The sequence below is a fragment of the Pedobacter sp. KACC 23697 genome (assembly GCF_045348445.1).
Taxonomy (GTDB): Bacteria; Bacteroidota; Bacteroidia; order Sphingobacteriales; family Sphingobacteriaceae; genus Pedobacter.
Genome location: NZ_CP157485.1, coordinates 4,959,601 through 5,017,271 on the forward strand (window position 1 = coordinate 4,959,601; position 57,671 = coordinate 5,017,271).

General features: G+C 38.7%; 50 protein-coding genes, 4 tRNA genes and 1 riboswitch (2 of these 55 only partly in view). Of the genes, 30 read left to right on the forward strand and 24 right to left on the reverse strand.

Annotated elements, in window-relative coordinates; genetic code table 11:
- The 9 genes from ABEG20_RS20240 to ABEG20_RS20280 all read right to left on the reverse strand — a co-directional run.
- Window positions 1-209, reverse strand: the 5' portion of a protein-coding gene (locus ABEG20_RS20240; RefSeq protein ID WP_406825034.1) for a GNAT family N-acetyltransferase. 475 nt of this gene lie to the left of the window's left edge; the window shows 209 of its 684 coding nt (coding positions 1-209); the start codon lies at window positions 207-209; the stop codon falls past the left edge of the window.
- 141 nt (window positions 210-350) lie between these two features.
- Complete coding sequence (locus ABEG20_RS20245; protein ID WP_406825035.1) at window positions 351-1,253, reverse strand: serine protease; 903 nt, start codon at window positions 1,251-1,253, stop codon at window positions 351-353.
- Window positions 1,254-1,270: 17 nt separating this feature from the next.
- On the reverse strand, window positions 1,271-2,377 hold the full coding sequence (locus ABEG20_RS20250) for a thioredoxin family protein (RefSeq protein WP_406825036.1): 1,107 nt from the start codon (window positions 2,375-2,377) through the stop codon (window positions 1,271-1,273).
- Window positions 2,374-3,744 carry a TlpA family protein disulfide reductase gene (locus tag ABEG20_RS20255; RefSeq protein ID WP_406825037.1) on the reverse strand — a complete coding sequence of 457 codons (1,371 nt, stop codon included), beginning with the start codon at window positions 3,742-3,744 and terminating at the stop codon, window positions 2,374-2,376. The genes ABEG20_RS20250 and ABEG20_RS20255 overlap by 4 nt, the downstream gene beginning before the upstream one ends.
- 71 nt (window positions 3,745-3,815) lie before the next feature.
- Window positions 3,816-4,736 (reverse strand): hypothetical protein, encoded by a 921-nt coding sequence (locus ABEG20_RS20260; RefSeq protein ID WP_406825038.1) that lies wholly within the window; start codon window positions 4,734-4,736, stop codon window positions 3,816-3,818.
- An 11-nt stretch (window positions 4,737-4,747) separates the two neighbouring features.
- Window positions 4,748-6,331 carry a RagB/SusD family nutrient uptake outer membrane protein gene (locus ABEG20_RS20265; RefSeq protein WP_406825039.1) on the reverse strand — a complete coding sequence of 528 codons (1,584 nt, stop codon included), beginning with the start codon at window positions 6,329-6,331 and terminating at the stop codon, window positions 4,748-4,750.
- 12 nt (window positions 6,332-6,343) lie between these two features.
- The gene (locus ABEG20_RS20270; RefSeq protein WP_406825040.1) at window positions 6,344-10,015 is read right to left on the reverse strand and encodes a SusC/RagA family TonB-linked outer membrane protein; all 3,672 of its coding nucleotides are present in this window, start codon (window positions 10,013-10,015) and stop codon (window positions 6,344-6,346) included.
- Between the two features lie 110 nt (window positions 10,016-10,125).
- On the reverse strand, window positions 10,126-11,280 hold the full coding sequence (locus ABEG20_RS20275; RefSeq protein WP_406825041.1) for a FecR family protein: 1,155 nt from the start codon (window positions 11,278-11,280) through the stop codon (window positions 10,126-10,128).
- A gap of 74 nt (window positions 11,281-11,354) precedes the next feature.
- Window positions 11,355-11,945 carry an RNA polymerase sigma factor gene (locus ABEG20_RS20280; protein ID WP_406825042.1) on the reverse strand — a complete coding sequence of 197 codons (591 nt, stop codon included), beginning with the start codon at window positions 11,943-11,945 and terminating at the stop codon, window positions 11,355-11,357.
- Window positions 11,946-12,479: 534 nt separating this feature from the next.
- Between ABEG20_RS20280 and ABEG20_RS20285 the strand changes: the two genes are divergently transcribed.
- The 8 genes from ABEG20_RS20285 (at window position 12,480) to ABEG20_RS20320 (ending at window position 20,607) form a co-directional block, all read left to right on the forward strand.
- On the forward strand, window positions 12,480-14,408 hold the full coding sequence (locus ABEG20_RS20285; protein ID WP_406825043.1) for a histidine kinase: 1,929 nt from the start codon (window positions 12,480-12,482) through the stop codon (window positions 14,406-14,408).
- Between the two features lie 12 nt (window positions 14,409-14,420).
- Entirely contained in the window at window positions 14,421-15,167 is a 747-nt protein-coding gene (locus ABEG20_RS20290; RefSeq protein WP_406825044.1) for a LytR/AlgR family response regulator transcription factor, read from the forward strand.
- A 573-nt stretch (window positions 15,168-15,740) separates the two neighbouring features.
- A complete protein-coding gene (locus ABEG20_RS20295; protein WP_406825045.1) occupies window positions 15,741-16,571 on the forward strand; it encodes a hypothetical protein in 831 nt (276 codons plus the stop codon).
- A gap of 3 nt (window positions 16,572-16,574) precedes the next feature.
- Window positions 16,575-17,807 (forward strand): hypothetical protein, encoded by a 1,233-nt coding sequence (locus tag ABEG20_RS20300; RefSeq protein WP_406825046.1) that lies wholly within the window; start codon window positions 16,575-16,577, stop codon window positions 17,805-17,807.
- Window positions 17,808-17,809: 2 nt separating this feature from the next.
- Complete coding sequence (locus ABEG20_RS20305) at window positions 17,810-18,727, forward strand: glycosyltransferase family 2 protein (protein WP_406825047.1); 918 nt, start codon at window positions 17,810-17,812, stop codon at window positions 18,725-18,727.
- 8 nt (window positions 18,728-18,735) lie between these two features.
- Window positions 18,736-19,899, forward strand: coding sequence for an AMP-binding protein (locus ABEG20_RS20310; protein WP_406825048.1), 1,164 nt, complete (start codon window positions 18,736-18,738; stop codon window positions 19,897-19,899).
- Window positions 19,900-20,178: 279 nt separating this feature from the next.
- Window positions 20,179-20,388: a hypothetical protein gene (locus ABEG20_RS20315; RefSeq protein ID WP_406825049.1), complete on the forward strand. Its 210-nt coding sequence runs from the start codon at window positions 20,179-20,181 to the stop codon at window positions 20,386-20,388.
- A gap of 69 nt (window positions 20,389-20,457) precedes the next feature.
- Window positions 20,458-20,607 (forward strand): hypothetical protein, encoded by a 150-nt coding sequence (locus tag ABEG20_RS20320; protein WP_406825050.1) that lies wholly within the window; start codon window positions 20,458-20,460, stop codon window positions 20,605-20,607.
- Window positions 20,608-20,840: 233 nt separating this feature from the next.
- Here ABEG20_RS20320 and ABEG20_RS20325 read toward each other — a convergent pair.
- The 3 genes from ABEG20_RS20325 to ABEG20_RS20335 all read right to left on the reverse strand — a co-directional run bounded on the left by ABEG20_RS20325 (window position 20,841) and on the right by ABEG20_RS20335 (window position 21,362).
- Window positions 20,841-20,912, reverse strand: a tRNA-Glu gene (locus ABEG20_RS20325).
- Between the two features lie 75 nt (window positions 20,913-20,987).
- Window positions 20,988-21,063: transfer RNA gene (locus ABEG20_RS20330), tRNA-Met, on the reverse strand.
- Window positions 21,064-21,185: 122 nt separating this feature from the next.
- Entirely contained in the window at window positions 21,186-21,362 is a 177-nt protein-coding gene (locus tag ABEG20_RS20335; protein WP_406825051.1) for a hypothetical protein, read from the reverse strand.
- A 706-nt stretch (window positions 21,363-22,068) separates the two neighbouring features.
- Here ABEG20_RS20335 and ABEG20_RS20340 point away from each other — a divergent pair.
- Genes ABEG20_RS20340 through ABEG20_RS20355 form a run of 4 tightly spaced genes read left to right on the forward strand, consistent with a single transcriptional unit; the run spans window position 22,069 to window position 25,970 of the window.
- Window positions 22,069-22,614, forward strand: a complete 546-nt coding sequence (locus ABEG20_RS20340; RefSeq protein WP_406825052.1) for a M23 family metallopeptidase — start codon at window positions 22,069-22,071, stop codon at window positions 22,612-22,614.
- Window positions 22,607-23,887 carry an O-antigen ligase family protein gene (locus ABEG20_RS20345; RefSeq protein WP_406825053.1) on the forward strand — a complete coding sequence of 427 codons (1,281 nt, stop codon included), beginning with the start codon at window positions 22,607-22,609 and terminating at the stop codon, window positions 23,885-23,887. The genes ABEG20_RS20340 and ABEG20_RS20345 overlap by 8 nt, the downstream gene beginning before the upstream one ends.
- 33 nt (window positions 23,888-23,920) lie before the next feature.
- Window positions 23,921-25,471 carry a hypothetical protein gene (locus ABEG20_RS20350; RefSeq protein WP_406825054.1) on the forward strand — a complete coding sequence of 517 codons (1,551 nt, stop codon included), beginning with the start codon at window positions 23,921-23,923 and terminating at the stop codon, window positions 25,469-25,471.
- 13 nt (window positions 25,472-25,484) lie between these two features.
- Window positions 25,485-25,970: a DUF6705 family protein gene (locus ABEG20_RS20355; protein ID WP_406825055.1), complete on the forward strand. Its 486-nt coding sequence runs from the start codon at window positions 25,485-25,487 to the stop codon at window positions 25,968-25,970.
- Between the two features lie 207 nt (window positions 25,971-26,177).
- Here ABEG20_RS20355 and ABEG20_RS20360 read toward each other — a convergent pair whose 3' ends face one another.
- From ABEG20_RS20360 to ABEG20_RS20370, 3 genes are all read right to left on the reverse strand, one after another.
- Window positions 26,178-26,741, reverse strand: a complete 564-nt coding sequence (locus ABEG20_RS20360) for a phage integrase SAM-like domain-containing protein (protein ID WP_406825056.1) — start codon at window positions 26,739-26,741, stop codon at window positions 26,178-26,180.
- A gap of 248 nt (window positions 26,742-26,989) precedes the next feature.
- A tRNA-Glu gene (locus tag ABEG20_RS20365) sits at window positions 26,990-27,061 on the reverse strand.
- Window positions 27,062-27,132: 71 nt separating this feature from the next.
- Window positions 27,133-27,208: transfer RNA gene (locus tag ABEG20_RS20370), tRNA-Met, on the reverse strand.
- Between the two features lie 114 nt (window positions 27,209-27,322).
- Here ABEG20_RS20370 and era point away from each other — a divergent pair.
- The 3 genes from era to ABEG20_RS20385 all read left to right on the forward strand — a co-directional run bounded on the left by era (window position 27,323) and on the right by ABEG20_RS20385 (window position 30,345).
- On the forward strand, window positions 27,323-28,219 hold the full coding sequence (era, locus tag ABEG20_RS20375) for a GTPase Era (protein WP_406825057.1): 897 nt from the start codon (window positions 27,323-27,325) through the stop codon (window positions 28,217-28,219).
- A 130-nt stretch (window positions 28,220-28,349) separates the two neighbouring features.
- Window positions 28,350-29,651 carry a ribosome biogenesis GTPase Der gene (der, locus tag ABEG20_RS20380; protein WP_406825058.1) on the forward strand — a complete coding sequence of 434 codons (1,302 nt, stop codon included), beginning with the start codon at window positions 28,350-28,352 and terminating at the stop codon, window positions 29,649-29,651.
- A gap of 184 nt (window positions 29,652-29,835) precedes the next feature.
- On the forward strand, window positions 29,836-30,345 hold the full coding sequence (locus ABEG20_RS20385) for a GNAT family N-acetyltransferase (protein ID WP_406825059.1): 510 nt from the start codon (window positions 29,836-29,838) through the stop codon (window positions 30,343-30,345).
- Between the two features lie 213 nt (window positions 30,346-30,558).
- Here the strand turns inward: ABEG20_RS20385 and blaB1PEDO are convergent, their stop codons facing one another.
- From blaB1PEDO to ABEG20_RS20410, 5 genes are all read right to left on the reverse strand, one after another.
- Entirely contained in the window at window positions 30,559-31,272 is a 714-nt protein-coding gene (blaB1PEDO, locus tag ABEG20_RS20390; protein ID WP_406825060.1) for a PEDO-3 family subclass B1 metallo-beta-lactamase, read from the reverse strand.
- A gap of 65 nt (window positions 31,273-31,337) precedes the next feature.
- A complete protein-coding gene (locus tag ABEG20_RS20395) occupies window positions 31,338-31,844 on the reverse strand; it encodes a GNAT family N-acetyltransferase (protein ID WP_406825061.1) in 507 nt (168 codons plus the stop codon).
- 113 nt (window positions 31,845-31,957) lie between these two features.
- Window positions 31,958-32,554 (reverse strand): short chain dehydrogenase, encoded by a 597-nt coding sequence (locus ABEG20_RS20400; protein ID WP_406825062.1) that lies wholly within the window; start codon window positions 32,552-32,554, stop codon window positions 31,958-31,960.
- A 61-nt stretch (window positions 32,555-32,615) separates the two neighbouring features.
- A complete protein-coding gene (locus tag ABEG20_RS20405; protein WP_406825063.1) occupies window positions 32,616-33,749 on the reverse strand; it encodes a histidine decarboxylase in 1,134 nt (377 codons plus the stop codon).
- Window positions 33,750-33,902: 153 nt separating this feature from the next.
- Window positions 33,903-35,510, reverse strand: coding sequence for a S41 family peptidase (locus ABEG20_RS20410; protein WP_406825064.1), 1,608 nt, complete (start codon window positions 35,508-35,510; stop codon window positions 33,903-33,905).
- A gap of 190 nt (window positions 35,511-35,700) precedes the next feature.
- On the opposite strand from ABEG20_RS20410, the gene murQ reads away from it, so the two are divergent.
- The 8 genes from murQ (at window position 35,701) to ABEG20_RS20450 (ending at window position 44,853) form a co-directional block, all read left to right on the forward strand.
- Window positions 35,701-36,504 carry an N-acetylmuramic acid 6-phosphate etherase gene (murQ, locus tag ABEG20_RS20415; protein ID WP_406825065.1) on the forward strand — a complete coding sequence of 268 codons (804 nt, stop codon included), beginning with the start codon at window positions 35,701-35,703 and terminating at the stop codon, window positions 36,502-36,504.
- 113 nt (window positions 36,505-36,617) lie between these two features.
- On the forward strand, window positions 36,618-37,184 hold the full coding sequence (locus tag ABEG20_RS20420; RefSeq protein WP_406825066.1) for a hypothetical protein: 567 nt from the start codon (window positions 36,618-36,620) through the stop codon (window positions 37,182-37,184).
- Window positions 37,185-37,223: 39 nt separating this feature from the next.
- The gene (locus ABEG20_RS20425; protein ID WP_406825067.1) at window positions 37,224-37,967 is read left to right on the forward strand and encodes a Bax inhibitor-1/YccA family protein; all 744 of its coding nucleotides are present in this window, start codon (window positions 37,224-37,226) and stop codon (window positions 37,965-37,967) included.
- A gap of 288 nt (window positions 37,968-38,255) precedes the next feature.
- Window positions 38,256-38,359: riboswitch (SAM riboswitch) on the forward strand.
- Between the two features lie 121 nt (window positions 38,360-38,480).
- The gene (metH, locus tag ABEG20_RS20430; protein WP_406825068.1) at window positions 38,481-42,179 is read left to right on the forward strand and encodes a methionine synthase; all 3,699 of its coding nucleotides are present in this window, start codon (window positions 38,481-38,483) and stop codon (window positions 42,177-42,179) included.
- Window positions 42,180-42,314: 135 nt separating this feature from the next.
- Entirely contained in the window at window positions 42,315-43,268 is a 954-nt protein-coding gene (gene metF / locus ABEG20_RS20435; RefSeq protein WP_145857489.1) for a methylenetetrahydrofolate reductase [NAD(P)H], read from the forward strand.
- 172 nt (window positions 43,269-43,440) lie between these two features.
- Entirely contained in the window at window positions 43,441-43,743 is a 303-nt protein-coding gene (locus ABEG20_RS20440; RefSeq protein ID WP_406825069.1) for a hypothetical protein, read from the forward strand.
- An 81-nt stretch (window positions 43,744-43,824) separates the two neighbouring features.
- A complete protein-coding gene (locus ABEG20_RS20445) occupies window positions 43,825-44,238 on the forward strand; it encodes a tail fiber domain-containing protein (protein ID WP_406825070.1) in 414 nt (137 codons plus the stop codon).
- A 255-nt stretch (window positions 44,239-44,493) separates the two neighbouring features.
- On the forward strand, window positions 44,494-44,853 hold the full coding sequence (locus tag ABEG20_RS20450) for a hypothetical protein (RefSeq protein ID WP_406825071.1): 360 nt from the start codon (window positions 44,494-44,496) through the stop codon (window positions 44,851-44,853).
- 148 nt (window positions 44,854-45,001) lie between these two features.
- On the opposite strand, the gene thrC is transcribed toward ABEG20_RS20450, so the two are convergent.
- The 4 genes from thrC to ABEG20_RS20470 all read right to left on the reverse strand — a co-directional run bounded on the left by thrC (window position 45,002) and on the right by ABEG20_RS20470 (window position 51,218).
- Window positions 45,002-46,309 (reverse strand): threonine synthase, encoded by a 1,308-nt coding sequence (gene thrC, locus ABEG20_RS20455; RefSeq protein WP_406825072.1) that lies wholly within the window; start codon window positions 46,307-46,309, stop codon window positions 45,002-45,004.
- A gap of 64 nt (window positions 46,310-46,373) precedes the next feature.
- Complete coding sequence (locus ABEG20_RS20460; protein WP_406825073.1) at window positions 46,374-47,306, reverse strand: homoserine kinase; 933 nt, start codon at window positions 47,304-47,306, stop codon at window positions 46,374-46,376.
- Window positions 47,307-47,321: 15 nt separating this feature from the next.
- Window positions 47,322-49,775 (reverse strand): bifunctional aspartate kinase/homoserine dehydrogenase I, encoded by a 2,454-nt coding sequence (gene thrA / locus ABEG20_RS20465; RefSeq protein ID WP_406825074.1) that lies wholly within the window; start codon window positions 49,773-49,775, stop codon window positions 47,322-47,324.
- Between the two features lie 651 nt (window positions 49,776-50,426).
- A complete protein-coding gene (locus ABEG20_RS20470) occupies window positions 50,427-51,218 on the reverse strand; it encodes a hypothetical protein (protein ID WP_406825075.1) in 792 nt (263 codons plus the stop codon).
- A 319-nt stretch (window positions 51,219-51,537) separates the two neighbouring features.
- Here ABEG20_RS20470 and pckA point away from each other — a divergent pair, with 319 nt between their 5' ends.
- The 7 genes from pckA to ABEG20_RS20505 form a co-directional block, all read left to right on the forward strand.
- Complete coding sequence (gene pckA / locus ABEG20_RS20475) at window positions 51,538-53,133, forward strand: phosphoenolpyruvate carboxykinase (ATP) (protein ID WP_406825076.1); 1,596 nt, start codon at window positions 51,538-51,540, stop codon at window positions 53,131-53,133.
- 296 nt (window positions 53,134-53,429) lie between these two features.
- Window positions 53,430-54,260: a MotA/TolQ/ExbB proton channel family protein gene (locus tag ABEG20_RS20480; protein ID WP_406825077.1), complete on the forward strand. Its 831-nt coding sequence runs from the start codon at window positions 53,430-53,432 to the stop codon at window positions 54,258-54,260.
- A 78-nt stretch (window positions 54,261-54,338) separates the two neighbouring features.
- Window positions 54,339-54,956, forward strand: coding sequence for a biopolymer transporter ExbD (locus tag ABEG20_RS20485; protein ID WP_293742858.1), 618 nt, complete (start codon window positions 54,339-54,341; stop codon window positions 54,954-54,956).
- Window positions 54,957-54,959: 3 nt separating this feature from the next.
- A complete protein-coding gene (locus ABEG20_RS20490) occupies window positions 54,960-55,466 on the forward strand; it encodes an ExbD/TolR family protein (protein WP_406825078.1) in 507 nt (168 codons plus the stop codon).
- Between the two features lie 18 nt (window positions 55,467-55,484).
- A complete protein-coding gene (locus ABEG20_RS20495; RefSeq protein WP_406825079.1) occupies window positions 55,485-56,303 on the forward strand; it encodes an energy transducer TonB in 819 nt (272 codons plus the stop codon).
- A gap of 242 nt (window positions 56,304-56,545) precedes the next feature.
- A complete protein-coding gene (locus ABEG20_RS20500) occupies window positions 56,546-57,451 on the forward strand; it encodes a PstS family phosphate ABC transporter substrate-binding protein (protein ID WP_406825080.1) in 906 nt (301 codons plus the stop codon).
- 135 nt (window positions 57,452-57,586) lie between these two features.
- Window positions 57,587-57,671 carry the beginning of a tetratricopeptide repeat protein gene (locus ABEG20_RS20505; protein WP_406825081.1) on the forward strand. 1,637 nt of this gene lie beyond the right edge of the window, so only the first 85 of its 1,722 coding nucleotides appear in the window; its start codon is at window positions 57,587-57,589; its stop codon lies off the right edge, out of view.

A 57,671-nucleotide genomic window follows, 5' to 3' on the forward strand; every position in this document is an offset into this window, starting at 1 on the left:
TCTACCGGTGTTTTGGAGAAAAATACGAAAAGACTTTCTGCCGGGCTGATTTGATAAAGGGTATTTAAATTCTCCTGCGCATTATCTTTTAAGCCGGCAAATACAGTAATATCTTCTACATAATATTTTACCTCATCAGTACCTTTTGAGATATGGCTATGCCCGGATTTTAGGGCATAATAAATCGGATTGTCCAATAGATGTTCCATCCCGGCAAAGATATTAAATGCTTAATCAGGCGCAGGTAAATTTATGCAGATTAACAGGCGGGCATTTTAAGTAATACAAAAAATACCCGCGGTTTTTAATCGCGGGTATCTGAGCGTGCTGTTAATTACTAAATTATATTTTTAATTTGATCCCGATCGAACCAGTTTTAACAGTGATTCTACAGGTACCGTATTCTTTACCACCATCTGTACACTAGGGTTCATTTCGCTATGGGTAAACATTTTGGTATTGGAAACCGTACCAACTACATTTCCATAACTATTCATTACCGGGCCACCACTGGATCCGGTTGCATAATCTGCAGAAATAGTCATCATTTCACGGAAAAATTTTTTGTCATGTTCACCAGCTTCTTCCATATACTTGTTGGTTACTATACCCTGGCTGAAAAAGTAGTGCATGCCTTTCGGGTGGCCTAATACATATACTTCATCACCCACCTTGCCAGCTTCCGCTAATGGTAAAGCAGGAAATTTTTCCCCTTCAGTTACTAATTCAAGTATCGCCAGGTCATTCGTTTTTGAACAGGAAAGTATGCTTTTTACTGCGTAGATCTTTCCATTAGCCATCCTTACGGTAAGTCCTAGCGGCTTATTTCCATCTTTGGTGTTGGCATACAGTGCGGCTACATGATAATTCGTGACCACAACGCCCTTCGGATCTATTATGTACCCTGAAGATTCACTGATATGGGAATTGCTACATCTGGGACAGAGGTATGAAATACCAACAGTTACTGTTGCAAGTTTTGCATGCTCATAGATTTCGTTTCCGGTTTTTACCTTTTTATTAAGTTTCACCAGATTAAGGGAAATAGCATGTGTAGTTTCTGCCAATTGAATTTGCGCATCGGTAGCGGTAATCGTCTTTACTTTAAGAAACAAAGAATCTAACGATTTTTGATAAGCTGTTAAAATCTTTGCATCGTCGGTAAAGGTTTGGGCATAGCTGTAACCAACGGGAAGAAAGAATACTGCGGCTGCGATAAACGCGCCCTTTTTAAGTGTGTTTTTTGCTGACATCTTCTTATAGATTTACCCTATTTAACAGCTGTTCTATTCAGATTTTCAGCTAGGGACCGATATCTTTGAGCTTCCCTATCATGAATCTTTACTAATCCGGTAAAATACTCTTTGATTGCGATTTTTTGCTTCTCATTAGCCTTAGCCATCTTTTGCATTAACATCCCATCTAACATATCTTTAAATACATCTGTATTTGGTATCAAAGCAATATGGCGTTTGTAATAGGCAATTAGTCCATCTAAATCTTGATTGATAACGTAAAGCGCAAGTCGACACATATGTGATTCGGCTTTATCCTGAGGTAGCTTGAGCAGGGATACAGTATAGGCAATCTCCTCTACTTCTTTCGGCGTATACACGATATTATACTTTGCCGCAGTTTCATTGGCAATTTGGTACATATCTTTACGGATTTTGTCAAATATGATCCGATTCGTAACTTCAGTACCCCAAGCCGCATCAATCTTCGCTTTTTCTAACATTAATTTTCTGAAAAAAGGACTACCAAACTTCGTGATGCCAAAAGCCAGTTCAAGATAATTTTTGCTGAACCGTTCAAAATCCTGTGCGTTGTCGAAGAGTTCTTCCAGTACGGGTGATGGATCTTTCGAACTTTGATAAAGCGCGAGGGCATAAGGGAATCCCGTTTGCATAGTTTTGCTTTCTTCATAAGCGGCTTTTAAACCAGCCAAAGAGTTTTTAGGATCCAATGCACTTTTTACCTTTTCTATAAATTCTTCAGCGGTTGCCTTACCTACTACCCTGTTGATTTCCTGACCCTGAGCATTTAAAATCAGAAAGGTGGGATATGCCGTTACCTTATATTTCTTACCAATCTCTAGCCCTTCGCCCTTTTCCATGTCAAATTTGATGGACACAAATCTGGAGTTAAAGTAGTCACCGGCTACTTTTTTAGGAAATTCCTGTTGAGACATTTCCAGACATGGAATACACCAGGTGGTATAGCAGTCTACTAAAATCAATTTTGGTTCAGCCGGATTTCCTGCTTTGCCCATCGCTACAGCGAGGCTGGTCGTTTCGAAATTTATTCCCTGCGCAAATGTTAAATCCCAGCTAAATGTGCTTAGGCAGATGATGGTCAAAATAATTAATTTTCTCATTTTGTTGTTGGTTTTTCTCCTTTAAGGGTGGCTTCGATAAGGGCTTTTAATTTCGCTTCAGTTGGGCGAGGCGCATTAATGTTTACCGTTTTTCCGTTTTTATCAAATAAAATAAATCTAGGAATTTCTGTTACTTCGTAGTCGCTAACAACTGATCCTTTGTTATTCGTGAACAAGTGTAAACCCGATAATTTTTTTTCGTCAACCATTTTCTGCCATTTGGCTTTATCTGTATCAATTGATAGGCTAATGAAAACAATATCTTGACCTGCGAAAGATTTTTCTAGCTCTTCGAGTGCTGGTTGTTCTTTCAAACAGGGTGCGCACCAGGTAGCCCATACATCAATAAATACTACTTTGCCTAAATTATCTGAGAGTTTGTGCATTTTACCATCCGCATCAGGATATGAGAAATCAATCCAGTCTCCACCAGGTTGCTGCATACGGGCTCTTTTCAACATTGCTTTCATTTTGTCGCGCTGTTGATTGGTTTGCATATACTGCTCGTTACGTTCCAGGTATTGAACAAAGTTCATGTTTGCACCTCTTTCTGCCTGTGCTACAATAAATTTAGCTTTTAGCTCTTTATTAGAAATTTCCGGGATCAGAAAATCTGCAGCCATTCCTTGTTTCGCATTGTAAATAATATGCTTTACGAAGGCGAAGTAAAGCATGTAATGATAGCCCATAGGTAGGTTCCAGATATTGGCATCGGTCCATTTTTCATCATTATAAAATTTGACCAGGCTTTCAGGATATTCCTCTTTCTTTCCGATGTTCAAACCAGAGGCAGTAGGGATAATCACATCATATTTATAACTATAAGTTAAAAAATATTTGGCTTGTTTATCAAAAGCTGAGTTTCCGGTATTGATGTTTTTAATAAACTGCTCAACCGGTACTTTCAAAGAATCGATAATTTTAAGGTAACCTTCAGAAGGTAGCCTATAACCATCTTTGGTATAACCATAAGTTCTTAAAGGTTTAATCATTTTATACCAATCGGCAAATACCTGGTTTTCTTTGTTTACACTGCCCGAATAAGTAATTTGTCCGTCACCAGCATCTACATTGAGTTCCTCTCCAGGTTTCAGATAAACTGCATATTGCTCATCAAATACGCCTACATAACGAATGGAATTCAAATCTTCCTTTTTTACTTCGCCACGGAAGATTTGATCTGGTCTGCTTTTTACCATCGGTAAAATTACCTCGATTTCACCCTCCTGGGGTTTGGAAAAGAAAACCTCCTGGGTTTCTTTACCATTTGGTAAAAGCTTGTGAAATTTTCCTTTGATGACAGCGGTTTGTGCCCACGACGACGCAGAGATTGCCAACATCGCAGAAAAAATTAGTGTTTTTTTCATTTTTAGTTTGTAATTGTTTAAAGGTTGGCAAGCTTAAATTGCTTGCCAATGGTTACTGGTGTTTTTATTAATTATTTTATACCCATATCATTTAAAATCTGGCGGATAAAGCCATACTTAAGCAGGATATTAGGGCTTGCAGCATATCTTTGTTTAAATTGAGCATCTGTATTCACCATGGCAGCTTCGATATACATACTTACATCTAGCCAGGTAGATATGGGTGACGATGAGGTGATTCTGGTGTCTGGTCCAAGAAAACCCAATGCCTGAAAGGTGAAAGGAGTGCCCGGTGGTAACCCCACAATGTAAGTACTCGTTAAGTAGAAAGAATTTAACCCATAAGCATCCCGACCGTTAACATACTTTCTGGAAACGGCATAGAACTTATCCAGGATATCTGCGTATTTATTGTCCAATACAGAGTTGGTAAGCATGGCCCTCAAAATGGCAGCTTTATAGGCCGCTTTTGTGGTTTCGTTCATGGTTGGAATTTTTGAAACCTGTGCAACTACTACCGTATTAAATCCTTTATAAGCATAGGTTCCGAAAGCATTGGTATTCATGTTTTCAACCAAAAAGATACTTGGAACATGAATATTGCCACCTATTACAGGCATAATCTCATTTTTTAAAAACGTTAGCGCATTTGGCACATCTGCTTTGCTACAGTAAGTAAATGATTGCACAGCTGGTGGCGGCCCACTTGGTATGCCACCCAACGAATAACTTAAAGATAGTACCTCATAATAGGTATAAGCTTTGCCGAAAACATCTACACGCTTTTGCGAGCCTATGGTATCGTTTACAAATACCGGAATGCCCGTTTCTTTGTAAAACTGAAAGTTAGCATGGATGGTAGGGTCATTGGGATTGTCTTCCATCGCCAACCAGTTTTTATCATAATCCGGAAACTCAGTAAATGGTTCTTTTCTACAGGAAACCAGCGTAAGCGTGTAGCATGCTGCTATTACAAATAAAATATTTTTCATCTTTATCAAGTCTAAGGTTGAATGTTACGGACACTTCGAATGGGGTTAGTTAATGTTCCCCTGTTAAATTCTATGGCATAATTAGGAATGGGTACCTGCCAGCTAGCCGCATCTTGGGCAAAAGATTTTAAGATATAATATCCTGCAAGGGTGTGGGTATTGGTTTGTGCATCATAGTTATAAGTTGGATGTTTGATCTCGAAATCTGCTCCTAACGGATATTTTGAATTAACCGCATACCGCCTCAAATCGAACCAACGGTGGCCCTCAAAGCAAAATTCCCGTCTGCGTTCATCCCGTATAAAATTAACCAATGCCTGGTTGGATTCAGGTTGCTGGTTGTTTGCATTATTGTTAAAGCGCATTGCCTGTAGTTTTTGAATTTCATTCCACGCTTCACCATCAGCACCAATCATGGCCTGTGCTTCTGCACGGTTGAGCAACATTTCCGGCAAACGGAAAGAGAAGATGCAAGAAACTTGCTCAGGGTCATTATAGGTTGACCAGGTGCGCCATTTAGCCGGAAGAAACACTTTGCTTTTTGCCGATTTCGTAAAACAGGCATTCAAGCGCAAGTCATTATTACTAAAGCGCTGTATCAGATTATCAGAAGCCTTAAAACTAGATGCCAGGCGGTTAACGGGAGAATAAGATGCTAAAGAGTCATTAGGGAAAACAGCAGGAATAGCGTTTGTCCCCATGGTAAATATGGTTTCTGTAGAACTGCGGTAGGTAAAGTTACTCTTTGCTACATAACGCTTTAAATCAGTAATACTGTAACCCATATTATCATACCCGTTAGTTACTTGCAACACCTTATCATATTGTTCGGTAAACAGATATACCCGGCTCTGTAAACATTTAACAGCTGTAATACCTACCCTGATCTTAGTTGTAGGATTGTAGCCTTTAAGCAAATCTGCAGCTTGATTAAGATCGGCCTCAATCTGTTTATACACGGTTTCATTATTGGTTCTTTTGAAATAGATATCTTCTACCTTTTCCGATATCTTTAGCGGTACACCTTCATCTGTTGAAGCAGTTGCCTTACGATAAGGAGATCCGTAGATATTTTGAAGCAGGAAATAATAATAAGCACGAAGAAAATAGGCTTCACCACTTAAGTGCTGCAGATTTACATCGGTCGGGTTTTTTGCCGCAATTTCTGAGGCCTGATAAATCAATGCATTAACGGCACCAATACGTTTGTAAACTTTTTTCCACATCACATCGGTCCAGGCGAAGCCTAAAATATTAACTGCTGGATTCTGCCCCCAGTTGTGAAAGCCAGAAAGCATGTAAAGCGGAGTAGCCTGATCTCTGTCAGCAGCGCCAAGTACAAATGCTTCGCTATCATCATCCATCACATGGAGCCATGGGGCAGAAAAGTCAGTCTCTGAAGTAATACTGCCCATGGTTGCTGGGTTATAAAAAGATAAACTGTAGACATTATTCATAAAGGCCTCACCAATCATTACCTTGTTCAGGTCATCGGTGGTTTCCAGGTATTTTTGATCTGTAGAATATTCTTCCAAAAACTTGCTGCAAGAGCTCAGAAGCAAAAGGCAGGTTAAAAGGGTTAAAAGATATTTCATAATTGTTTTCTTTTAAAATGAAACATTAAGGCTAGCTGAATAAGTTGGTCTAACCGATAGATTGATATTTGGCGTAGAACCTGACTGTGTTGGATCTTGTCCCTTTAACATTTTATTGCTAAGAGTGAATAAATTGGTGCCGGTAAGCGCAACGTAAGCCGAACTCAGTTTCAGTTTACGCATCAGCGATTCTGAAAAATTGTACCGGAAAGACGCCGATTGTAGTTTTAGGTAATCTCCGCTCACCAATCTTACATCGGAATTATCATACATATCATAAGCACTGCCACCCAGTTGAAGACTGCTTGCCGGGGAGTTTTGCCACCATGCATTAATTGTGTTCGGATTTACCTGGAGCCCAGGGATATTGGTGTAAGCCTCATCGCCGGGTCTGCGCCAGCGATCTACAAATTCTTTACGTAAGTTTTGCTGCGGATAGGCACTGGTGCTGGCATAGCCAGAAGCAATTTTCATCAACCGGATTTTGTTTCCTAGCGAATAGGTGAGGTTAAACGATAAGCCAAAATTTCTGTATCCAAAATAATTGGATACCCCCCCCTGAATGAAAGGTTCGCGACGACCGGATTCGCTCATGATTTCCAGGTAAACGTCTTGCCTATCCATATTTAAATAGCGTTTTTGATATTCTGCAGCATTCTCGTTTTCTAAGCCGTAAAAAATTGGGGAGCCATCAACAGGACTTAAACTTTTGAATTTGTAAGAATAAAAGGTATTAATTGGTTTGCCTGCCAGCTGAATGTTACCGCTCAGGTAATTAGAATAATCAATATTGTCAATAAGAACATTGTTTCTATTGTTGATGGCCTGGTTAATAATTTTATTCAGCACCTGTCCCAATTGCGGATCAAAACGCCAGACAAAACCACGTTTGGTCTTATTCATGCCTACATTATTAATGGCTGTAACGCTTAAAGCTACCTCAACTCCTTTATTTTCTATGGTTCCGCTATTGATGACGTAAGTTTGCACGCCATTAATTTCTGATACTATTTTGTTGAGAAATGCATCCTGAGTCCTTTTGTAAAAATACCCTAAAGATCCAGTTACTTTATTTCCAAACAAGGCAAAATCCAGGGCAATGTTAGATGAAGAGGTGCGCTCCCATCTTAAATCTGGATTTGGGTAATTGGAAATATTTGCAGATGTAGAATTATAATAGGGGTCGGTTGAAGCATTTTGTCTGATAATCATATAGGGTGTTTGACCTGGAAGCATATTGCCCTGCCATCCCCAGGATGCCTTTAAAGCCAGATCGCTAACCCATGAGGTGTTTCTGGCAACGTCATCTTTCATGTTCCATCGACCAGAAAAGGCGTAAATAGGAAGCAACTTATTATTTGAGCGTATTCCAAAAAGGTTAGATTGCTCACCCCGAATATGAAAATTGAAAATGTATTTTTCACGGTATGAATAACCCGTTGTCCCATACCAGGCAAGCTCGTTAGTGAGCTGACGGTTGAATGATCCTAAAGCAGCCTTGGTAGACATCCATTGGTTATAATAGCCTGAGTAAGTAGTAGGTACAATATCAAAGTAGCCACCCATTTCAGGGAAATATCCTCTTCTAGTGATGTCAAAGCCGTTGTATTCATTTGATTTTATTTCCGTACCCCCTGAAATGGTAAGTGAATGCCTGTTTTCTGCACCAAAAGTTGTGGCATAGTTGGCCTGCAAACGGCCTGTATAGTTGTTATTACGGGTTTCATTTTTTGTCCATTCACCTCCCACTGGTGCCTTATCATTCCTTAAACTGTAGTCTGCTCGAAGTTTACTGATGTAGTAAGAATCTTTTGTGTAATACAATTGCCTGTCATTATTACTAATGGCATAGGCGAATGTGCCTTCCAGATTAAACTTCGGAGTGATTTTTAACCTTAGTAATGCCTTTAAGTTGCTTGCCATCAAATCGGTATGATCAGCGCTATATTCTCTGTCTTTCAGGATATTGTAATTGAAGAGCTGACCAACCGTTGGGGTAACCGGATAATAAAAGTAGCTGCCATCCGGATTATAAGCAGGTAAAGTTCTGCTGGTGTTATAGGCATAGTTCATGATGCCTAAATCAGCTGGAGAATAATTCCTGGAAGAGTAGTTTCCTGCAAAACTTACCTGCGCCAGAAACTGATCGTAGTCTGCTGTTACATTTACTACTGATGAATACCGCTTATTGTATTCCCCCCTAATTGTTCCCTGCTCATCCAGATAACCCAAGGAAGAATAAAATTTAATGCGGTTAGAACCTCCCGATAAAGTTAAGGTGTGATTTTGGGAATACGAATCATGCGTAATCAAACCTAACCAATCTGTGTTTACACTGGCGTAATAATCTTTCTGGCGTTTAAATTCATCATAATTGATCGTGCCTTTATAATATTGCTGAAGCGCATCTTCATAGCCAGAAAACTGCGTGATATTGTTGTACTGCATTCTTCTTTCTACCATTTCCTGCGAAACATCCATACGTTCTTCAGAATTCATCATATACATATTCCGATCCGAATAACGCGGACGTCTGTTGAAAGTGGTATTGGCTGAATAAGAAATGGTAGGTTTACCGGGCTTGCCTTTTTTTGTCGTAATTACGATTACGCCGTTACCAGCTTTGGCGCCGTATAGCGCTGTCGCTGAAGCATCTTTAAGTACATCAATCTGATCAATGTCTTCGGGGTTTAAGCCTGCAATGGCATTTCCTAATAAGTTTACAAAATCAAGGTCATTGATGGATTGTGGATTGACGTTTACAGGATCCTGAAGCACAATTCCATCCAGTACCCAAAGTGGTTCGCGGTTACCTAAAATAGTAGATGTTCCGCGGATTCTAAGTTTAGGTGCGGCGCCTACCTGTCCCGAATTCTGCATAAAAACCAATCCGGGTATCCTGCCCTCCAATAGTTTATCGATAGTATTTACACCGGGCGTAAGAATATCGTCAACTTTAACACTAGAGACTGCACTGGTTAATTGTCGGCTATCAATTTGCTCATAACCTGTATTTACCACAATGTCTTTCAGCTCGGATGCAGACATTTTAAGGGAAACCACACGTGCCCGTTGAGCAGGAATCTCCAGATGATAGTAACCTAAATGGTTAATTTCGAGCAAGCTACTTGCATATTGTGCTGGGATAATAAAATGCCCGCTTTTATCAGTTTGCGTAGAGAACTTGGTGCCCTTTACCCTAACTGTAACGCCTTCCATCGGTTTGCCAGATTCATTGGTTACACTTCCATTTACCGGACCATCCAACGCATTGTTAGCTCCTTTGGCCATGCCGGCTTTCTTTTCAGTGATAATGATGATTCGATCTTTGATTTCATAATCAATATCCTGACTAGAAAATAACTTTTTTAATGCGCTGTTTAGTGGTTCTTTAACCAGTTTCAGCGTAACTGGCTTTGCTTTTTTTAAGATGAGATCGTTATAGGTGAAATCATATTTTGTCTGTTTTCTGATTTCTTCTGTCGCACGTATAATTGATGCATTTTTAAGGTCGAGCGTCACAGTTTGCGCCTTTAATTGACTTGAAAATGCAATCGTGAAAAGGAAAATTAAAATGATGATCCATTGAAAAGAAAACAACGTATTTTCTTTTGCGACTTTGCCATTAATTTCATCACCGGGCATACGCCGGCTATGCTCCTTACGAAAAAGGAAATCGTTCATAATGTGATTAGTTTGTTGGTTATGGGTTGTTGATTGGTTTTATTCTTCAGGCTATGGTATGGATTAGTTCTCTCCTTACCCTTGGTATTAGCCTGGTTAGTTAGTACAGTTTATTTCATCAGCTTCATTCTCCTTCCTTCGATATCAAATTTTAAGTTGGTAATTTTTTCAAGTGCAGAGAGTACCGCCGATAGTGGTTTGTCGCGTTGAATGGAGGCGTGAATCTGAATATCATCAGGTATACCATTGTAGTCTATTTCCAGATTATACCAGCGCTCAATCTGGCGGAGCACTGTTGAGAGCGGAGTAGCTTTAAAAATGAATTCCCCATCTTTCCAGGCGGTGTAAAAAGTCACATCAACGGGCATAATCCGGAAAGCATTTTGGTTCAGTATGGATTGTTCTCCAGGTTTCAGATAGGCTGCTTTTGAACTATTTGGGCTATTGAGTTTTACCCGGCCATTAATGAGTGTTGTAACCGTCATCCCTTCATTCTGGTAGGCATTGACATTAAAAGTGGTTCCCAATACCTTAATTTCCTGGTCTCTGGTGCTAACGATAAAAGGTTTCTTGGCATTGTGTGCAACCTCAAAATAGGCTTCACCCTGAAGCACAACGCGTCTTTCATTGTCGCTAAACTTATTGGGGTAAGAAAGCGATGAGGCAGCGTTCAGCCATACTTTGGTTCCATCAGCTAAAGTGATGCGATATTGCCCGCCTTTTGGCGTGCTTAATGTAAAATTTTGAACCTGGTCTTCCGTTTCAAGTAAAGTGCCATCCTTATAACGAATCGCCTTTTCGCCTGCAATAATTTCTTCTTTGCTGCCGGCTAACTGGTACATTTTGCCATTGCGGGCCTGCAATGTTGCTTTATTGGTTCCGGGCAGAATATCATGTGCAATAGTTTTTCTTAAACGGTGCTGAGCAAGATTTGATTGATAGATATAAAGTGTGGTGAATAATATAATCACAATTGCAGCGGCTGTAGCCACAAATCTGAACGTTGAAACAAGCCTCAACCTTTTAGCTGGTTCTGGCGCTGCTATGTGTTGCGCAATTTTCTGCCAGGCTAAATCTCCTACTTCTTTTGATTTTACATGGACTGTATGCGATGTCGAATCAAAATAATCGCCAACTGCCTCATCAAAAATTACCTGATGCTCGTCATCCTGAAGATATTGATGTAATTCAGCCAATTCATCTTCACTGATGATGTTTTGGAGATACTGATCAAATAAAAGTTTGATTCTGGTTGGCTTACTCATGTTAAATTAAGGGAAGTTTTGCCCTTTTAAAATAGAATACACCTGAAAAAGAAAAAATAGCACCCCTTGTTAAATTATTTTTTTAATAAGCTGGGCAAGAGGAGAATAAATATTTCAAACGACCTGGATCTTAGTACTGCTTTTAAGTGCTTATTGGCTTTCTGAATGTGATGATTAATGGCAGAAAGGCTGATATCCAGCTTTTCACTAATTTCCTGATAGCTGAGCCCTTCCAGTTTATGTAAGGTGTATACTTCCCGTTGCCTGTCTGTAAGCTGATCCATGGCCTGATCTAGAATGGCTTTGGCCTGTTCCGCGTCATCACCTTCTTCCATAGGATGATAAACCGCTTCCTGTCCAACCTCAAGGCGCATCACCTGATCATAAATATTTTTCCGGATTACATTTTTTGACAGATTTGTAGCAATCTTATAAAGGAATGCACCAAAACTCAGTTCTGCATCAATCATTTCGCGGTTAATCCAGATTTTTAGAAATACATCCTGCAGAATATCCTGAGCTAGATCTTCAGATTTTAACAAATAAATCAATTTACTGGCAAGCCTATCGGAATATAGCTGATACAACTGTTTAAAGGCGATCTTATCCCCGCTCTTTAGTTTAGTTAGTAATTCCTTTTCATCAGTAATGGGTATAGACTTCACTTCGCCATAGTCGTTTAGTTATACTAATTTATGTAAAAACTAACTTGCAGCAACATTTTTTTGAATAAAGTAATGCTTTTAACGCTTAATTTTTAAAAACCGATTGAATTTTTCTAGACTCTGTAAGTCTTCCCAGGTCATTGGATTCAAAAAACCTGTCAAAATACGACGTGTTAATAAGATTACAGTTTATTAAGCCTTACTTAAGCGATTTTTAGAAAGAAAAGATTGTTGGGATTTGCAGCATCTGCCTGCAATTGATATTCCATCCCATATTTGCCATGCTTTACCAAAATTAGCCAGGGTATTTATCATTTTGCCTTTAAGTAATCGCTAATAGGTAAGGTTTAGAAGTAAAAATATTTCTTTAGTTCCAGCTTGGTCCCCAGCTTTTAGCCTTGTCGGATAATTAACTTTCACCAGCGGATATAACCTCAAAGTTCCCGAATATCGATAGAGGTTTTTCAGCTAAGCTTTCGATTGATATATTTAAACTTTATTTATTAGGAAATACTCAAACATCAAACAAACAACATGAATGATTTTTTTCGGTGTCGCTTTATTCCTGTTTTTGTGCTTTCCATGCTCTGCCTGGTTTCGTGCCAACAAAAGCCTGAAGCAATTGGCACAGGTCAACCGGTATCAGCCTCCGGGCAATCTACAGCTAATCTGATATCCTTTATTGTTTCGTTAGATACGCTAAAGGGAACCAAAAAGCTCAGGCTGATCATTCATCAGCAGGATAGTCTACTGTCTTTAACATCCGGAAAGGAAAAAAATCCCTTCTACCATTATTTTAGGGCAAGAAATTTTTCGCTCCAAAAGAAAAAAGACAGCGCTTTCGCAGCTTATCAGCAAATGAATGGATACCATAAAAATGATGATATTGAACTATTAAAGGACTATACGATCATTTCTTATACTATTGCCAATGGATCGATGGTGGAAGCCACGCTCATGAACCGGATTCTGTCTGGTTTAAAAATTGCTGAGACACAGAAAAGCCGGTTAACTTATCTTTATTACGATTTAGTTGCGCAGGCCTATTATCAAAATCAAAACGGACAAAAATCATTGGAATACGCTGCCAGGTATTTTGCGGCACATCCTTATAAAAATCATCCCGTTATTAAGCAGCGGTATTTTGACATCTCTTTTTTACTGGCTTCAAGACTTGGCGACTTGAGCAAAATGTTATACTTCAATAACCAGGCGCGCATATTGGCTATTGATATCAAAGATAGCCTTGCACTGGCTCGTACCTATGACAACCAGGCGCAGATTTACAGTAAGCAGATGAAGCCAGGTAAGGCGCTGGAGTGTAGCCGGATATATTTCAGTTTTCTAAAAAAAACAGATAACCTGAATGATATCGCGTATAATAATCTGGCTACGGCATTTATACAGGATAATCAGCCAGATTCTGCTATTTTTTATTACCGTGCGGGGATAGAAATGGAAAAAAAAGATCCTTCCGGGAAGCGCAAAACTTCTCCCTATCTGGGCCTGATCGATGCATACAAGTTTAAAGGCGATTACAGATCGGCCCTGGCCGCTGCCGAATCTCTTTATAAAACTGAAATCAGGAATAATAAAGCCATTGAGGCTGCAAAAGTAGCTGAGTTGCATGAAAAATATGAGGTAAAAAAGAAAGACCGCAGTATTAACGATCTTAACAGCCGCAATAAGCTGAACGAGAAGCTGATCAATCAACAGCGATGGTTGTTATTTATGGTATTGGTTATTTCCCTGGCGGCTGTATCACTTTTTATTATCAGTTATCGCCAGCTTCGGTTAAAGGATAAAAACAAGCTTCTTGCCGCCGATAACCAGCGGTTAATTATGGAACAAAAACTTCTTCAGGTACAGCTTAATCCACATTTTATATTTAACGCCATTTCCAATCTGCAGGGCCTGATCTCTTCAGGAAACACGTCTGAGTCTGTCAGATACTTAAAATCCTTTTCAGGTTTGCTAAGGGCAATCCTTGAACAAAACAGAAAAGATTTTATCTCCATTGGCGAAGAAATTTCTTCGTTAAATAATTACCTGTTATTACAGCAAATGCGTTATGCTGATACTTTTACTTATCAAATTTCGGTTTCGGAAGAAATTGACGAACAGGGCATACTTATTCCACCTATGCTTATCCAGCCTTTCGTCGAAAATTCAATCGAACATGGATTCAGAAATATTCCTTATAAAGGGATACTCAAGATCTCATTTGAACAACAGGACGATCACCAGCTCGAAATAACGATAGACGACAATGGCTGCGGTTTGAGTAATAAGATCGCTGGTAATCAGCAAAAACAATCTTTGGCACAAGCCATTTTAACCGAGCGGTTTGAAGCGCTTTTTTGCCGTTATAGCCAAAATGCCAGTTTTAATCTGACCGACAAAAAAGAGATTGGTGAAAGAGGTGTGCTGGTTAAAATCAATATCCCGATTATCAACGATTAATTATATCCCAACATGAAACTTTATATATTGGAAGATGAGCCGCGTATCTTGCAGCATATTTTACAAATTGTAAACCGGATTGACTATGTTGAAGTGGTTGGATCTGCCGCCGAAATCGCTGTCGCAACCGTAGAGATTCCGGCTTTAAAGCCAGAAATTATTCTTGCGGATATCAGGTTAAAGGATGGTGATAGTTTTCAGCTTTTTGAACAGGTAGGGGTAGGCGATTTTCAGGTTATTTTCTTAACTGCTTATGATCAATATGCCATACAAGCACTTAATCTTGGAGCTTTCGGCTATCTGCTTAAACCTGTCGACGATGAATCGTTAACCTCAGCGCTACATAAATGTTTCCATCACCGCAAACAGGATTTATTTGATCAGCAGCAATTAAGCATTGCTAAAGAACATTACCTGGCCCAGGGATTATCTGCCAATAAACGCATTGCACTCAAAACACTCGAATACATTGAGGTGGTTGCTATAGAAAATATCATGTTCTGCAGGGGGGATAAAGGGTATACTACTTTTGTGATCAAAGGCTCAAATGAAATACTCGTATCAAAAGGCTTGAAAGATTATGAGGGGCTGCTTTCTCCTTTCGGTTTTCTAAGATGCCACCAATCCTACCTGGTTAATTTTGCGTATGTTAAAAAATACTTCAGGGAAGGCTATCTTCAAATGGAGAACGGAGAGAAGATTCAGGTTTCCAGTAGAAAAAAAGAAGAGGTATTAAAATATCTCGAGAATATTGCTTAGGCAGCTTATACGTTAATGTCAATTATATTTTTTTTGGGTAAAATCAATAGGAGTATACATGTATTCAAAAAGATGGACCTCCTTTTAAGATCGTTATTATCCTAAGCATTAAATTGCTTTATACTTCTCCCTGATGAAATGCTGTTAGTGAATATTCTGATTTCACAAAAAAATTAATATTGTTCAGAAACTAAATATTTGTATTATATAATTTACATTTTGATTGCTGTAAAAAGTAAAATTGTGTAATTTTATAATATCTTACACGTGTCTTTTTTTTATTAATGAAAAAGTGCGTATCTATGTATAAGTCAAATCCATCTGATCACCTCAAACTGCTCATCAAATGAAAAACGCTCTTTCATCAGTTATTCCTATTATCGTGTATTAACTGTATATTTCTGAATATCATACAGTTGATTTTGTTCTGTTATCAATTATTAACTTCATGTCTGATCATCCAAGTGATGGATAACAAGCTAATCACTTGTTTATTTGTGAATTTTTTAAAACAAATTAAGAATATTTCAGTAGCTATTGATTTACACTAAATAAACCTTAAACCAACAAATCGTGAGAAATTTATTATCAATTATTATTCCTGTGCTCGAAGGGATGGAAGAATCTCCATTGAAGCACCAGCTCTTAGCTTATTTTCCTCAACAAGCTGAGCATTTTAAAACAATTGAAGACAGTTTCGTGAAACTCACTGCAGTTCTGCATGACAGGGATCATCTTAAACCTTTTTTTCACAGCTGGAGCCAAACCAACAATAGTGCGGTTACTGTTGCCGGATTGAGTAACCGTATGACCATGCTGATCCATAAAAACATACCTGTACCAGATGAAGCGCAGCTTTTCAGATCGGTAGCCAGCCTGAACAGGATTGTTGATGAAGACCTGGCTGTTGTTGGCAAAGTATTACACTCTGATCTCTTCTATACCATGGCAACCAATACCTGCGGCGATGATGGATGGTTGTTAAGGCAATACCTTGATCCGAGTGCACGTGCTTTTAAATATTGGAAAGACCAGAACTCTTTGCGCAATAAAGATTTATTGATTGGCCTGTTAACTACACTGGTTCACGAAATTTATACCCATGGCGAGGTGGAGTTTATATTGCCAAAGTTTACGCGTTGGCTGGAAGATGATTTTGGTTTCGATAAAGATACCCTAAAACATACATTGGCCTGGATAACCGTACACTGCGGACCAACGGAGAAAAACCATTTCTTTTATGCCGTTAACGCCATCAATTATTATGTTAAAGCGATGGATGTAAATTTGGCCGATTATGACTTACGCGAAATTGTAGCCGATTATTTAAGTAAAAAAGCGGCAGTTATGGAAACCATTAGCGCTAGTTTGGAGCCTGTAATGTCTGAAGAAGAAATTGCATAGAATATGACGGGCGAGCTTGTAGAAAAACATACCATTTGTAATAAAGAAACACTGAATGAATTATTGATGAAACACCTGGGCGAAATACCCTGCAATGGTGCCGATTCATTTTCTCCGGTACCGGTTGCCGTAAACCGTAGCGAAATAGTACGAATGGAAAAACTTTGCCAGGTATTGAACAAAGCATTAACCAATGTTGTAAACGCTTATTTTACTGATGAAAGGATACGTACTATTTATAATTTTGATGAATGTTTGAATAATATTTTGAGCATCGCAAATGCAAGGCCTTACGAAGTGGGCATGTATCGTCCCGATTTTTTACAGGCAGAAGATGGCAGCATTAAAATCTGCGAGATAGGAGCAAGGTACCCGATTAACGGCTGGATGTTAAGTTATTACCTGAACATAATTGCTGAGGATAGTGGTTTGCCTTTACTAGAGACTGTTCCTCACCAGCGTGATTTTATTCATGCCATTTTTAGCCGTTTTAATCGCAGTGAGCCTATTGTGCTGGTGCATGAGAAAGAAAAAGGCACCGAGGTATTTTACCTGTTAAATGAGTTTAGCAAGCAGGGTTTGGATTATGTTTCTGCAAGTCCATCCCAGTTAAAATGCCAAAATGGCTCAATTATGTTGGCAGGGAAACCCGTTGATCAGTTTATATTGGAAATGGACCGTGAAGAACTACGTAATTTTGACCTGGAGGTATTAAAATTGATCATCAATAAAGGAAATTACTTTAATGATGTACGCACGCTGATATTGGTACACGATAAACGCATCCTTGCAGTTCTTTATAGTGAAGAGATCATGAGGAATTATCTTTCTGAAGAAGAATATCTTTTTTTACAGTCATTTTTAATACCTACTTATGCACTGCATGCACCCGAAAAACGAAACGAAATAAGCAACTCGCACTTAAACTGGGTATTAAAGCGCAACAGTGGTGGCCGTGGTATCGATATGTATGTAAAAAGTGATTGCGAAGCCAGGGTGTGGTCTGATATTATTGATAAACAATGGCCCGAATACATGATACAGGAATATGTACCCCAGCGCGTGTTTAAATACGGCAGTGGTGCAGAGAAAAGCCTGATTAATTTAGTAGGGATGTTGCTGTGTTACAATAACCGGTCTTTTGGTCCTGGTTTATTTCGTGGTTCTGCAGAGAGCGTGGTTAATGTTCACCAGGGCAGGGGAGTCATTTTTCCCGTGATGATGTCGGCATCATAAATATGACACATGCCATCATTATACCTTTGTTTAATAAAGCCGTTTATATCACGCAAACGTTAAATTCACTCATCCGGCAAAGTAAACTGCCGGATGAGTTGATTATCGTCGACGATTTAAGTACAGATAACAGCCTCGCTGTTGTTCATGATTTTTTACGTGATCATATTTCAGCTTTTGGCAATTGCAGGATACAGGTTATTGAACTTAACGAGAATAAAGGCCCGGGCAATGCCCGTAATATCGGTTTTGCCGCTACCCATTCTGAGTTAGTTAGTTTTTTAGATGCGGACGATGAATATCATCCAGCTTTACTGGAAGTTGCGGCTCATGCCTTTGAAGTGCATCAGCTGGATTTGATGGTGCTTAATATCACTTTCATGCCTGGTAACGAAATATACCCTGATCTTAAATCCTTAAAAAAGTATTTAGAACCGCTTGACACCGATCTATATCTGATTAAGAATCCTTTAATGGCAATTAGCAATCCGCATTTTATTATGGGGGTTGGCAGTAATGTAATTACAAGAAGTAAATGGATTGCTTCTAACAGGTACCACGCCGAAGCGCAATTAAATGAAGGAATTGATTTTTGGTACCGGGTATTAAAAGGAATACTAAACTCGGTGCCGGGTAAAATAGCCCTGCAAACCGGAGCTTATCTTTACGTAAACGAGGTTCCGGAGAGCCTGTCAAGGAAAAAATACAGCCATTTTACGCAGATCGAATTGCCGCCGGTAATTTCGAGGCATATGTACAGTAAAGACAAACACGACCAGCTATTGATGGGCATGATCGGTGAACGCTGGTATAAACATGCTTTACAGAATTTACCATCCAATAGCCAAAAAATCAGGTTTTTATGGCATTATCGCAGCTTTTTACCTAAATACCTTGGCTATCTGCTTATTAAAAGATAAATTTTAAAATGATTGATCCCCGCCTTAATCAATACTATCAGATTGTCAGGCAGTCTGAGCTTTTCAGGTCTTATTATCTTGAGCTTGAAGATTATCAAAATGCACCTTTAATAGGTAAAAAGGAATTAATTAAGCTGCTAAATGACAATTTTGACCTGCATAGCCAAAAACAAGGCGTTTATTTGGTGCGCTCTGGCGGATCTACCCAAAAACCGCTGGTTTTTCCGGTTGATATTGCAGAAAACCTGGAACAGCGTGCCGCACTTGCTGCTGCACTAAAACAAGCTAAAATTTTTACGCCAAAAACCATTGCACTTAATATGTTTGGTTATATGGATATGTACCGTACCGCTGCAATTATGGATGATCTGCTGGAGCGGTGTTATGCAACCACACTGGTAGCCAGCGCCGGTTTACCCTATGAAGATGCCTACCAGATGGCGCTAAATTTTAAGCCCGACTTGTTATTGGGTACACCTTCAAAACTATTCCTTTTTGCACAATACCTTAAAAAAAAACAGCTTCATTTATCCATCACAAATCTATTGTTTGGTGGTGAGTTTTTGCCACCATCACATATCGAACTTTTCAGGGATGTTTTTGGAACCAGGCAGATCTATTCATTGTACGGTGCTGCCGAAACGGGGATATGGGCCTGGTGCGATTATAGCCGATCGCCATCATTGTTCAGCGTAATTGATGGCCTTGTGGTGGAGCCGAGCAGTCCTGATGCTGATGGCTATGGTTCACTTCTCGTCAGTAATTTATTCCGTAAGCGTTTCCCTGTTTTTAGGTATAATACAGGGGATATTGGTAAATGGGTGGAAGTGGGCGGACAACTTTACCTGGAATTAAAAGGGAGGTCTCCCAATTCTTTTATGTTTAACGAGTGTAACTATGAGCTGGATGATTTTAATGCCGTTTTTGCAGATGTAGAACGGTTTCAGTTACAGATCGTGCCTCATGAAGGGCATACTGCAATAACATTTATGCTGATGACCGATTTATCCAATGTTGACAAAGGTGTATACGTAGAACAAAAACTTCAACAGTTATATGGGGTATTTGGTTACAAAGTAAAAAACCTGGAAGTTTTGGCGGGGAATGATTTAAAGCTTTACACTAATGCCATTACAGGTAAAACACCGGTAATCGTTGATCATCGGATTTGATAATGATTGGCAAATGCGGCGAATTTTATACCGATTATTAAGTATTGCTGGTAGATATAATCAACTGTATATTGGATGTCAATGCATGTAACTTGGTTTTAAAGACAAAATCAGTATTTTATTCTGTTTAGTGCCGAAAATTTTAAAGTGCATTAAGTCTGTCCCGAATATGATCTTTCTATGTAGGAAAAGATAACATCTACATAATGTATTCTTATTTCGGATTTTATATTCAGGTATTATGTTTGAATTAGCTTGATTGGACAAAACAAAACCTTAATGGCAACAGAGCTGGGTGTTGCCTCTATTGCAGGTTCTTTGGTCGAACCGAACGTTTTTCCACATATACGCAAATCGAGCCAGTCGAATGCTGTTCTCCCTCAAAATAACAGTAAAGAATATTTTAGCGCGCTGCAGGGTTTCGGTTTTTACATTGATGAAATTTTTGGTCTATACGGCTCATCATTTGAGATTGATGAAATTCACTAATCACTAGGGTTAAGGCTTTTGATTGAGTTTTTGAATGCTGCAGGCTGTTCAACACAGGTCGTATACAACTTGGATGCAAGGTACCACCTTTCTTTAAAGGCTGTTACGGGAGGGGCCTTGTATTATGTAGATGCACCAAACCATTTATTTAACCATGCCCTAAATGGAAAACTGGTTAACCAATATGTAAATGGGATAGATCAGGAAATTAAACCTTAGCAGAAATGACCATTTAAATTAGCCCTTTAATATTTTACTTCTGATCCTTGAAGAGTGGTTTTTGGCAACGATTCTTAAGGTCGGTTTTAGCTATTAAATTAGCCTTACATTGGCAATATGCAGCTTAATAAAAAATTAGTTAAGGAATTTTAATGTTGAGTCGTTTTGATATAAACAAAAAAACCTGCAAATATTTAATTTGCAGGTTTTAACATCATTTGATGTGCTTTCTGTAGCCCGTAGGGGAATCGAACCCCTGTTTCCAGAATGAAAATCTGGCGTCCTCACCCCTAGACGAACGGGCCATTAATCTGAGTTTTGACTTTGGAGTTTTCAGTTTGGAGAAACTCCAAATTTAATACTCTCAACTCCCAACTTCTTGGTAGCGGGGACACGACTCGAACGTGCGACCTTCGGGTTATGAGCCCGACGAGCTACCAACTGCTCCACCCCGCACTCTATTTTCTGCTTCAAATATCGCGTTTGAAGGAGTGCAAAGGTATATATTATTTTTAGTTTTCAAAAGGCTTCAAAGACTTTAATTTGATATTTAAATTATCTGCTTGATTTTTAGTGAATTATTTTTTGATGATGGTTGATTTTTTATTGGGTTTGCAAAAAGGGCTGTTTTCTACAATCTGCCAGACATGTCGGAAGAAATCCTCTTCCACTGTAAGCTTATTTCCTAAAGCATAACTTAAGTGATGGGAATAATAACCGGCAAATTTCTTTTCATCCATCTTGTATAGCTTCAATACAAAATGATTATCCTCATAACTTGACCATAACCCCAAAAAGGTTCCAAGGTCAAATGGGTGGGGAGAGAAAGAAAAAGGTTTTCGGGATTTAAAATAGCTGGGGTTCATAGGCATCTAAAATAGAACTCAATTTAACGATTAATTTATTTAGACACTAGTTATCTGCTGAAACTACTTTAAGGGGATTAATTCATGAGAAAATCAGTTTGTTAAGATTCATTATTTCTTGCCAAATCATCATCAGATTTATCATAAAAACCATCAAAATTGGGTAAGAACCATTTTACCTGAAATCGCCACTTTAAGTAAATTCAGGAGCGTTTATACATAGATATGCATAAACCAATTTGATTGACTTATCTCACCAATTTTAGTATATAGCGAAATTAGCTATAAGTCAGGATCTTGCTGATTATTTGATTTTGGTGAAGAGAGGTCAATATGTTATGATTTATCCACCCAAATTATTATCAGTCAGAAATGGGATAGGAATTTCAAAACATGGATCGAGAAAGAGTAATTTCTACTCAATCTATAGTTTTTTACACTCAGGCTGTTTTGTGATCTTGACAAATGTTCATCACGAGAATTCACCTATTTATCAAGAAATAGCACCTTTTTTTCCCGAAAAACGCAGCAATCAATGTAGTACTGAATTTATAATTTTTAATATGAATAATTTTACAGCGTAATAAGCCTGTAAATGCCAATAAATAAATTTAACGCTCCTCACACTATAAAACTAATTTTATTGGCACTTGCTTGCCTGATTGTTCTTTTTAATATAGTTGAACTTTTTGAAAAGATCACATTTCCTGTGGACTCTCAAATAACCGAATGGAATACCGAAAGTTTTTGGAAAGCTCCCTGGGGAAATTCAAGTGTTCATAGAGGGGTTGATCTGTTCGATGACTTGGGGGCAAAGGTTATCAATCCATCCAGCGGTCTTGTTTTAAAAAGTGGCTTTAGCAATAATGGTGGTAACTATGTCTACATTATCTCTCCAAGCTTAAAGGTCTACTACTTTGCGCATTTAAGTAAGCGCCTTTGCCAAACCGGAAATTATATCAGAAACGGTGAGCCTATTGGATTGGTCGGAGATTCCGGCAATGCCAGGTATTCGCCATTCCATCTGCATTTTTCAATTTTTTCCTGTGTGCCCATATTTAGACACTATGATTTCAAGGCTGTACTTGGCTGGCAAAAAATGTTTTATCTGAATCCATTAGAATACCTTAAAAATGACTGAAGAAAAACGTAGGTACGTGCTTCCTGCATCCTTTGATGCATATTTATCCGCTGAGATAAGCACCTTCCTGAAGAATTGTCTTTTATATACAACTTCTATTATTGGCCTGTCGCTAGCTATAGCCAACGAAAGTAGGTCATTTACTATAGGCTTTTTCGTTGCATTCTTTTTTGTGATTTGGCAAAACACCAGCGCTAAATTGAAGTGGCAGCACTATGCGCTTTATGGTGTTAGTATAGTGGCCTTACTGATCATACTCACAACCCTATTTAAAGTTGATTCATCATCCGGAAGATGGCTCATTTATAAGATCGCGATCTCAATATTTAAAGATAACTGGATGACCGGAACGGGAATAAATGGATTTCAACGTGAATTTATGCACTACCAGGCAGATTATTTCATAAGAGGCAATTATACAAGTCGAGAACTACTGCTTGCTGATAATACCTATTTTGCCTTTAATGAATATTTTCAGTTCATTATCGAAGCTGGCCTGTACGGGATCGTCATACTGATGTCCGCTTTCTCCATCTTATTCTATATTGCTAAAGCCGCTTTAAATATCCCTTCGTCAAAATCTTTAGTGGTCAACACTATTGCAATAATAATTGCAATAGTGTTGGCAGCCTTGTTTAATTATGTTTTCCACCTTATTGTTTTTCAGGTTCTGTTTCTCTTCTGTGCTTTTATACTGATAGGATTGGTCACCTACAAATTCTACAGGAGGATTTTCTTTTGGAACGCAATAGTCTCAGCGCTTGTATTGTGTTCGGTCATAGGCGCCCATTATCATTACAGTTTGACAGGTATCTCCGCGTTCCGAAAACTTAAGGAAGCAAGGCAGCTGGGGGCTTCTGGCTACAGAGTCCATGCAGAAAAAATTATTGATTCCCTTCCTAAAGTGCTGCATGAAGACCCTGAATATCTTGAGATCAAGTCGGGCTTGTTACTTGGCAGGATGGAACTTGACAATGCGAAATCATTAATTTATAAGCTGATCAGCAAAAGACCAAGTTTTGAGGCTTATCTGAGATTAGGTATGATCTATGAATTGTCGGGCAATGACAACCAGGCGGAATCTGCATATAAAAAGGCCGTATTCATGGTGCCGAATAGGTTTTTGAGTAGGTACAAACTTTTTAAATTTTACAAGAGAACCAACCAGACGAAAAATGCTATTGCAACAGGAAGGATTATTCTGTCCATGCCTGTTAAGATCCCGTCTCCACTGGTTGATCAAATTAAAAGGTCCGTAATGACTGAAATCTAAATAAATAACTATATCGGATAAATTAACCAAAGAATGAAAAAAACAATTATCGCCATTGCACTACTAGGTATTGCAATCATTTTTGCGTGTAGAAAAGACTATGCTCCGGACATCGGCACAGATGATCCTGCAGACTTTTTAACCCAATCAAAAAGCTATTATTATCAACAGGCGGGCAAGTTGGGTATATCGGCTGTGAGTAAGCGCTTATCAAGCTTAACTGCTATGAAATCGAGCCAAATTACCATTATCCCGCTATGGAATAAAAGCTTTATTTCTAAAACGGCCACCAATGAATTTAATGAGGTGCCTATATCCACAGGAGCAAAAAAGACAACGCTCTATAATTTCGAAAATAAATCCGCTGATGCGAAAAAAGACCTAATCAGGATCAATTCATCATTCCAGCGTTTACTGATCTACAAAACCAGGAAAGGTAACTTTAATCAACTTAAGCTAACCTATCTGCCGGATTATGAATATCTGGAAAAGAACCACTTTGATGCTAGCGTCAACCAGATTACAAGCATGACCAATTACAGCGGTTATGTAGAATACAGAACACTTAAAGATGAAGTGATTTTGCTGTTAAGGTTCGAGAATGGCAAAATGATCAAAAAAAGATCTCCAGGGAAGAGTGTCGCGTTGCTTAGTCAAAAATTGAAAGCTTCGATGAAAGCCAGTCTTCCCAGTGGTATCAAAGATCATCTTATCAGTGGCGGAGGATTTGAAACCATTTGCGTGCCGATGTACATAACTATATGTGCTGGTGGTGGCGATCCGTATGTGGAGGTTTGCGGAGAGCCGGAATGGATTGGTGAAGAATGCTCGACGGTGTGGGTGGACTATCCTGATCCAGATCCTACCGATCCCAATGATCCGGGCAATGATCCGTGCTTAGACCCTGCAAATTTCTACCTGTGCAATCCAGACTTCCCAAATCCGGACAACCCGGATAATCCACCAGCAGACCCATGTGCAAATGCCAATGCATTAGCTCAGAATGAAGACTTCAGGGAACGTTTCGATTTGCTTAAAGATAAAGCCGTAACCGATTCTACTAAAGAAGCTATGTATGCCTATGAGCTTTCAACCAATACCTACAATTTTGAAGAAAGCCAGGACCAGGGTTCAGTATCTATGGAATTTAATGAAAAAATCGATGGCGCTATCCATAGCCATAATAAGAGCGGAGATCCGATCTTTTCATTAGGCGATATAGCAGCAATCTATAATACTTATGCTGATGGTAATATGAAGAACCCTGCAACCTTTACAATGGGTGTTGTAACTCCGGCGGGTAATTCATATATTTTAAAAATAGATAATATAAATACCTTTGTAAACTGGATGCAAAATCACTTTGGTAATCAAACAAATACCAATGCCTGGACTAGTAGTTATCTTGGTAATAAGGATAACCTCATCAGCACAGGTACACCTGTGGTGTCTGCATGGGAAAAAGCATTCCTAAAAGCTATTGAAGGCTCAGGTTTAAGAATGTTTAAAGGCAATGCCAATTTTACAGAGTGGAAGCCTATTAAAGTAGATGTAGAAAATAAAGTAGTGCCAAATCCATGTTAATTAAAAATATAAAATGAAAAATTACCTATTATTATTGCTATTAACAATAACTAGTGTTTTTGTTAATGCTCAAAACAAGGACGCATATTTCAAAGATCCAAAAACTGACACCTATGTAGGTACTTGGGAAGGTGAATTTGAAGGAAAAACATTCACAGTTACATTTGTTAAATACAGAAAAAAACTTTCAACTGGTCAACGGGATCAGCTTGCTGGCAAGTATACTTATAAGCAAGGGGACAAGTTATTGTCAGGTTCGGATAGTTTAAGGGATACTTTGTTACGTGGGCTGCCAGACCCCAAAGAAAATTTTCTTACCATTTTAATGATCGACCGTGTTTTAGACAAAAATGGAAGAGGCAGTGTTTCTTTTGTGGAGGGTTCAAAGAACAAGATATTATGGAAATTATCAGATCGGGATATGTTTGCATTGTATCCTAAAAAACCTATTAAGGGTTTTTCGGTTCCGACAAACATTGTATTAGTAAGAACAAAATAATTCCTGAAAGGAGACACCCGTTCAGAAATTATCTATTAAGTGGCCACTTGCTTTTCTGCGTGTGGCCACTTTGCTTATCAGGATTTAACGAAATCCGTCGGTATTGAAGGATAAGCGATATCGGTTCTCTTTTAGAGAAAGATATCAGTATGCCATCTAACCTATCTGTGTTGTAAATTATTTAGCGTTTTATTTTCTCTTTGCCGCTTACACAGCAGCAGCAGAAACATCGCTACACTTGCAATCGACCCGTAGATAATGTTCAAAATTGTTAATGAAGGCATAGTTTAGTTCACTGATCTGAATATCGTCCTGGGCGTACTGTTTTCGAAGGAAACCTGTTAAGTGTTTTTCAGATGTAATGTAGCCTTTTAGTGTATTGGCTTCAAAGCCATTGCCAATTAATTCCTTTACCATAGCATTGTGTTCTGCAAATAACCTCATTAGATATATGCTTTTTTGAGATTTGCCGCTAAACTGTCCTTGTAGACTCACTGCTGTAACATGTTGCCCTGTGTCGAGTAAAGCCTGATGAGCCATCCTCATCTTGCTTTGCAGGCTATCGAGATAGGTGTTGAGTGTTCGGGCATCTTCCTTTGTGCCAACGGAACGCCCAGCCGAACTATTCCATTTTCCGGGTTCGCATTCTCGACCAACAGACATCTCTGCACGTTTACCATCCACGGTAATGCGCAGATAAATGGCCCTTGGGCCTCCTTTGTAGACTTTTTGCTTTCTTAGGTAAAAAAGCAGATGGAAATTACCTTTCATAATTACTTACTTAGAGTGAAACAAAAGTAAGACAGCAGCTTTCCTGTATCAAGATGTTTAATAACTGAACATGTTGGTGTTCAGTTGATTAATGTAAATTCGGTGCGTAGTGTTTTTATTTTAGATACGCACCGAATTACACACTTTTTTATTGTGATTTGATGCATATTTTAGGTTTTTGATATCAATAAAAAACCCTGCAAATGTTTGATTTGCAGGGTTTTGACATCATTTGATATTGATTTTTGTAGCCCGTAGGGGAATCGAACCCCTGTTTCCAGAATGAAAATCTGGCGTCCTCACCCCTAGACGAACGGGCCATTTTTCAGTTTTTAAATTTCCAATTTTCAGTGTGCAATTAAAATTGCCAACTGAAAACTACCAACTGAATTGGTAGCGGGGACACGACTCGAACGTGCGACCTTCGGGTTATGAGCCCGACGAGCTACCAACTGCTCCACCCCGCACTCTATATGCAACTCGTTTTTTCGTGAATTAAATCCTTAACTCTGTTTCCGAATTGGAATGCAAAGATATAATTCGTTTCTTTGTACTGCAAATTTTTTTTAAAAAATATTTTAATGGCGCATAAAGCAGGTTTTGTTAGTATAATAGGTAAACCAAATGTAGGTAAATCTACCCTCATGAATGTGCTTGTGGGCGAGCGACTTAGCATTATTACTCCTAAGGCACAAACCACAAGACACCGTATTTTAGGTATTGTAAATGAAGAAGAATATCAGATCGTTTTCTCTGATACCCCGGGTATAATCAAGCCAAAATATAGCTTGCAAGAGAGTATGATGAGCTTTGTTAACGGATCTTTAACTGATGCCGACGTACTTTTATTGGTAACCGATATCAATGAAGAACACGATGAAGACGACGTTCTGGAAAAAATCCTGAACCGTAATATCCCAACTATCGTGCTTATTAATAAAATTGATAAAGCATTACAGGAGCAGGTTGATGAAAAGATTGCCTACTGGCAGGAAAAGTTAAATCCGGTTGCTATTTATGCCATTTCGGCTTTACATAAACACAATGTTGACGGATTATTGGATCGTGTGCTTGAAATGTTGCCAGAACATCCGCCATATTATGACAAAGAAGATCTAACTGATCGTTCAGAACGTTTCTTCGTTTCGGAGATGATTCGCGAAAAAATCTTCCTCAACTATCAGAAAGAAATTCCATACAGTACCGAAGTTATTGTAAAGAGTTTTAAAGAAGAGGAAATGAAGAATGGCAAGGGTGCGATGATCAGGATTACTGCCGAAATTGTGGTTGAACGCGATTCACAAAAGAACATCTTAATTGGTACTGGCGGAAGCATGTTGAAAAAGGTAGGGACCGAAGCGCGTTTAGAGATCGAGAAATTTTTAGATAGCAAAGTTTTCCTTGAAATGTTTGTGAAGGTAATTCCCGACTGGAGAAGTAAAAAGAATTACTTAAAAAGCTTTGGTTACGATAATTAACCGTACCTTTGCAGCCCGAAATAAATCGGTTAGTAGTTGATAGTCAATGGCTGATAGCCAGATCGTTTGAGCAGCTTGCTTAAAACACCACGACCATTAACTATAGCCATTAACTATCAAAAGAACACCCATGAGTAACATTATAGCCATCGTAGGCAGGCCAAACGTAGGCAAAAGCACACTTTTTAATAGATTAACAGAAAGCCGTAAGGCAATTGTAGACGATGTCAGCGGTGTAACCCGCGACAGGCACTATGGAGTGGGCGAGTGGACAGACAGACAATTTACAGTAATCGATACTGGTGGTTATGTAGCCAACTCAGAAGATGTTTACGAAGCGGCTATCCGTGAGCAGGTGATGATTGCCATCGAAGAAGCCAGTGTATTAGTTTTTATGGTGGATGTAACTACAGGTATTACCGATTTAGATGACGATATTGCCCAGGTATTGCGCAGAAGTAATAAACCCGTTTTTGTTTGTGCAAATAAGGTAGATAATACCGCTTTATATAACGAAATACATACTTTTTATGGATTTGGATTAGGCGAAGTATACCCTTTATCATCAATGACTGGCTCCGGAACAGGAGAGTTGCTGGATGAGATTGTTAAAAATTTCGAAGATATTCCGGAAGAAGAAAATCAGTTACCTAAGATTACCATTGCCGGTCGCCCAAATGTGGGTAAATCTTCTTTGGTTAATGCACTGATTGGTAAAGAGCGTAATATCGTGACTGCAAATGCAGGTACAACCCGCGATTCAATTAAAATCCATTATAATCAATTCGGGCATGAGTTTATGCTGATCGATACTGCCGGATTACGTAAAAAAACCAAGGTTAAAGAAAACTTAGAGTTTTATTCGGTAATGCGTACCATTAAAGCTTTAGAAGAGGCTGATGTGGTGGTATTAATGATTGATGCAGTGGAGGGAATTGAAAGTCAGGATATCAATATTTTCCACCTGGCCGAAAAAAACAAAAAAGGTATTGTCATTCTCGTAAACAAATGGGATCTGATCGAGAAAAATACACAAACGATGAAAGCTTTCGAAGAGCAGATTCACGAGCGGATCCGTCCATTTACCGATGTGCCAATTATTTTTACATCTGTACTGAACAAGCAACGTATCTTTAAAGCAATAGAAGCAGCTTTAGAGGTTTATAAAAACCGTAGCAAGAAAATCCCTACATCTAAATTAAATGATGTAATGTTGCCGCTGATCGAAAAATTCCCGCCACCGGCTTTGAAAGGGAAACATATCAAGATTAAATACATCACGCAGATTAACGCTACTTCGCCAATGTTTGCATTTTTCTGCAACTTGCCACAGTACATTAAAGATCCGTATAAACGTTTCATCGAAAATAAACTAAGGGAAAACTTCGATTTTTCCGGTGCACCGATCCAGATTTATTTCAGACAGAAATAGATGTGAGGTTTAAGGTTTAAAGGTAGAGGGCGTAAGGCCTAAAATAAAATTATTTAGACAGGGTTGTTTCTTAAAGAAGCAGTCCTGTTTTTTATTTTTAGTTAATAACAGTACGGCGGCATCTCGACTTCGCTGAGCTCTGCTCAAAATGACGATATTTATTAATTACTCTTACCTTTACAGCATGCAGTTACAAGTACAAAACAGTTTGTCAGCAGATATCGATACCATTTTCGGATTTTACAATATGGCCATTGCCCATCAAAAGAAAGTATTTAACAAACACTGGCAAGGCTTTAGCCGAGAAATGGTACAAACCGAAATTGATGAAAACCGTCAGTATAAAATTCTGGCAGATGGCACTGTTGCCTGTGTTTTTGCGGTTACGTTTAACGATCAGTTGATCTGGGGAGAACGAGATCATGATGCGATTTATATCCATAGGATTGTCACCCATCCCGCATTTAGGGGCTATTCTTTTGTAAAAGAAATTATTAAATGGGCCAAAGTTTTTGCTGCAGAAAACGGGATTAAATTTATCAGAATGGATACCTGGGCTGATAATGAAAAACTGCTCGCATATTACACGGGTTGTGGTTTTGATTATGTTGGTGTGGTAAGCATGGAAAAAACTGATGGTTTACCTAAACATTATGAAGGAATCAGTTTAAGTTTGTTTGAAATTGCACTATAGCAACTGAAAATTATCATAAATGATCATTGAGGCTATACCATAAGTATAAAATTGTAATCCTGAGCTTATCTAATAACTTCTTTTAGATGTTTTAAGACGCTTTGATACAATCATCAGGGTCATTTCAGGCTGAGCTCAACGTTGAAATTTTCGATGGAAAACTACTATTAGTGATACAGGCTCTTTTTAATTGTATAACGTTATAGGTATATTTTACTTTTTCTCCGTTAAAAGCTTTAGCGTATGATCTAAAGATTCCCTGTTGCCCCAGGCATCGTGTCCTGTGATAACAAATTTGGTATCGGGATATTTCTGCTTTAATTTCTGGATGCTTTTTGGCCATTCTGCTAAATCTGCTTCTCTGATATAGCCCAGATTATCTGCTTCAGTGCTTTTAATTAAACAGCCGCCGAATAAAACTTTATCTTTTGGAAACCAGACCACTATATTGTCTTTGGTATGTCCCTTGCCGGCATAGTAAGTGCTTATTTTATATTGTCCAACTGTAAAAGTGGTATCATTGGTAAAATTATAAGCCGCACGCGGCTCTTTGTTGGCTTTCAATAGCTCGTCGGTTAGTTTACTGGTATAGGTTTTTATACCCTTGCTTTTAAAAAAAGCCAAGCCACCCGCACGGTCGCCATGCGAATGTGTGGCAATAGCCAATACTACTTTTTGATGATGTTTGGCAGCGATAGAATCTAAAAATGGCTGAAATTGTTTGGAATCCCAAGGTGCGTCAATTACCACAACTCCTCTGTTGGTCACCAGGTATACTGCATTAGCATCTGTTACAGCGCCATTATAAGTGTTATAAGTAGTGTAGGCATAAAGATCGCCGGTTAAATGTTTGATTTTTAATTTCGGATTTTGTGCGAAAGAGGCAAATGCAGATAAACCAAATAAAAAGGAAAGAAAATAACGCATAAGGTAAAATTTAATAATTCTTTAAAATTAATGTCTTTAATGCAAACGAATAGCATTCATAGAAATTACTTCAATTCAATTTTCCAGCTTAACAGATCATCAACTTCGCCAATGTGGATAAAATTGTTTTTTTCTAAAATAGAATAAGAGGCCACATTGTCCTTTGTTGTAGCGGCAAAAATTGATCTGACTTTGGGCTGTTCCCTTGCCCATGCGATTAACCGGCCTACTGCTTCAGTCATAAAACCTTTACCTCTGAATTCTTTATAAGTACCATAACCTATCTCGATTTCACCATTTTGATCTGGCTCACCAACAAAACAAATATCACCGACCATTTTGTTGTCCGGTTTAGATATAACCGTCCACAAGGTATGATATAGATAATCTTTATCCTTGTCAAAAACATTAGGTAAAATTGTTTGTTCCAATGCCTCCTGGAGCGAAGGAGAGATGTTTTTCCTGGTTGGTAGAAGGCCAAACTCTTGTTCCAGAGAATGGTCATCTTTAATATATTTTAAAAGCTGATCGTGTGTTAAGGGTTTTAAAATGAGACGTTCTGTTTCTATCATGCTCGATTTGTTATACAGGCTAATATAAAGGTTGGTGTATTAAATAAGTGAAATTTTAAAATAAGCTTTGATTAAATCATGATATTCTGGACATGCTAAAAAGCCGAATCTTTTTAATAGACTTTAATTACCTGTCCCGTTAAAATGCCCAGTACACTTTTTTCACAGGCTTTAACCACTTTCTCCATGGTCACGGGAATTTCGCCGGGGAAAGAATCAAAATAAGTAGGAGAATCTTCAACCACGTTAGGGCTAATGGTATTTATACGGATACCGTTTCCGAGTTCTGGGGCAGCCGCCAAAACAAATGCATTTAAACCTCCGTTTATGGTGCTTAATGCTGATCCTGCAGCGACAGGGGATTCGGCCAATATACCCGAAGTTAATGTAAATGATCCCCCTTTGTTAATGTAATGCTGCCCAATAAGCACCAGATTTATCTGGCCCAACAGTTTATTCAGTAAGCCGCTCTTAAATACTTCACCCGTCATCTGATTTAGCGGTGCAAAAGGAGCTTTCCCACTTGTACTGATCAAGGCGTCGAAAGCACCGATCTGCTCAAACATGTTTTTGATCGATGTTTCACTGGTGATGTCTACCCGAATGTCGCCTTTGGTATGTCCTACACGAATGATCTCATGTTGGAGCGCAAAAGCCTCAGCTATTTTTTTACCCAGTGTACCTGTTGCACCTACGATGATTATTTTCATTTAAATCTGTTTAACGTGTATTATCATTAAACATTGGGGGATTTGAAATGTTTGTATACCGTCAATCAATTAATACCATTTCGGTTTTAAGGTCCGTAATCAGGAGGTCGATATGAGATTGCGTTACATTTGGCATGCAAATGATATGCGAATTGCCCTGCTCTGCTGCCAGTTGCCATTTTTTACAAATCCTCGCAGAAGGGGCAGGAAAGTTTACGGTAATGGCATTTTCGTTTCGCCAGGCATTAATACCTAACGCTTTAAGTTTTTGTTCAGTGTAAGCGGCAATTGCCAAACTGTGTAAGGCTCTGCTTTTTAAACCTGCTATGCCCAAATGTTTAATGGTATACCATAAAAATAAGGGGCTATGGCCATTTCTCGATCCTGTAATAGTAGTATCAACACTTCCGATATAAGCTACCGAACGGGCAATTCTATCACGGTTCGATTTTTTAACCACTACCACGCCACACGGCATGGGCGAGCCTAAAAATTTATGACCGCTAATGGCGATGCTGTCTGCGCCATCTTCAAAATCGAAGGCTGGCCTTGGTTCAATAAGTGCGCTATAGGTGCCGGAAAGTGCTGCATCTGCATGGATATAATAATGTTGGATGGCCAGTTTTTTCAGGATGGCTTTAATTTTAGCCACATCATCACGTGCTTCAGTCATGGTAGTGCCAATATTAGCCATCATAATAACAGGTATGTGGCGGTTCATGCTAATGGTGTACTCGAGATCTTCATAATCGATTTCTCCGTTGTCTTGGGTGCGGATAACGATATTTGGCATATTCAGTAAATGCAGGTTTTTTTGCACACTATAATGTGTAGCTTCTGAGTAATAAACCATTCCTTTAGGATGTAATTCTCGGGCAAGGTACAAGCCATATAGATTACCTTCTGAGCCTCCATTGGTAACATAACCCCACCAATTCTCGGCTGGTGCGCGAAAAAGTTCTGCAAAAAACTGGACGACTTCTTTTTCCAGTTCGCGCGATCCGACACCATAGGTAGAGGGAACAAAAGGATCACCAAGATTATTCATCGGGTATTTTAAAAAGTCTGAAAGCACTTGATAATCAAAATCTTTAGCTACCGGATAACCTAAGAATAAATCTGTTTGTTCCTTAACTTTTTCTAAAAGAGTTTCCAGAACTTGCTGGTCTTTTACTGCTAATCTGCTCACTTCCATAAATGATATGATTTGCAGACAAAATTAATAAAAACGAAATATAGTATTAATTATTATTTATAAATTAGAATATTATATTGTTATATGTTTTAAAGTAAGAATATAATTTTAAATTCATAAATTGATTTTACTTTCAAAGCATATAAAATATGGCTATTGAAGGTTAAGGAGTGCCTGCCTCACCGCATTATCGGTTTGGTTTACGGCCTTATAGTAGCCTACATCGCCCAGATAATAGCGACAAAGTAAAGCTTTAAGATCATTTAAGATCACATTTTTCGAATTGTACAATTGAAAACGATCTATTGCTACGTTTTTGCGCTGAAGAAACCCGATAAAGTCCTTAAAGTCGTTATCGTTTATGGTAAAGATATTGATGTTCTGTTCTACAAAACTCGCACTGTACTTATTGGTAAGAACATTAAATACGTAATCAGAAAGTATTTTCTTACTGACTAAATTACTATAAAACTTATTGTAGCCATTGGTGTCCAATTTCACAAATATATCTGGTTGGATACCGCCGATTGGCTTAACTTTTTTGTTCGGTTGGATATTTACACCTTCAGTTTTCTCAATAGAATCCTGGAAAGAAGTGCGGTCCCCTGTGAGTTCCCCATCCATCATCCGTTCGTCTAATTCATGTTTATAAGCGTCGTAACCTTTTTTGTAAGATTTTTGGATACTTCTGCCAGATGGTGTATAATATCTTGCGATGGTTAAGTTCAATGCAGAACCATCACCAAAAGCAAACTGCTCTTGTACCAAACCTTTACCAAAAGAGCGGCGGCCAACAATAATTCCACGGCCTAAATCCTGGATGGCTCCCGCTACAATTTCGCTGGCCGAGGCCGTATTTTCATTAATCAGTATTGCCAGCTTACCATTCTGAAAAGATCCGGTACCGGTAGAAAAATAATCGGTACGAGGCTCATGCTTGCCCTGGGTATACACGATGAGTTTGTTTTCGCCCAAAAACTGATCGGCCAGGCCTGTGGCTGATGTAAAATAACCACCTCCGTTGTCGCGCAGGTCTAGAATCAGTTTTTTCATGCCCTTTGCTTTCAGGTTATTGGCTGCAGCAGCGAAATCATTATCCGTATTGGCGCCAAATTTACTGATCCTTACATAACCAGTTTCGTTATTAATCATATAGGCTGCATCAATACTGCTGATGTTTACTTTACCGCGGGTTACCATAATGCGGTTGCTCTGTGGCGCTCCCGGGTGCAAAAGCACTACGCTTACACCAGTTCCGGATTTACCTTTAAAACGGCCGGTAAGCTGCTCTTTGGGGAGGTTTCGTCCGCTTACTACTGCAGTATCAATACTCAGAATCTTATCACCCAGTTTAATCCCTGCCTGATACGCAGGTCCATCCTTAACCACGCCGGTAACCATCATGGTGTCATTAAGCATATAATATTCTATGCCTACACCTTCAAAATTTCCCTCCAGGTTATCAGTCATATCCTGTGCGTCAGTTGGCGGCAGGTAAACACTATGCGGATCAAGCTGGTGCAGCACACTATCTATAGGTAAGTTCTGAAGCGAATCAGTATTGATATCATCAACATAATTACCGTTGATGATGTGTAAGATTTCGTTTAATTTTTCGTCGCTATTTTGAGCCAGCTGAGGACTTTTTTTAACGCCAAAGCCTTGATCTTTAATGAATTTTATGCCCAAAAACATCCCAACTATTAAGATTACAGAATAGCTTAAAGCGATCAGTATGTTATTTCTGGTATTTTTTTTCATTGGCGCTACCGCAAATTTATGAAAATTAGCGGGTTGATATATTTTTTAACTGTATTTTCATGTCTTTTGTTTATAATATTTAACATTAAATAACAACTGGACGAGTCAGTTAAAATTTATGGCAGATATTTTTTAAATTTTTAGCCTAGTTTTTAGAAAGAATTTACCGAATTTTATCAAAATTAAATTTATGGATAGAGTTACCGAGCAAGAATCTAACTATAACCACATTGATCAGATGTCGGTATTAGAAGTTTTGCAGGGCATTAATAACGAAGATAAAACTGTAGCATTTGCGGTTGAAAAATCTTTGCCTCAGATCGAAAAATTAACATCGGCCGTGGCCGGGCGGATGAAAAAAGGCGGTCGTCTCTTTTATATAGGTGCAGGTACCAGTGGCCGTTTAGGTGTGGTAGATGCTTCAGAGTGCCCCCCTACTTATGGTGTGCCATTCGATTGGGTTGTGGGGATTATTGCCGGCGGAGATACCGCAATTAGAAGAGCGGTAGAATTTGCTGAAGACAATGCCGAACAAGCCTGGAAAGATCTTCAGGAATTTGAGATTAATGAAAAAGATTGTTTGGTTGGCCTCGCAGCTTCAGGTACTACACCATATGTAATCGGTGGGTTAAACATGGCACGCAAACATGGTGTTTTAACGGGCTGCATTGTTTGTAATGCCGGTGGACCTATTGCTGCAGAATCTGATTTCCCTGTTGAAGTGGTGGTTGGACCTGAGTTTATTACCGGCTCTACCCGCATGAAATCTGGTACGGCGCAGAAAATGGTATTAAATATGTTAAGCACTACAGTGATGGTTCAGCTGGGGCGTGTAGTTGGCAATAAAATGGTCGATATGCAGTTAACTAATCATAAACTGGTAGACCGCGGTACGCAGATGGTTGCCGATGAACTAAATATTGGATACGATGAAGCCGCTGAATTGTTAACCCGTTATGGAAGTGTACGTAAAGCCGTAGAAGCCGGACATTAAGAAATGAGAAAAGGATAGAATGAGTGAATGAAAGAATTAGTGAGTGATATCATGTAAGAGTAGCATTAATCATTCCCTCATTCAAAACTCGCTCATTCAATAATTAGAAAAGTATGCACGAAATTGAGCCTTATTACCAGTGGAGAGATGATTATATTTCGGCAGAAGATGAGCGTTCGCCATTTTATAATACCGAATATTCTGAACTTTACTTTGATAAGCAGATATATAATTTTTTATTGCACCCACAGTGGGATGAGTTTGGTTCAAGTACATTGTACATGAAGGTATTGTATGCCGATTATGATCGCAATTATGCCATCATAGAGTTTTTAGGCGAGTGGAACGATGCCATCAATAACGACATAATGTTACTGAAACGCGATATTTTGGAGATGATGATGGATGAAGGGCTTAATAAATTTATCCTGATCGGCGAAAACGTGCTGAATTTTCATGCTTCAGATGATAGTTATTACGAAGAATGGTTTCAGGAAGTAGAAGATGGCTGGATTGTTGGGGTAAATTTTCAGGAACACGTTATCAACGAATTTCGCGATAATAACATCGATTATTACATTAATTTTGGTGGCGCTTTTGACAATCTGCCATGGCGTACCTTAAAACCGTTACAGTTCTTTAAAAAAGTTGAAGAACTGCTGACAAAAAGATTGAACTAAATATTTATTTTTATATAATTTATCACACAAAAAATTAAAATGGAACAACAAAATTATCAATATCAGGACAACAGTGTTTTCGTTCAGGAAAGATCTGTTTCTAAAAAATTCTTTGCCAACGTTTTCTTATGGATGTTTGTGGCATTGTTATTATCTACGCTTTCTGCCTTTTATATTTCCAACAGTGAAAGTGCATTAAGATCGTTGATCGATTTTGAAACCGGTAAAAGAACTGCGTTAGGTTACGTAGCCATGTTTGCACCACTTGGATTAGTCTTATTAATGGGCGCGGGTTTTAACAAATTATCTTATGGTGCACTATTAGGCGTTTTTGTACTGTTCTCTGTTTTATTAGGAGTAAGTTTAAGTTTTATTCTATTAATTTATACCGGAGCGTCAATAATTACCTGTTTCGCCGCCGCCGCTGGTATTTTCGGTATCATGGCATTTATGGGTTATACCACTAATATTGATCTCAGTAAGTTCGGTCCCATCTTGATGGTAGGTGTTGCGGGATTATTTATTGCGAGCATTCTTAACATGTTTATTAAAAGTGAACAATTTAGCCTGATTATGGCTTTTGTAGGCATTGCAGTATTTACTGCCTTAACGGCTTATGATGTGCAGAAAATCAAAAGAATTGGGATGGGAATTCAGGAGAGTGGAGAAGCAATTCCAGAAGCAGATACTAAAAAACTGGCAATAATGGCTGCTTTGAATTTATATTTAGATTTTATCAATATTTTCCTTTTCTTACTGCGTATTTTCGGAAGTAGAAGATAATGGATAAGTTTTTAGCAATTACTGGTTTTCTATTGGTTAGTGTATGTATTCAGATGCTGATCACAATTTTTATAACTGATAACGTCTTTGTAGTAACTTCTGGCAGTGGGATTTGGATGACCTATATGGCATTTTGGTATAATAAAAAATATGGAAGAAAAGTAAACCGTTAATCTTAAAAACAGAACAATATTCTTAAGGCCGTGCAGAATTGCATGGCCTTTGTAATTTTATTTGGCAGCCAAGCGATAAATTTTGGAATTGATGTAGCTTTGTTGCATTTTTGTATGCTTATTAAGAAAGACGGAGGGATTAGACCCAACGAAGTCTTAGCAACCTGTAACCTACAAGGTGCTAAATTCTATTCTGCAAATAGCAGAAAAAGATAAGTTTAGGATTACGATTCACGTACCAACTTTTTAAATAAGCCTTTTAGGATGTAATAATGTATAATGGAAGATATATGATGTGTCTTGCCATTTTCCATTTTCCATCCCACATTTTACACAACAAATGGGTATAAGAGAAGAATTAGAAAAACGTATTTTGGTGATTGATGGTGCAATGGGTACCATGATTCAGCGATATAACTTAAGCGAGGAAGATTTTAGAGGGGAACGCTTTAGAAACCATCCCTGTGATGTAAAAGGCAATAATGACTTGCTTAACATCACGCGCCCGGATATTATCAAAACAATACATCTGGAGTACTTGGCAGCTGGTGCCGATATTATCGAAACCAATACATTCAGTACACAGCGCATTTCCATGGCCGATTACCAGATGGAAGATCTATCCTACGAAATGAGTTTCGAAGGTGCACGGGTGGCAAAAGAGGCTGTAAACGAATTTATGGCTGCAAATCCAGACCGTAAATGTTTTGTAGCTGGTGCTATCGGGCCAACAAACCGTACCCTTTCCATGTCGCCGAATGTAAACGATCCTGGTTTTAGGGCGGTTTATTTTGATGAACTGGAAGAAGCTTATTACGAACAGGTACGTGGATTGGTAGATGGTGGTTCTGATGTATTGTTGATTGAAACCATTTTCGATACTTTAAATGCTAAAGTGGCTATTGTGGCCATTAAAAAGTACGAAGAGGTAATTGGCCGTAAGTTGGAGATTATGATTTCAGGTACCATTACCGATGCTTCCGGACGAACACTGTCGGGGCAAACTGCCGAAGCTTTCTTAAATTCGGTAATGCACGCAAAACCCCTTAGTATCGGTTTTAACTGTGCTTTGGGAGCAAAAGAAATGCGTCCGCATATCGAAGAACTGGCTGCAAAAGCCGGTTGTTATGTTTCGGCCTATCCAAATGCAGGTTTACCAAATGAATTTGGTGCTTACGATGAGCAACCGCATGAAACTGCCCATCTGGTTGATGATTTTATTGCCTCAGGTTTTGTAAATATTGTTGGCGGCTGCTGTGGTACCACACCTCAACATATTGGCTGTATTGCTAAAAATGCACGAAAAGCAGAACCCAGAAAATTACCTAACCTTCCGCCTTACATGCGTTTAAGCGGGTTAGAACCGGTAACCATTACACCTGAAAGTATTTTTGTAAATATTGGAGAGCGGACCAATATTACCGGATCTCCAAAATTCTCCAAACTGATTTTGGGTGGCGATTATGAAGCCGCATTAGCCGTAGCGCTGCAACAGGTTGAAGGTGGCGCACAGGTAATTGATGTGAATATGGATGAAGGAATGCTCGATTCGGAAGCCGCCATGACCAAATTCTTAAACCTCATTGCCTCGGAGCCAGATATTGCAAAACTGCCAATCATGGTCGATTCATCCAAGTGGTCGGTGATTGAAAATGGTTTAAAATGCCTGCAGGGAAAAGGGATCGTAAACTCTATTTCCTTGAAAGAGGGTGAAGATAAATTCCGGGAAAGTGCCCGTAAAATTATGCAGTACGGTGCTGCCGTAGTGGTAATGGCTTTTGATGAGCAGGGACAGGCAGATAACTATCAACGCCGGATAGAAATCTGTAAACGCAGTTACGATATACTCGTAAACGAAATCGGCTTCCCGCCAGAAGATATTATTTTCGACCCGAATATTTTAACGGTAGCCACCGGATTGGAGGAACACAACAATTATGCAGTTGATTTCATTAATGCCACCCGCTGGATCAAAGAAAACCTGCCTCATGCTAAAGTGAGTGGAGGGGTTTCTAATATTTCGTTCTCTTTCAGGGGAAATAATGTGGTGCGCGAAGCCATGCACTCCGCCTTTCTTTATCATGCCATTCAGGCTGGGTTAGATATGGGGATTGTAAATGCGGGAATGTTAGAGGTTTACCAGGAAATTCCACCAGAATTGTTGGAAAGAGTGGAAGATGTACTTTTAAACCGGAGAGAAGATGCCACGGAGCGTTTGGTAGAATATGCCGATACCGTAAAATCAAAAGGTAAAGAAGTGGTTAAAGATGAAGAGTGGAGAAAAGGTTCTGTTGAAGAAAGATTATCCCATTCTTTAGTAAAGGGAATTGTAGAATACCTGGATGATGATGTGGAAGAAGCCAGGCAGAAATACGCCCGTCCAATTCAGGTAATTGAAGGGCCGTTAATGGATGGGATGAATATCGTCGGGGACCTTTTCGGCGCCGGAAAAATGTTTTTGCCCCAGGTGGTAAAATCGGCCCGGGTAATGAAAAAGGCGGTTGCCTATCTGTTGCCTTTTATTGAGCAGGAAAAACTGGATAATCCTGATCAGGACCAGAATTCTTCGGCAGGAAAAGTATTGATGGCTACCGTGAAAGGCGATGTACATGATATCGGTAAAAATATTGTAGGTGTGGTATTGGCCTGTAACAACTTCGAAATTATAGATATGGGTGTGATGGTTCCGGCGCAGGATATCATCAAAAAGGCTAAGGAAATAAATGCTGATATTATTGGTTTGAGTGGATTGATTACCCCGTCACTGGACGAAATGGTTCATTTTGCCAAAGAAATGGAACGCGAAGGGTTTACCATTCCGTTGATTATTGGTGGCGCAACCACATCACGGATCCATGCTGCGGTAAAAGTAGCACCAAATTATTCAGGGCCAGCTATCCATGTGTTAGATGCTTCCAGGAGTGTTACTGTTTGCAGTACTTTGATGAATCCGGAAACGAGAGAGGAATATATAGCCGGCATCAGGGCTGAATACGATAAAGCACGCGAAGCGCATTTGAACAAACGATCAGATAAACGCTTTAAAACTTTAGAAGAAGCGCGCGCAAACAAGTTTAAAATTGATTTTCAACCAAATTTACCTGTTCCGGAATTTACGGGTACCAGGGTTTTTGATCATTATCCCCTGGAAGAGTTGGTTCCTTATATCGATTGGACACCATTTTTCCATACCTGGGAACTGCGCGGCAGTTATCCGAAAATTTTCGACGATAAAAATGTTGGAGATGAAGCGAAGAAGCTGTTTGATGATGCACAGGTTTTGTTAAAACGCATCCTCGACGAGAAATTATTAACCGCAAGAGCGGTAATTGGTTTCTGGCCAGCGAATGCAGTTGGAGACGACATCGAGTTGAGCGTTGAGAGTGCTGAGTTGGGAGACTCCAAGCCCCAAACTCCAAACTCCAAACTAGTCAAAATTCACACCCTCCGTCAACAGGCCGAAAAAGTAGATGGGCAGCCTTATTATGCTTTATCTGATTTTATTGCGCCAAAAGAAAGCGGAATTCAGGATTATTTTGGTGGTTTTGCCGTAACTGCCGGTATTGGGATTGATGAACTGGTGAATGAGTTTGAGTCCAATTACGATGATTACAACAGCATCATGGCCAAAGCACTGGCCGATCGTTTGGCAGAAGCCTTTGCCGAACGTATGCACGAGCGTGTGCGTAAAGAGTATTGGGGGTATGCGCAGGATGAGAACCTGAGTAACCAGGAACTGATTAAAGAAGAATATGCAGGTATTCGCCCGGCACCAGGTTATCCTGCCTGCCCTGAGCATACCGAAAAGGGAACTTTATTCCAATTGCTTGATGCGGAGAATAAAATAGGTTTGCGCTTAACTGAAAGTTATGCCATGTATCCAACAGCTGCGGTAAGTGGGTTTTACTTCGCACATCCCGACTCACGGTATTTTGGATTGGGAAAAATTACCAAAGACCAGATTGAAGATTACGCCATCAGAAAAAATATGCCGGTTGAAGAAGTAGAGCGGTGGTTAAGTCCAAATTTAGCTTATTAACCCTTCGTTTTTATCATCCTGAGGGCAACGAAGGATCTTTAAACGAAGTATGAATATGATTTGCAGTTAAAAAATAGAAACTGCCATTATGTATGTGATGCTTCATTAGCATTCAGCATGACAATTAAACCAGGTATGAAGATTACAGACCATATTAAAAATGCAAAGGGTAAAACCTTATTCTCTTTTGAATTATTACCACCTATTAAAGGGCAAAGTATACAATGGATTTATGATGCGATAGAGCCCTTGTTAGAGTTTAATCCGCCTTTTATTGATGTAACTTCGCTGCGCGAGGATTATATTTATAAAGAGCAGGCCAATGGATTGCTTCAAAAGGTATCTTACCGTAAACGTCCGGGTACGATTGCCATTTGTGCAGCCATTATTCATAAATATAAAGTTGATGCCGTTCCGCATCTCATTTGTGGTGGATTTACCAAAGAAGAGACTGAAAATGCATTGATCGACCTACAGTTTTTGGGGATTGATAACGTTTTGGCTTTGCGTGGAGATGCCCGTAAGGCAGATGGTAATTTCGTGCCAACTCCAGGCGGACACTGTTATGCTACAGATTTAATTGAGCATATCAAGAACCATAACGAAGGTAAATTTCTGCACGAAGATGTAGAAACCTTTAAAAGTGATTTCTGTATCGGCGTTGCGGGTTATCCTGAAAAACATTTCGAAGCACCCAATATGAATACTGATTTTAAATACCTGAAAAAGAAGGTTGAAGCAGGAGCAGAGTTTATTGTTACGCAGATGTTCTTCGATAACCAGAAGTATTTCGATTTTGTAAAGAAATGCAGGGAAAACGATATCAATATTCCGATAATACCGGGATTAAAACCAATAAGCACCTTATCACAGCTTAATGTATTGCCTAAGATATTTCACATTGACTTACCTGATGAGTTAACAGATGCGCTATCACATGCTAAAAACAATAACGAGGCAAAAGAAATTGGTACTGAAGCGATGATTAAACAATGTAAGGAACTGATTGATTTTGGTGCCCCGGTATTACACTTTTATACCATGGGCCGTCCTGAACAGACCAAACAAATTGCAAAGGCTATTTTTTAGTAAAAATACCCCGCAGGTTTTTAAAATCTGCGGGGTCTGATCTAAACCATTATTCGAAAAATCTCCCTGCTTTTGTAAACTTGCGCATTACATCTGCTCAATATTTCAAATTCCGACAGAACATTAAGTTTAAATTATTGTTTTTAATGTAATAGCATTTATATTTGTAACGATGAAATCAGGTAGTCTTAAATATATATTGATGGTCTGCATGGCGCTTGCTTTTTTCTTAAAAGTGAGCCATGTGATTTCTTATTTAAGCTATTCTGATCATAATGTTGAGCTTCTATCTACAAATGACGATGCAACTGAAAAGGAAGAAAAGAAAACGGAAAGTGAATTTGCGGTGCAAGAAATTTCATTTAACGGGACTTTGTATTTCCCATTTCATACTTCAAAAAAGGTGATCATACCTGATCATGCTTTCCAACTGGCATACTTTCCAGAGGTTTTAACGCCTCCTCCATCCATTTAATACATCTTTTTAATTTATTACCTGTTTCCAAGAAGCAGAATTAAATTTTCTATTTCAAAAATTACAAAATAATTAATAGATATGAAACGAGCAATTTCATTTGCAGTGCTTTTAATCGCTGCCTCTTTAAAAATCAGTGCACAAGAAGTGGTGCAGAATAATGTTAAACCTGTAGAAAATGCTTTAAGCCAGGTTACCAAATTAGAGCCCGTAAGTTTTAATTACGATAAAGTCTGGGCAGAAAAATTAAAGTTATCTACAAGGCCGCAATATGGTTTTGTGGGTACTGATGCAAAGGCAGCCGTTCCAGATATTATTTCGGTACAATCCAAAGATTACAGTTCAGGAAAAAATGCTTTTAGAAGTGCTACCATCACCAAGGTAGACTATGAGCGTTTAGTTCCGCTTTTGGTAGCCAGCATAAAAGAGCAACAGCAACAGATCGAGGCATTAAGGCATGAGCTAAAAATGCTAAAATCGCAAGGCGCTAAATAATAGCAGGTCCCGATGAAAATCGGGATTTTTTTTGAGCATTAAGTTGGTCCGGATTTGCAATTAGGACTCATTGTACTACAGATTTGTAATCGGGTTTAGGTTTCCATTCCTGGAATTTTTTTTAATCTGGTTAGGGTTGTATTAATGAACGTAAAATCTTGACTATTTATTTTTACAAATGTCATCCTGGATAACGTTTAAATTTGTAGCTTTATATAGCTAACCAATATAAATCTACATTAAAAAACAATTCTTATGAAAAAGCTTATTCAATTATTGCTGTTTTGTACAGTGCTGGCTGTATTGCCTTTGCAAAATACCAAGGCAGAAATTAACGCCAGAAAATTTTTTAGCATTGGCTTAAATTTAAATAACGGAACCAGTGATAACGGGTCTATTTACCTGTACGGACCCACGCCCGTTAGTGCTTATTTTGGCCCGGGTGGAAGTTCATATGGCCCGTTGACTGCTGGTACTTATACGGTTATTATTTATACTTCAGCACCAGGCTCACGCACTTTTAGATTTAATGGACAGGCGATCACCACCAGTTCAGGAAGCGCGACATTTAATAACGTTAGCATTACATCTACAGCTTTCGCTTCTGTTAATTAAATAAATATATTTCCACGAAGAGGTTGTATCATATTTGTGTTTTACCTCTAATTTGTCATGCTGAGCCTGTCGAAATGCCCTTAAAATATTTAAATGGTCCTTCGACAAGCTCAAAATGACGTTCTTTATAAGATTCTCTAATTATAAACTACCCTTTAAGCAAATACGCTTTAAACCCATCAAAATCGACTCCTAATTGGTCTGCATGTTTAGGCCTGCTTTCCAATGTTTTAACCTGTTCCGGGATTTCTATTTTAGCAGCAATATCCGCTGGAAAAATGTCAGGGAATTTACAGGCATGTGCAGTAGATAAGAAAACAGCTGCACTTTTATCTGCAGGGTTTTCGTTTCTATATTTCTCAATGGCCAAGTAAGCAATCGCAGTATGCGGACAGGCAACATAATTTAGTTTATTGTTAAGTTCCTTAATGCCTTCCAATGTTTCTTCATCTGTAAAACGGTAAGAAGTAACTACTTTTTTAACCGCTTCTAGATCCTGGTCAAAAAGATCCATAATGCGGACCCAGTTGCTTGGCGCGCCTACATCCATGGCATTTGAATAGGTTTGGGTGGAAGGCCTGGTTTCATAAATACCGCTTTCTAAAAAGCGTGGCACGGTATCATTAACATTGGTAGCGGCAATAAACTGTTTAACCGGCAATCCCAGTTTGTAAGCCAGTAAGCCTGCGCCAATATTTCCAAAATTTCCACTCGGAACAGAAAACACCACGTCCTTAAACCCTTGCTTTTTGAGTTGGGCATAAGTATTAAAATAGTAAAATGTTTGTGGAATCAACCGGGAGATATTAATCGAATTGGCAGAAGTTAACCTGAATTTTGCGTTCAGTTCCCCATCAGCAAAAGCCTGTTTTACCAAAGCCTGGCAATCATCAAATGTTCCTTTTACCTCAACAGCCCTGATATTTTTACCGTTGGTGGTTAACTGTAATTCCTGTATCGGGCTTACTTTTCCTTCCGGATAAAGGATCGTTACCCTGGTATTAGGCACGCCTAAGAAACCTAAGGCTACTGCACCACCCGTATCGCCCGAAGTTGCAACCAGAACATCCAGCAGTTGTTCGCCGTCTTTTAAGAAATAAGCCATTACACGGCTCATGAAACGGGCACCAAAATCTTTAAATGCTAAAGATGGGCCATGAAAGAGTTCCAAAACAAAGGTTTTATCATCTAATTTAACGGCCGGCGCCTCAAAATTAATGGCGTCATTAATCAATGCCTTTAAATCTTCAGCCGGAATCTCCTCTTTTAATAATGTTGAAGCTACTTTGTAAGCAATCTCAGGTAAAGAGTATTGCTCAATATTTTGAATGAATTCGGTATCAAGCGGTTGAATTTCAACAGGCATGTATAAGCCCTTGTCTTGAGGCATGCTGTTAAAAACGGCTTCTTTGAAAGAAACACGTAAATCTTTATTGTTGGTTGAATATAGTTTCATTGTTTAGAATGGATGAGGTAAGATGGATGATGGAAAATGTGGTTTACATCATCCATCTTCCATTTTACATTACGCTAGGTCCTTCCGCATTAACCGGAGAAACAAAGGCTTTGCTGTTAATATTTATTTTATGTAAATGCTGTTGTTGCGATTTGGTAATTTTTCTGGCTGTTTCCTCGTCTTTGGTTAAGGCGAAAACGGATGGTCCGGAACCTGAAATCCCAAAACCTATTGCACCGTTTTCTGTCGCTAGTTTTCTCATTTCTTCAAAACCAGGGATTAGGATTGAACGGGTTGGTTCTACCAGGACATCTTGCATACTTCTTCCAATCAGGTCGAAATCATTCATAAATAGTCCACTCACTAAACCTGCCACATTTCCCCATTGCTTAACTGCGTCCTTTAAAGCAACTTTACTCCGGATCATTTGGCGGGCATCTTTAGTTGGTACGTCAACTTCCGGGTAAACAATTGCCGCATACATTCCGGCAGGTGTAGGTAATGAAATTACATCCAATGGCTCGTAACTTCTTACCAGTACAAAACCGCCTAACAGGGCTGGCGCAACATTATCGGCATGACCGTAACCACAGGCCAGTTCTTCGCCTTTCATGGCAAAAGGAACCAGCTCCTTAGTCGTTAATAAATCACCCATTAATTTGTTAATGGCAAATAAACCAGCAACGGTACTGGCAGAACTTGAGCCCAGTCCGCTGCCAATAGGCATTTTTTTATGCAGTTCAATTTCTACACCTATATCTAAGCGGTTAATATGCCGTAGGTAATGCTGAACGCTGGCACTTACGGTATTTTTTGCGGCATCTAAAGGCAGGCGGCCGTCATCACCGGTAATTTTTTTGATCACCACACCCGGTGTATCGGTAAATCGCATTTCAACTTCGTCACCAGGTTCGTTAACAGCGAAACCCAGTACATCGAAACCACAAACTACATTTGCAACGGTTGCCGGAGCGAAAACTTTTATACTATTTTTCATGATGAATTGGCTTAGCTATTTATTTAAGGCACCTACATTAATGATATCGGCAAAAACTCCGGCAGCGGTAACTTCAGCTCCTGCACCAGGGCCTTTTACCACTAATGGGCGGGTTTTATAACGATCTGTAGTAAAAGAAATAATATTATCGCTGCCTGATAGCATGTAAAAAGGGTGACTGTCATCCACCATTTGCAGGCTGATTTCTACGTTCCCATCTTCCAGTTTACCGATATAGCGTAAAACCTTTCCCTCACTGGCTGCGGTATTTTTTAAATTTTCGAAGTAAGCCGCATTGGCCTGTAATTCTGCATAAAAGTCTTCAACAGATGCAGCATTTAAACAGGCATCAGGCAAAATGTTATCAATTTTCACATCACTGGCTTCTAACGGATAACCAGCATCGCGGGCAAGGATCAGCATCTTACGCATAAAATCTTTTCCATTCAAGTCGTCGCGGGGATCTGGTTCAGTATAGCCCAGTTCCTGTGCTTCCTTTACCGTTTCGTAAAATCCAGCCTCACCTTTAAAATTATTGAAGATATAAGAAATCGTTCCTGATAAAATGGCTTCAATCCGGGCCACCTTATCACCGCTCATCATCAGTTCGCGTAGTGTACGGATAATTGGCAGACCTGCACCAACATTGGTTTCATAATAAAAATCAACCCCAAATTTACGGGCGGTGTCTTTGAATGATTTATACTGTGCATAATCTGCCGAGTTTCCTTTTTTGTTGCAGGTGACCACCGAAATGCTGCTTTCAAATATGCCCTGGTAAAATTCAATAGGCTGTTCAGCGGCGGTGTTATCTACAAAAACGCAGTTGGGTAAGTTTAGCGCTTTCATTTTGGCAACAAAACCGGCTAAATCTGCCTGTTCGCCATTTGTATTCAATTCTGTTTCCCAATTTTCTAAAGAAAGTCCATCGGCATTGAAAATCATATTGCGTGTATTGCTAATGCCCGTTACCTTCACTTGCAGATCGTTATTGGCGGCGAGGAATGGCATTTGCTCTTTTAACTGGTTAAACATGGTTTTGCCGATATTTCCGGTACCTAAACAGAAAACGTTTAAAGTTCTTTTCAGGTCGGTAAAAAAAGCATCGTGTACTGCATTTACAGCTTTTGATAAATCAGCTGCACTGATGATTACCGAGATGTTGTATTCAGAAGAACCTTGGGCAATTGCCCTTACATTGATACCATTACGGCCTAAAGCGCTGAATAGACGTCCGCTCATTCCCGGGGTGCGTTTCATATTTTCGCCAACAATAGCCAAAACGGCGAGGTTATTTTCAACTTCTGGCAGCTCTAGTTTTTTGGCATCCAGTTCCAGCTCGAATTCTTTTTTGATTAGGGAAATGGCCTGCGAAGCATCTGTTGGTTTAACGGCGAAAGTAATGCTATGTTCTGATGAAGATTGTGTAATCAATACCACGTTGATCTGTTCGCGCGAAAGCAGTGAAAATAAACGTCCGCTAAAGCCGGCTTTACCCACCATGCCACTTCCGGTTAAGTTGATAATGCTGATATGATTGATAGAAGAAATTCCTTTTATAGGTAAATTTGATGTTTTTACATCGCTTTTGATATAGGTTCCTACAAAATCAGGCTCGAAAGTATTTTTGATCACAATCGGAATCCTTTTCATAAAAGCTGGGATCATGGTTGGCGGGTAAATGACTTTCGCCCCAAAATAACTCAGTTCCATGGCTTCGGTATAACTTAGTTCAGGTAAGGAGAAAGCCTTTTTAACCATACGGGGGTCAGCGGTCATCATGCCGTTTACATCCGTCCAGATCTCAATTTCTTCTGCATTTAATGCTGCACCCCAAACCGCTGCGGTATAATCAGAACCGCCACGGCCCAGCGTAGTAACCCGGCCAGCGGCATTGCTGGCTATAAAACCAGTTACAAAAAGTACCTGGTCTTTATTTTCCCGATAAAAATTGTTGATCAGCATCTCGGTCAGTTCAGTATCAACCTTTGCCTGTCCAAAGTTGCTGTCGGTTTTAATCAGCTCAGATCCATTTACATAAAGCGAATCGCCAATGTTTTTCGAGGCAATATGGCTGATCATAAAGGTAGAACAGCGTTCGCCGTAACTCAAAATCTGATCTTTGGTTTGTAAACTTAACTCGCGCAGGTTGGTTACAGCCTGTAGCAGATCCTCTAACTCGTTAAAAAAAATCTTCAAACGCGTAAACACCGGGTTTTGTGCTGCAGCAGGCAAAAGTGCGCGGATTACAGCGAAGTGTTTTGCCTCAATTTCTTTTAAATGTGTGTCGTAATCTTCACCCCGTTCAGCCATTTCGGCCATATCGGTCAGCAGATTGGTTACACCACTCATTGCCGATAATACAACTATCGGCCTGTTCTTCTGTTTTTCTTCGCCAACCAGGCGTAATAGCGTTTTAATGTTCTCGGCCGAACCTACGGATGTGCCGCCGAATTTGAGTACTTTCATTATTTATATTTAGGTTTAACCGTTTGTTGCTGCACCGGAATGTGGTTTAAAATGCTCGTTTGTACAGGTTTCATTCAGTATGGGTTTAAAAAAAAAGCGTCCCGATTTTCATCGGGACGCTCTCTGTGTTTTATGTTTTTTCAATTTACAACAAATTAGCCCCGCTGGTTTATACCGGTGGTAATAATAATCGTTGTAATAATTGAAGTATTAAAATTCATCTTGGTTTGGGGTATCTTTACATCGGTAAAGTAGTAGATAATTTTTTTAAAATACAAATGTTTTTTAAATTTTATTTCGAAATTTCTATTAAAACGTTTAAGTAAATGAAATAGCCGTATTATTCTCCTCCTTTGGAGAGTTTGCTCCGATCTTTTCGAAGGATGCCTGTAGGGCGGGGTTGTTGATCAGTAAATTTTAATTATTAGAAAAGATGTTTCAGTAGTTCTTTGGAAATTGCAGCCCTGCTAACCGCTATAGTCCCTTGGTAGTGCGGTTTGGTTGTTTGTGCGATCTGGATCTGCCGTTTTTATCAGGTTTATTTAATGCGGGTTGGTGCTACTATTTAAGTGGGTTACCTTTCCAGCGCGTCTAATTCCTCTCTTTTGGAGAGCCTGCTCCGATTCTTTTCGGAGGGTGCCTGCAAGGTGGTTAATTTAAAAGCAAATACAATCCATGTAGACAAAAGGAAATCCCACCTAAAATAACTACAGTTATATATTTCCTTTTGAAGAATAATATATAAGCAATTATATTAACCAAAAACAGAATAGAACTAATGTATATAAAAGGCTTGGCTATATTATAAATAAGGCTATTCGGAATGAAATCGCTAACCAACTGCATTTTAACCTGTACAATTGGAACGATGTTCCAAATTAAAAGAAACAATAAAATTGTTAAGGCGATGATGGATAAATTCTTTACGCTATCGTCTTTAATTTTATCTTGATTTAGATGATTATGAATTGGATAATCTTGTAAATTAAGCTCAATTTCGTTTTCATTAACAATAATTAATTTCTTGTCGCATTCCGAATAATTTTCAGGCGTTAGCATCACTTCCTTATCTAAGCAGGCAGAAACATCTTTTAAATAATCCACAAGCCTATTATGGTCTTCGATCGAATTAATTTCTGAAGGGGTAATATCATTTTCAATTTCATCGCCACCAAAAAAATAGCACTTAACAAGGATATCTTTTAAATGTATGGTAACATTGCTCAATAAGTCTGTTTTTCCATTCCAATAATCGAATACCATGCTTTTATCAATCTGGCTTTCAATTTCACCCGAAAGCCCATTGTAAAATTTCACTTTGTAACCAGTATTTATAAGATCTATCCATTTCTCCCAATCTTCCATGCTAGTATCTTTAACATAGATATCCCTTAAAGAGCCATCAATATAATATATCTTTTTTCTAAGTATTTCCCAGGTCATTGTTGATCACATTGCAAGATAAAAGTATAATGTTTAATTCATTTCTGTATGGTGTGTTAATTTTTTAACTCTATTATTAAATATTTATGAGCACTTAAAGTCTTATCTCTTAAAATAATAAGTGCACTAAAACCATTTATTATATTTTACTTAGTGTATATTTTTAATTTTTTTATGTGTTAAAAATAAGACTCAATTTATTTAATATCAGCTAATTAAGTCATAGTGTATTTGCTACAATATGTAAAAAATTACGTTTTAATAGTCGTTTTTGTGCGAGATAAGTTTTTACCTTTGCCTCACTAACTAACTTATTGTTATGAGCAAAAAGAAACTGCAAACGCCAGATTTAAGTTATTTAAATCTAGGCGAGAACATTGCTGTAAAGTACCAATTATCTCCTAAGGAATTAATTGATGAGGCCTTATTAAATAAAGAAGGTATGTTGGCCACTTCAGGGGCACTTGCGGTTGACACCGGAAAGTTTACCGGCCGTTCTCCCAAAGATCGTTTTATTGTCTGCGACGACATCACCGAAGATCAGGTTTGGTGGGGCGATGTAAACATTAAAATCTCTACTGAAAAGTTCGACCAGCTATTTAACAAGCTAACCAATTACCTTGAAGATAAGAAGATTTATGTCCGCGATTCTTCTGCCTGTGCCCATCCTGATTATTCTATATCCATTAGGGTCATTACCGAAACAGCTTATCAGAATCTTTTTGCCCATCATTTGTTTATTCGTCCGGATGAAGATCATTTAGGGGCTATACCAGAGTGGACCATTATTGCTTCACCGGGTTTCCTGGCCGAACCGGCATTAGATGGAACCAGGCAGCAAAACTTTTCCGTCATCAATTTTACCAAAAAAATGATTCTGATCGGCGGAACAGGTTATACCGGCGAAATAAAAAAAGGCATTTTTTCGGTTTTAAATTTTATTCTGCCCGTGTATCATAACACTTTACCGATGCACTGCTCAGCCAATAGGGGTAAAAATGGAGATACCGCTATCTTCTTCGGCTTGTCGGGAACCGGAAAAACGACCTTGTCAGCCGATCCGGAAAGAGCATTAATTGGTGATGATGAACATGGATGGGGGGAAGATTCGGTATTTAATTTCGAAGGCGGTTGTTATGCTAAATGTGTGGATTTAACACAAGAGAAAGAGCCTCAGATTTTTAAAGCAGTTAAATCTGGCGCTCTATTGGAGAATGTTAATTTTTTTCCGGGTACACTGGAGGTGGATTACAGCAATATCAGTAAAACAGAAAATACCCGAGTGGCCTATCCAATAGATTATATCGAAAATGCCATCTTACCTTCAATAGGAGCTGTTCCCAAAAATATCTTTTTCTTAACTGCAGATGCGTTTGGCGTATTACCTCCAATTTCAAAACTGAATGTAGAACAGGCCATGTTCCACTTTATGAGCGGTTATACCGCAAAGGTTGCAGGAACAGAAACCGGGATAACAGCGCCTCAATTAACGTTTTCAGCTTGCTTTGGCAAGGCTTTTCTACCGCTACATCCTTCTAAATATGCCGCATTGTTAGGTGAGAAGATGGAAAAACACCAGGTAAATGTGTGGTTAGTGAATACCGGTTGGAGCGGAGGCGCTTATGGTGTAGGTAAAAGGATGAAATTAAGTTATACCAGGGCAATGATTTCAGCAGCGTTAAACGGAGATTTAGATCATAATAAATATAAGCAGCACCACGTGTTTAAATTAATGATGCCATTAAGTTGCCCCGGCGTACCTGATGAAATTTTAGACCCCTCTAAAATATGGAGCAACCAGGAAGAATACTTTCTGAAAGCTTACGAACTATCTAATGCCTTTACAGAGAATTTCACGCAGTTCGAACTGACAAAAGTGCCAAAAAGCAGACACGAGGCGTTAAAATTATGTTAAATGTGCTTTAAAATGCATTTTTTGAACGAAAAATTTGCAATTGGAGTTTTTTTTAGTTTTTATTGTGAAAGAATTGCCTCGGCTGGGGCAATTTTTTTGTTATACACCCTGGGTGGTTACCGAAACTAAATTCTAAGTAACGATTTAATTGTTTATTGATTTATTAATTTGTAATTTAAAATCAATTTATAAATTTGTTTTTCGCAACAATTTCGGATAAGAAACGTTGAGTGTAGTACAAAAAGAAAAAACAGCTAAAATTAAAAACAAGAACTAAAACTAAAAATTCAAAAAAAATGGCAAACGCACCAAAACCAGCAACTGTTAAAAAAGAGAGCTCTTCTAGTGCTTCAAATGTTTTCGCAACATTAGTTATTCCTATTTGTATCGTTATCGGATTCGTGATTTGGAAATATGTATTGGGAGATCCTTCGAACTTTATTGATAACAACAACGAAAACTTACCATTACCTAACAATTACCCAGGTACAGCTTACAAAGGAGGTCCTATTGTTGCCGTTTTGATCGGTTTATTATTAACAACAATCGTTTTCTCTATCGAGCGTTTAATTGTTATTGGTAAAGCTAGTGGTAAATCAAGCTTAGATACTTTCATCATTAAAGTAAAAGGTTTATTAAATGCAGGTAATATCGAAGCAGCTAAAGCTGAATGTGACAAACAACAAGGTTCAGTTGCTAACGTAATTAAATCTGGTTTGAAAAAATACAGCGAAGTTGAAGCTGATACTAATATGGATGTTGAGCAATCTATCGTTGCTATCCAAAAAGAAGTTGAAGAAGCTACAGCTTTGGAAATGCCAATGTTAGAGCAAAACTTAACCATTATTGCTACTTTGGTATCAATCGGTACTTTGATCGGTTTATTGGGTACAGTAACAGGTATGATCCGTGCCTTCGCCGGTTTAGCTAACTCTGGTGCTCCGGATCAGGCAGCATTAGCGGTAGGTATCTCTGAGGCCTTGATCAACACCATGACAGGTATCTCGGTATCAACTTTAGCGATTATCATGTATAACATCTTAACATCTAAAATCGATAAGTTAACTTACGCAATCGATGAGGCTGGTTTCAGCATCGTTCAAACATACGCTAGTTCGCATAAATAAGAATTTTGAAAAAATTTTTACCGGCTTTATGGAAAACCGGAAAAAAGATCATCATTATTAAAACTAGTAAAAAAAATTATGCCTAGAATTAAAGTAAAAAGGACCAGTACAGTAACAGACATGACCGCAATGTGCGATGTGGCGGCATTGTTACTGACGTTCTTCATTTTAACTGCTACGGCAAGACAACCAGAACCCCTAGCTGTTTCTACACCTTCATCTACATATGAGTTTAAGGTGCCGGTAGAAAACAATGCGATATTGACCATTGGCCAGGGAAAAGTTTTCTTTGAAGTAGCAGGACCAAAAGTGAGAGAAAAAACATTGCAGCTGATGGGCGAACAATACGGTGTGAAATTTACACCAGAAGAAACGGTTAGATTCTCCGGAATCGGAAGTTTCGGTGTTCCTATTCAAAGCTTAAAGCAGTTAATTGCAATGAATGCGGGCGACCGTATGAAGCCAGGTGTTCAGCCAGGTATTCCATCTGATTCGACCGATAATCAATTAAATGCTTGGGTACTGAATGCACGTAAGGCTACAAAAGAGATCAACAATCAGGATATGCGTATCAGTATCAAAGGCGATGCTAAAGAAGAGTATCCAGTTGTGAAAAAGATTATTGATGTACTTCAGAAACAAAGTGTAAACAAATTTTTGTTGGTAACTAATTCTGAAGCTAAAAAGAAGAAATAAGAAATGGCAGAATTAAACACGGGCGGGAAGAAAGCCACGCCAAGGGTTGATATGACCCCAATGGTGGATCTAATGTTTCTTTTGGTAACTTTCTTTATCTTAACAACAGTAATCTCTACGCCACAGGCGATGGATATTGCAAAGCCGGATAAAAACGAAAAGTTACCTGAAAACAGATTAGAGCTGAAAGCAAGTAAAACGATGACCATTTTATTGGGTAAAAACAATAAAGTAGCTTGGTACATGGGAGTAGCTGGCGAAAGTGCACCAACAATCGAATCAGGTTCGCAGATTGAAGATGCTATTGTAAAAAATAGAAAAGCAGCTGATGCTTCAGGTGTTGCAGGCGACTTTGTTGTACTTGTAAAACCGACATCAGGTTCTACCTTTCAGAACTTTGTGGATATGATGGACGAGTTGGAAATTCTTAAAGTAAAGGTTCGTCAGATCGATGATGATAATATCCTTGACAATGAGAAGCAGTTCATGAAAGAAAAGGGAATTTTATAATCAAATAAAACCAATTTTATGTCGAAGTTAGATATATTCAGAAAAGAATGGCTTGAAGTGGTTTTTGAAGATAAAAACAAAAGCTACGGTGCGTACCAATTGCGTAAAACCAATGGTAGTAACACTACAAGAGCCTTAATTATTGGATCTATTATCTTCCTTATTTTATTTTTCTCTCCAAAGATCTACAGCCTGATCAAGGGCTCAATGGATCAGCAGGAAGAACAGGTAAAAGCACAGGAAGTGATTTTAGCTCCACCACCACCTGTAAACCCGGAAACACCTCCACCGCCACCGGTAGAGCCACCGCCACCAAAGGTTGACCAGGTGAAAATGCCACCTCCAATTGTAAAACCCGATATTGAGGTTCGTGATGAACCACCTACAGTTGAAAAATTGAAGGAAGCTGATCCAGGTCAGAGGGATATCAAAGGTGATCCTACAGCAGAGATTAACATTGCTGAACCGGTAGGAGAAGGACCAAAAAGAGAAGCTGCTGTTGCGGTTGATGACAATAAAGTTTACGACTTTGTGAGTATCGAGAAACAGCCAGAATTCCCGGGAGGTATCTCTAAATTTTATGCCTACTTAGGTAAGGCAATAAAATACCCGCCAATGGCACAGGAAAACAACGTTCAGGGTAAAGTATTTTTATCTTTCGTTGTGGAAAAAGATGGTAAATTAACTGATATCACAGTTACCCGTGGTTTGGGTAGCGGAACTGATGAAGAAGCCATCCGTGTATTGAAAGCGAGCCCACGCTGGAACCCAGGTATCCAGAATGGTAAGCCGGTAAGGGTAAAATACAACATCAACGTTAACTTTACATTGAACTAATCGTAAATGTTAAATTTCGATATCTTTAAGCAAAAATCGCCTAAACAGCGGTTTTTGCTCATTTTAGGCCTTATCATGTTCATTTTTTATGTGATACTTGGTGTCGCATTTATATTTTATAAACCTATTGCACTTCGTTTAAGTGCTATTCCGCAATGGGGACGTATTACAATTGGTATTTTCCTCATTATTTATGCTTTTGTAAGACTTTTAAGCCTCGGTAGGCGCGACTAATCATTTAAATGAAAAAAATCCTTTTAATATTTTGTGTACTCGCTTTACTCTTATCCTGCAAGCGTAAAAACAAAGCAGTTGTTGTTAAAGAAACCAGAACAAGTGGTACCTTAAAAATATTGGTTGATGAAAGTGTTGGACCGATTGTTCAGGATCAGATTGATATTTTTAGTTTAGATTATCCGGATGCCAAGTTCCAGACTACAGTTAAACCTGAAGAAAAGCTATTGCCTGCATTCTTGAATGATAGCATAAGGGTAATTGTTTTACCAAGGTTATTAACCAAATCAGAAGAAAAGTATTACAACCAACGCGGTATTAAAATCAATACTTCGCGTTTTGCTGTTGATGGTATTGCTTTAATTACCAATAAAGGCAATATAGACAGCACCATTAACGTTAAAGAGATAATTGACATTTTTCAGGGGAAGAAATCAGACAAAAAGTTGGTCTTTGATAACGCTTATTCAAGTACCTTTCAGTATTTTAAAGAGTTGGCCAATATTAAACAATTTCCTGCTACAGGTGTTTACTCAAAAAATTCTAGCAAAGAAGTAATCAAGCTTATTGCAGAAGATAAAAATTTTATTGGTATTTTAGGCGTGAATTGGATCACGGGCAAAGATGCAGAAATGAGCGAATATCTTTCTCAGATAAAGGCATTGGGGGTAAAGAATGTAAAGGGTAAAGTGGGAGATGATCAGTTCTATAAACCAACTCAGGATAACTTAATTAATGGTGTCTATCCTTTCTTGAGAAACATAAATATTATAGATTGCGAAGGAAGAGATGGTTTAGGCACAGGATTTGCAACATGGTTAAGAAGTCAGAGGGGACAATTGATTGTACTTAAATCTGGACTTGGCCCACATAAATTAATGCCAAGACAAATTAACCTGACTAAAGGAAATTAAATTAAAAATTATAAATTGAACCACGAAGTAATCCAAAAGTGACACTTCATTTGTATTAAACAAAAAGAATAGAATATCAGATGGAACCTGTATGATAGAACAAGTTTCATGACCATTAAAAAACAATAAAGAACTATGAAAATTTTAAAGAAAGCAATAACCTTAAATGTAGGTTTGGTGTTGATGGGTTCTGCAGTTTTTGCTCAAAATTTAAATGACG

Bases quoted from the DNA above. Each gene is read 5' to 3' on its own strand.
- ABEG20_RS20470 (WP_406825075.1), bottom strand. From the start codon at position 51,218: ATGACCTGGGAAATACTTAGAAAAAAGATATATTATATTGATGGCTCT.
- blaB1PEDO (WP_406825060.1), bottom strand. From the start codon at position 31,272: ATGCGTTATTTTCTTTCCTTTTTATTTGGTTTATCTGCATTTGCCTCT.
- ABEG20_RS20450 (WP_406825071.1), top strand. From the start codon at position 44,494: ATGAAAAAGCTTATTCAATTATTGCTGTTTTGTACAGTGCTGGCTGTA.
- ABEG20_RS20495 (WP_406825079.1), top strand. From the start codon at position 55,485: ATGTCGAAGTTAGATATATTCAGAAAAGAATGGCTTGAAGTGGTTTTT.
- ABEG20_RS20440 (WP_406825069.1), top strand. From the start codon at position 43,441: ATGAAATCAGGTAGTCTTAAATATATATTGATGGTCTGCATGGCGCTT.
- ABEG20_RS20300 (WP_406825046.1), top strand. From the start codon at position 16,575: ATGACGGGCGAGCTTGTAGAAAAACATACCATTTGTAATAAAGAAACA.
- ABEG20_RS20350 (WP_406825054.1), top strand. From the start codon at position 23,921: ATGAAAAAAACAATTATCGCCATTGCACTACTAGGTATTGCAATCATT.
- metH (WP_406825068.1), top strand. From the start codon at position 38,481: ATGGGTATAAGAGAAGAATTAGAAAAACGTATTTTGGTGATTGATGGT.
- ABEG20_RS20500 (WP_406825080.1), top strand. From the start codon at position 56,546: ATGAAAAAAATCCTTTTAATATTTTGTGTACTCGCTTTACTCTTATCC.
- ABEG20_RS20395 (WP_406825061.1), bottom strand. From the start codon at position 31,844: ATGATAGAAACAGAACGTCTCATTTTAAAACCCTTAACACACGATCAG.
- der (WP_406825058.1), top strand. From the start codon at position 28,350: ATGAGTAACATTATAGCCATCGTAGGCAGGCCAAACGTAGGCAAAAGC.
- ABEG20_RS20405 (WP_406825063.1), bottom strand. From the start codon at position 33,749: ATGGAAGTGAGCAGATTAGCAGTAAAAGACCAGCAAGTTCTGGAAACT.
- ABEG20_RS20255 (WP_406825037.1), bottom strand. From the start codon at position 3,744: ATGAAAAAAACACTAATTTTTTCTGCGATGTTGGCAATCTCTGCGTCG.
- ABEG20_RS20490 (WP_406825078.1), top strand. From the start codon at position 54,960: ATGGCAGAATTAAACACGGGCGGGAAGAAAGCCACGCCAAGGGTTGAT.
- ABEG20_RS20385 (WP_406825059.1), top strand. From the start codon at position 29,836: ATGCAGTTACAAGTACAAAACAGTTTGTCAGCAGATATCGATACCATT.
- ABEG20_RS20355 (WP_406825055.1), top strand. From the start codon at position 25,485: ATGAAAAATTACCTATTATTATTGCTATTAACAATAACTAGTGTTTTT.
- ABEG20_RS20305 (WP_406825047.1), top strand. From the start codon at position 17,810: ATGACACATGCCATCATTATACCTTTGTTTAATAAAGCCGTTTATATC.
- era (WP_406825057.1), top strand. From the start codon at position 27,323: ATGGCGCATAAAGCAGGTTTTGTTAGTATAATAGGTAAACCAAATGTA.
- ABEG20_RS20260 (WP_406825038.1), bottom strand. From the start codon at position 4,736: ATGAAAAATATTTTATTTGTAATAGCAGCATGCTACACGCTTACGCTG.
- ABEG20_RS20460 (WP_406825073.1), bottom strand. From the start codon at position 47,306: ATGAAAAATAGTATAAAAGTTTTCGCTCCGGCAACCGTTGCAAATGTA.
- ABEG20_RS20290 (WP_406825044.1), top strand. From the start codon at position 14,421: ATGAAACTTTATATATTGGAAGATGAGCCGCGTATCTTGCAGCATATT.
- ABEG20_RS20485 (WP_293742858.1), top strand. From the start codon at position 54,339: ATGCCTAGAATTAAAGTAAAAAGGACCAGTACAGTAACAGACATGACC.
- ABEG20_RS20420 (WP_406825066.1), top strand. From the start codon at position 36,618: ATGCACGAAATTGAGCCTTATTACCAGTGGAGAGATGATTATATTTCG.
- ABEG20_RS20480 (WP_406825077.1), top strand. From the start codon at position 53,430: ATGGCAAACGCACCAAAACCAGCAACTGTTAAAAAAGAGAGCTCTTCT.
- ABEG20_RS20345 (WP_406825053.1), top strand. From the start codon at position 22,607: ATGACTGAAGAAAAACGTAGGTACGTGCTTCCTGCATCCTTTGATGCA.
- ABEG20_RS20250 (WP_406825036.1), bottom strand. From the start codon at position 2,377: ATGAGAAAATTAATTATTTTGACCATCATCTGCCTAAGCACATTTAGC.
- thrC (WP_406825072.1), bottom strand. From the start codon at position 46,309: ATGAAACTATATTCAACCAACAATAAAGATTTACGTGTTTCTTTCAAA.
- ABEG20_RS20310 (WP_406825048.1), top strand. From the start codon at position 18,736: ATGATTGATCCCCGCCTTAATCAATACTATCAGATTGTCAGGCAGTCT.
- ABEG20_RS20265 (WP_406825039.1), bottom strand. From the start codon at position 6,331: ATGAAATATCTTTTAACCCTTTTAACCTGCCTTTTGCTTCTGAGCTCT.
- pckA (WP_406825076.1), top strand. From the start codon at position 51,538: ATGAGCAAAAAGAAACTGCAAACGCCAGATTTAAGTTATTTAAATCTA.
- ABEG20_RS20445 (WP_406825070.1), top strand. From the start codon at position 43,825: ATGAAACGAGCAATTTCATTTGCAGTGCTTTTAATCGCTGCCTCTTTA.
- ABEG20_RS20275 (WP_406825041.1), bottom strand. From the start codon at position 11,280: ATGAGTAAGCCAACCAGAATCAAACTTTTATTTGATCAGTATCTCCAA.
- thrA (WP_406825074.1), bottom strand. From the start codon at position 49,775: ATGAAAGTACTCAAATTCGGCGGCACATCCGTAGGTTCGGCCGAGAAC.
- murQ (WP_406825065.1), top strand. From the start codon at position 35,701: ATGGATAGAGTTACCGAGCAAGAATCTAACTATAACCACATTGATCAG.
- ABEG20_RS20340 (WP_406825052.1), top strand. From the start codon at position 22,069: ATGCCAATAAATAAATTTAACGCTCCTCACACTATAAAACTAATTTTA.
- ABEG20_RS20360 (WP_406825056.1), bottom strand. From the start codon at position 26,741: ATGAAAGGTAATTTCCATCTGCTTTTTTACCTAAGAAAGCAAAAAGTC.
- ABEG20_RS20400 (WP_406825062.1), bottom strand. From the start codon at position 32,554: ATGAAAATAATCATCGTAGGTGCAACAGGTACACTGGGTAAAAAAATA.
- ABEG20_RS20425 (WP_406825067.1), top strand. From the start codon at position 37,224: ATGGAACAACAAAATTATCAATATCAGGACAACAGTGTTTTCGTTCAG.
- ABEG20_RS20315 (WP_406825049.1), top strand. From the start codon at position 20,179: ATGGCAACAGAGCTGGGTGTTGCCTCTATTGCAGGTTCTTTGGTCGAA.
- ABEG20_RS20410 (WP_406825064.1), bottom strand. From the start codon at position 35,510: ATGAAAAAAAATACCAGAAATAACATACTGATCGCTTTAAGCTATTCT.
- ABEG20_RS20285 (WP_406825043.1), top strand. From the start codon at position 12,480: ATGAATGATTTTTTTCGGTGTCGCTTTATTCCTGTTTTTGTGCTTTCC.
- ABEG20_RS20270 (WP_406825040.1), bottom strand. From the start codon at position 10,015: ATGAACGATTTCCTTTTTCGTAAGGAGCATAGCCGGCGTATGCCCGGT.
- metF (WP_145857489.1), top strand. From the start codon at position 42,315: ATGAAGATTACAGACCATATTAAAAATGCAAAGGGTAAAACCTTATTC.
- ABEG20_RS20245 (WP_406825035.1), bottom strand. From the start codon at position 1,253: ATGTCAGCAAAAAACACACTTAAAAAGGGCGCGTTTATCGCAGCCGCA.